The organism is Rivularia sp. UHCC 0363 (assembly GCF_034931125.1).
In the GTDB taxonomy this organism is placed as follows: Bacteria; Cyanobacteriota; Cyanobacteriia; order Cyanobacteriales; family Nostocaceae; genus Rivularia.
In genome coordinates, this window is the sequence record NZ_JAYGHM010000054.1 from 1 (window position 1) to 56,987 (window position 56,987).

General features: G+C 38.7%; 31 protein-coding genes and 1 CRISPR repeat array. Of the genes, 11 read left to right on the plus strand and 20 right to left on the minus strand.

Annotated elements, in window-relative coordinates; all coding sequences use genetic code 11:
- The 6 genes from VB797_RS25150 to VB797_RS25175 form a co-directional block, all read left to right on the plus strand.
- Positions 1–11,032 (plus strand): RHS repeat-associated core domain-containing protein (locus VB797_RS25150; protein ID WP_323240489.1); only part of this gene is annotated, 11,032 nt, incomplete at its 5' end.
- Between the two features lie 184 nt (positions 11,033–11,216).
- Entirely contained in the window at positions 11,217–11,939 is a 723-nt protein-coding gene (locus VB797_RS25155; RefSeq protein WP_323240490.1) for an ankyrin repeat domain-containing protein, read from the plus strand.
- A 984-nt stretch (positions 11,940–12,923) separates the two neighbouring features.
- Positions 12,924–14,543 (plus strand): DUF6851 domain-containing protein, encoded by a 1,620-nt coding sequence (locus VB797_RS25160; protein WP_323240491.1) that lies wholly within the window; start codon positions 12,924–12,926, stop codon positions 14,541–14,543.
- An 812-nt stretch (positions 14,544–15,355) separates the two neighbouring features.
- On the plus strand, positions 15,356–16,351 hold the full coding sequence (locus tag VB797_RS25165) for a zinc-dependent alcohol dehydrogenase family protein (RefSeq protein ID WP_323240492.1): 996 nt from the start codon (positions 15,356–15,358) through the stop codon (positions 16,349–16,351).
- Positions 16,352–16,620: 269 nt separating this feature from the next.
- Positions 16,621–19,083, plus strand: a complete 2,463-nt coding sequence (locus VB797_RS25170) for a BsuBI/PstI family type II restriction endonuclease (protein ID WP_323240493.1) — start codon at positions 16,621–16,623, stop codon at positions 19,081–19,083.
- Between the two features lie 345 nt (positions 19,084–19,428).
- Positions 19,429–21,600 carry a pentapeptide repeat-containing protein gene (locus tag VB797_RS25175; RefSeq protein WP_323240494.1) on the plus strand — a complete coding sequence of 724 codons (2,172 nt, stop codon included), beginning with the start codon at positions 19,429–19,431 and terminating at the stop codon, positions 21,598–21,600.
- A gap of 224 nt (positions 21,601–21,824) precedes the next feature.
- On the opposite strand, the gene VB797_RS25180 is transcribed toward VB797_RS25175, so the two are convergent.
- From VB797_RS25180 to VB797_RS25265, 18 genes are all read right to left on the minus strand, one after another.
- Positions 21,825–24,017, minus strand: coding sequence for a GumC family protein (locus VB797_RS25180; protein ID WP_323240495.1), 2,193 nt, complete (start codon positions 24,015–24,017; stop codon positions 21,825–21,827).
- A gap of 203 nt (positions 24,018–24,220) precedes the next feature.
- Positions 24,221–25,363, minus strand: a complete 1,143-nt coding sequence (locus VB797_RS25185; protein ID WP_323240496.1) for a DegT/DnrJ/EryC1/StrS family aminotransferase — start codon at positions 25,361–25,363, stop codon at positions 24,221–24,223.
- A 69-nt stretch (positions 25,364–25,432) separates the two neighbouring features.
- Entirely contained in the window at positions 25,433–26,578 is a 1,146-nt protein-coding gene (locus tag VB797_RS25190; RefSeq protein WP_323240497.1) for an ATP-grasp domain-containing protein, read from the minus strand.
- Positions 26,579–26,697: 119 nt separating this feature from the next.
- Positions 26,698–27,786, minus strand: a complete 1,089-nt coding sequence (locus VB797_RS25195; protein WP_323240498.1) for a peptidoglycan bridge formation glycyltransferase FemA/FemB family protein — start codon at positions 27,784–27,786, stop codon at positions 26,698–26,700.
- A 55-nt stretch (positions 27,787–27,841) separates the two neighbouring features.
- Entirely contained in the window at positions 27,842–28,732 is an 891-nt protein-coding gene (locus VB797_RS25200; RefSeq protein WP_323240499.1) for a phytanoyl-CoA dioxygenase family protein, read from the minus strand.
- Positions 28,733–28,811: 79 nt separating this feature from the next.
- Entirely contained in the window at positions 28,812–29,921 is a 1,110-nt protein-coding gene (locus VB797_RS25205; RefSeq protein ID WP_323240500.1) for a DegT/DnrJ/EryC1/StrS aminotransferase family protein, read from the minus strand.
- 48 nt (positions 29,922–29,969) lie between these two features.
- Positions 29,970–30,626, minus strand: a complete 657-nt coding sequence (locus tag VB797_RS25210; RefSeq protein ID WP_323240501.1) for a sugar transferase — start codon at positions 30,624–30,626, stop codon at positions 29,970–29,972.
- Between the two features lie 351 nt (positions 30,627–30,977).
- Positions 30,978–32,123, minus strand: a complete 1,146-nt coding sequence (locus tag VB797_RS25215; RefSeq protein ID WP_323240502.1) for a glycosyltransferase family 4 protein — start codon at positions 32,121–32,123, stop codon at positions 30,978–30,980.
- 2 nt (positions 32,124–32,125) lie between these two features.
- Positions 32,126–33,301: a glycosyltransferase gene (locus tag VB797_RS25220; RefSeq protein WP_323240503.1), complete on the minus strand. Its 1,176-nt coding sequence runs from the start codon at positions 33,299–33,301 to the stop codon at positions 32,126–32,128.
- 4 nt (positions 33,302–33,305) lie between these two features.
- Positions 33,306–34,664 (minus strand): O-antigen polymerase, encoded by a 1,359-nt coding sequence (locus tag VB797_RS25225; RefSeq protein WP_323240504.1) that lies wholly within the window; start codon positions 34,662–34,664, stop codon positions 33,306–33,308.
- A 59-nt stretch (positions 34,665–34,723) separates the two neighbouring features.
- On the minus strand, positions 34,724–35,812 hold the full coding sequence (locus VB797_RS25230; RefSeq protein ID WP_323240505.1) for a glycosyltransferase: 1,089 nt from the start codon (positions 35,810–35,812) through the stop codon (positions 34,724–34,726).
- Between the two features lie 33 nt (positions 35,813–35,845).
- Positions 35,846–36,769 carry a glycosyltransferase family 2 protein gene (locus VB797_RS25235; RefSeq protein ID WP_323240506.1) on the minus strand — a complete coding sequence of 308 codons (924 nt, stop codon included), beginning with the start codon at positions 36,767–36,769 and terminating at the stop codon, positions 35,846–35,848.
- A complete protein-coding gene (gene murJ / locus VB797_RS25240) occupies positions 36,766–38,136 on the minus strand; it encodes a murein biosynthesis integral membrane protein MurJ (RefSeq protein WP_323240507.1) in 1,371 nt (456 codons plus the stop codon). Before murJ ends, VB797_RS25235 begins: the two co-directional genes overlap by 4 nt.
- A 12-nt stretch (positions 38,137–38,148) precedes the next feature.
- Positions 38,149–39,597 (minus strand): DUF4832 domain-containing protein, encoded by a 1,449-nt coding sequence (locus VB797_RS25245; RefSeq protein ID WP_323240508.1) that lies wholly within the window; start codon positions 39,595–39,597, stop codon positions 38,149–38,151.
- A gap of 93 nt (positions 39,598–39,690) precedes the next feature.
- Positions 39,691–41,745, minus strand: coding sequence for a nucleoside-diphosphate sugar epimerase/dehydratase (locus VB797_RS25250; RefSeq protein WP_323240509.1), 2,055 nt, complete (start codon positions 41,743–41,745; stop codon positions 39,691–39,693).
- A 909-nt stretch (positions 41,746–42,654) separates the two neighbouring features.
- On the minus strand, positions 42,655–43,173 hold the full coding sequence (ilvN, locus tag VB797_RS25255; protein WP_323240510.1) for an acetolactate synthase small subunit: 519 nt from the start codon (positions 43,171–43,173) through the stop codon (positions 42,655–42,657).
- A 189-nt stretch (positions 43,174–43,362) separates the two neighbouring features.
- Complete coding sequence (locus VB797_RS25260) at positions 43,363–43,488, minus strand: hypothetical protein (protein ID WP_323240511.1); 126 nt, start codon at positions 43,486–43,488, stop codon at positions 43,363–43,365.
- Between the two features lie 12 nt (positions 43,489–43,500).
- Positions 43,501–45,561 carry a thioredoxin domain-containing protein gene (locus VB797_RS25265; RefSeq protein WP_323240512.1) on the minus strand — a complete coding sequence of 687 codons (2,061 nt, stop codon included), beginning with the start codon at positions 45,559–45,561 and terminating at the stop codon, positions 43,501–43,503.
- 858 nt (positions 45,562–46,419) lie between these two features.
- On the opposite strand from VB797_RS25265, the gene clpP reads away from it, so the two are divergent.
- Positions 46,420–47,025, plus strand: coding sequence for an ATP-dependent Clp endopeptidase proteolytic subunit ClpP (gene clpP / locus VB797_RS25270; RefSeq protein ID WP_323240513.1), 606 nt, complete (start codon positions 46,420–46,422; stop codon positions 47,023–47,025).
- A 479-nt stretch (positions 47,026–47,504) separates the two neighbouring features.
- On the opposite strand, the gene dtd is transcribed toward clpP, so the two are convergent.
- Together dtd and VB797_RS25280 are read right to left on the minus strand one after the other, a co-directional pair.
- Entirely contained in the window at positions 47,505–47,942 is a 438-nt protein-coding gene (gene dtd, locus VB797_RS25275; RefSeq protein WP_323240514.1) for a D-aminoacyl-tRNA deacylase, read from the minus strand.
- A gap of 177 nt (positions 47,943–48,119) precedes the next feature.
- Positions 48,120–49,247, minus strand: a complete 1,128-nt coding sequence (locus tag VB797_RS25280) for a GTP-binding protein (RefSeq protein WP_323240515.1) — start codon at positions 49,245–49,247, stop codon at positions 48,120–48,122.
- Positions 49,248–49,829: 582 nt separating this feature from the next.
- Here VB797_RS25280 and cysS point away from each other — a divergent pair.
- From cysS to VB797_RS25300, 4 genes are all read left to right on the plus strand, one after another.
- Positions 49,830–51,296, plus strand: coding sequence for a cysteine--tRNA ligase (gene cysS, locus VB797_RS25285; protein ID WP_323240516.1), 1,467 nt, complete (start codon positions 49,830–49,832; stop codon positions 51,294–51,296).
- Positions 51,297–51,787: 491 nt separating this feature from the next.
- Entirely contained in the window at positions 51,788–52,891 is a 1,104-nt protein-coding gene (locus VB797_RS25290; RefSeq protein WP_323240518.1) for an AI-2E family transporter, read from the plus strand.
- A gap of 217 nt (positions 52,892–53,108) precedes the next feature.
- Positions 53,109–54,545, plus strand: coding sequence for a TldD/PmbA family protein (locus tag VB797_RS25295; protein WP_323240520.1), 1,437 nt, complete (start codon positions 53,109–53,111; stop codon positions 54,543–54,545).
- Between the two features lie 184 nt (positions 54,546–54,729).
- Positions 54,730–56,076: a TldD/PmbA family protein gene (locus VB797_RS25300; RefSeq protein WP_323240521.1), complete on the plus strand. Its 1,347-nt coding sequence runs from the start codon at positions 54,730–54,732 to the stop codon at positions 56,074–56,076.
- Between the two features lie 264 nt (positions 56,077–56,340).
- A CRISPR array of direct repeats spans positions 56,341–56,954; the repeat unit is 37 nt; unit sequence GTTGAAACTTTAATTAATCCCTATCAGGGATTGAAAC.
- Positions 56,955–56,987: the final 33 nt, after the last annotated feature.

Genomic DNA, 56,987 nt, shown 5'->3' on the forward strand with positions numbered 1-56,987 from the left:
ACAGTTACAAACCGATGGTAGTTTTACCTTTGATGCTGCCAAACTAAGAGAAATTAACGGTGATGTTGATTTAAGTGAAGGTGAACATACTCTCAAATTAATTGCTACTGATGCAGTTGGTAATGTTTCGGAAGTTCTAGAATTTACGTTTACTCTAGATACTCAATCACCTTCTTTAACAGTCAATAATCCAAGCGTTGATGGGGAATTAACAGAAGGTGCAAAACTCACTGGTACTGTGGATGCTACTGGTTCTGAAATTGCGAGTTTAACTTATCGTTTTAACACTGGTGATGAGGTACTAATTCCAGTTGATGAAAATGGTGAGTTTGATATTGAATTGGATTTCACCGGAATTAGCGATGGTGCTAATACTTTAACTATCACTTCTACCGACTTAGCAGGGAATGTTAGCACCAATTCAATAGCTGTTACATTAAATACAGTTAGCCTAGAAACTTTGAGCGTGATGCCAGGAGAACGTTTAGAGGTAGACTTAACTGAGATTATTTCCAACAGTGAAAATGCTTCCTTCTCCATTGAAAGTGATGAAGAACTACCTGCGGGAATGCTCGCAGGTGATGGGAAATTGGTATTTAATCCGACACCAGATGAAGTAGGAACTTATGCTTTCACTGTAGTGGCAAGAATTGGGGATACGGAAACTAAACAAAACTTTAGTCTCCAAGTAGTTGCCGATACAATTAATACTACTCGCCTTTCTGGAGTGATCCAAAATACTGATGAACAACCTTTAGCTGGGGTAGTAATAAGCGTAGGAGATTTAACAACTACTACTGAAGCTGATGGTTCTTTTGTCCTAGAATTAACCGCAGATGTGGCTGGGAATGATTTTATCAGGATAGAGCCGGGTCAAGAAGTTGGGGGTGATCTTTATCCATCGATTGCGGAGAAAATCTCCTTATTGCTCGAACGTGACCCATTTACAGGGGTTAACAATGTAATCGACCGTCCCATCTTTTTGCCTGCTATTGATACGACAAATGCCGTTACCATTGATCCAAATGTGGATACAACGGTAACTACACAAGCTATTCCTGGTGCAGGTGTGTTTGTGGCAGCAGGAAGCTTGGAAAATCAGGAAGGTGAGGCATTTACAGGTCAACTGAGTATCACGGAAGTCCCACGAGAATTGACTCCTGCATCATTACCGCCGAATTTGCTTCCCGATGCACTTGTAACAATTCAGCCGGGAGAAATGGTCTTTAACCAACCAGCTCCACTATCCATGCCTAATTTGGCTGGTTACGCACCGGGAACGGAAATGGATTTATGGTCAATTAATCCGGTCACAGGTGAATTTGACAATGTTGGTACTGGTCGGGTAAGTGCAGATGGTAGTGTAATTGAAACTATTGATGGTGGTATCCGTAATAGTAGTTGGCATTTCTTCTCACCACCGCCAGAAGCTCCTACAGATCCGGATGAAAATCCACGCAACCCAGATGACGGCTGTAATGATTGTAAGGCAACAGCAGCAGGTACTTCGGAAGTAGAATTACATTCCGGTGCTGTTCTGGAAAATCACAATTTAGTATCTTATCAGTCTTTGGGAGTAAATCGGGGTTTGAGCCTAAGTTATGATTCATTGCGGGCTGACCCCAGACCAATCGTGAATTTTGGTTATGCGAATGCTCAAGCTAACCCGAACCGACGATTAATTGCCGAACTTACGGTGAATCGGGGTGACTTTGAGTTACAAGTTCCAGGTTTTGCTGGCGGAGAATTCGGACTAAACGGTGGTGAACATTTCTGGTCGCTTCCTGACGATGGTGGAGCTATTGATGCAGCACTACAGGTAGATTTACGTTCTTTGTCATCCGGTCGCTACAACTACGAACTAACTACTGGACTGGTGCAGTTCAACAATGATTTGTTTAGCGGTACAACATCTACTAGTAATGGGCAACTGTTACATATCAATACGATTGACAGTCCCTTTGGTCATGGCTGGGGATTAGCAGGTTTGCAGGAATTGATTGAAAATCCTGATGGTTCCGTAATCCTAGTTGATGGAGACGGTAGTGAATTACTATTTGAACCACCATCAAATCCTGGCGATGCTTATGAGTCACCTGCTGCGGACTTCTCTACCCTGGAACGTTTGGAAGATGGTACTTTCCGTCGTACTTTGACAGACCAAACTGTCTACATCTTCAACGCGCAAAATAAGCTTGAGTTAATGCGCGATCGCAATGAGAATGAAAGTCAATTTTTCTACAATGAAGATGGTAATATCACCAGGTTTGTTGACCCTGTAGGATTGGAAACTACATTTGCCTATACCAACGGCAAAGTCACAAGTATTACTGACCCCTCCGAAAGAGTTACTCAGTTGGAGTATGACAGTGCAGGAAACTTAACTCGGATTACTGACCCCGATGGTTCGCAGCGCACCTGGGAGTATGATGCTGACCGACACATGGTTGCTGAAATTGATAAGCGGGGTAATCGGGAAGAAACTTTCTATGATTTTGCTGGAAGAGCGGATCGAGCAATTCGTAAAGATGGTTCCGAGCTTGATTTTGACCCCGTACAGGTGCAAGGACTATACGCATCTAATAGAACCATTGACCCACTTAATGCTCCAGTAGCCTTTCAATTAGGGGCTGTAGAATCTACTTACGTAGATGGAAATGGTAATACAATAGTTAACACTTTAGACCAAGCGGGACAAATTGTTTCTTCCACTGATGAAGTAGGGGCATTACCTACGGTTCAGCGTAATGAAGATAATTTAATTATTCGTAGTACTGATGCCAGAGGCAACATTACCTTATTCAATTATGATGACAAAGGTAATGTCTTGACTATTGAGGATGGTATTGCCAGCAATGGTAATGTAGTTAGCGGTTCCATTTCTGAGCCAGGAGAAGTTGACGAATTTACCTTTGAAGGAATAGCAGGACAACAGCTTTATTACGATAACCTCATAGATGATTCTAATAATTCTGTTAATCTTAATGCCCAACTATTAAGTCCTAGTGGTGAAAGTATCTTCAACCTCACGGCAAATAGGGATAGTCAACTTTCTATTCTAACCGAAACGGGTACTTACCGCTTAGTTATCGATGGGGGTGTGGGACAAACTGGCGACTATAACTTCCAGTTATTAGATGCAGCAAATGCTACCATTTTAACTCCAGGCACAATTGTTACAGAAAGGCTTGACCCAGGTGTTGAAACTGATATTTACCAGTTTGAAGGAACAGCAGGACAACGAGTACTATTTGACAGTATTAACGACGGGGGACTCTTCGGCAATAGCTGGATACTTTACGGACCTGGCAACCAGCAGCTAAGTAACTTAACCCTTGGTATTGACTTTGAAACCACATTATCAACTGATGGTACTTATGTCCTAGTAGTTGACGGTAATACTAATGGTGGAACGGTTGATTACAGCTTCCGACTTACTGATAGTAGCGACGATCCAGTTGAAGTTAGTGGTTTAGGTAGTTTAATCACAGGAGAAATTGCTGAAGGTGAGGAAGATACTTTCACTTTCACTGCACCAGCAGGATTACCAATTTACTTTGACAGCCAAGATGGTGATAATGACCCCGTTAGCGTGGATATTGTTGACCCAACTGGTACGCGCTTATTCTTCAACGATGCTTCCTTTGACCGAGGAATCGTTACTCTCAATCGTTCTGGTACTTATACCGGAACAGTAAGAGGCGATTTTAATTCTGCTACTGGGGACTATAACTTTAAGTTAGTTAATCTTCAAACAGATGCCACGGAACTGTCGCTAGGAACAACAACTGCGGAAAATATAGCTGGATTTGAGGTAGATATTTATCGCTTTACTGGTACAGCAGGTCAGAAACTATACTTTGATAGTTTGGTTAACCAATTCCAAGATGTTGATATCAGGTTAGTTAATCCAAGTGGTAACAATATCTTCAATATCAACTCGGATAGAAACTCGGATGTTTTAACTCTTTCTGAAGCAGGTACTTATTATCTGATTGTAGAAAATGATGGTGAAGCTGCTGCTGATTACAGTTTCCGTCTTTTAGATACAGCAAATGCTATTAGTCTAACTTTGGATACGGCAATTACGGGAACTCTTGACCCTGGTATTGAAACTGACATCTACCAGTTTGAAGGAACTGCCGACCAAAAGTTATTCTTTGATAGTTTGGGAGCAGCTAGTGGTAGATGGTTGCTTTACGGACCTGGTAATCAGTTGATCGGAAGCCGGAGCTTAAATAGTGACTTTGAACAAACGCTAACCACAGATGGTACTCATCTACTGGTTGTTGAGGGTAGTAGTACTAGCGGTACAGTAGATTATAATTTCCAAGTTGTAACGCCTCAAACAACCAATACTGCACTGACATTAGGAGAAACCGTCACGGGCAGTATTTCCGAACTAGGGGAAGTAGATGAGTACACCTTTGAGGGGGTAGGTAAGCGAATCTATTTTGACGCTATCGGCACGGATGCGAATGTTAATGTTGAATTAGTCAGCCCCAATGGTAATCGGATTTTCTCAATCAACTCCGATGATGACCGAGGAGTATTTGCACTCACCGAAGTAGGAACTTATCGTCTCATCGTTAATGGTGATTTTGGGGAAACTGGAGATTATAGCTTCCGGTTATTTGATGCGGTAGAAGCTCCCATATTAACTTTAGATACACCTGTTACTGGTAGTCTTGACCCAGGAAATTCTAGTAATATCTACCAGTTTGAAGGAACGGCTGACCAAAAGCTATTCTTTAATAGTCTGGGAACAGTTACTGGCAGATGGCTTCTTTACGGATCTGGTAATCAGTTGATCGAAAATCAGAGCTTAAATAGTGACTTTGAAGAAACACTAACCGCAGATGGTACTTATCTGCTGGTTATTCAGGGTAATACTACTAACGGTACAGTAAATTACAATTTCCAAGTTGTCACACCTCAAACAACTACTGCTGCGCTGACGTTAGGAGAAACTGTCACGGGTACTATTTCTGAGCCAGGAGAAGTAGATGAGTATACCTTTGAAGGTGTTGGTAAACGAATCTATTTTGATGCTATCGGCACAGATCCGAATGTTAATGCTGAATTAATCACTCCCAATGGTAATCGGATTTTCTTCACCAACTCCAATAATGACCGGGGTACTTTTACTCTTACCGAAGTAGGTACTTACCGTCTTTTACTTAATGGTGATTTTGGAGACACTGGAAATTATAACTTCCGCTTGTTAGATGTTGAAACAATTCCTAGTTTGACTCTAGATACAACGGTTACTGGTAATCTTGATCCTGGGCTAGAAACTGAATTGTACAAATTTGAAGGAACCGCAGGTGAAAAACTCTTCTTTGAACAGTTGTCTGCTCCTGCTGGTGGTCGCTGGGTTCTTTATGGAGTTGGAGACCAATCCCTAATTGACCGCTCTTTGGGTAGTAATTTTGAAGTCACGTTGCCAACAGATGGTACTTATGTCCTAGCACTACAAGGTAATATCACTAGTGGTACTATTAGCTACAGTTTCCAAGTATTAAACCCTGAGACAACCATAACGGAACTGACTTTAGGGGAAACTGTCACGGGTAACATTTCTGAGCCAGGAGAAGTAGATGAGTTTACTTTTGCTGCGACACCCGGACAACGAATTTACTTTGATGCTCTTGGTTTTGACACCGATATTGATGCTCAGTTATTCAGTCCCAGTGGTGTCAGTATCTTCAGTATTTTCTCGGATGATGACCGAGGACCTTTGACACTAACAGAAGCGGGAACTTATCGCTTAGTAGTAGATAGTGGTTTTGGGGATACTGGTAATTACAGCTTCCGATTATTAGATGCAGCAGCAGCTTCTACTTTGACTGTGGGTACAACCATTACAGGTAGTCTTGACCCCGGAATTGAAACTGACATCTACCAATTTGAAGGAACAGCAGGTCAACGCTTGAATTTCGAGCAACTCCTCAACCCATCGGGAGCTTCATGGTATCTCTACGGACCAGGAAATGAATTTATTGTCAGCCGCAATATTAACTCCGATTTTGACAATACGTTGCTGCGAGATGGTACTTACCTATTGGTATTAGACGGCAATGCTTCAGGCGGTACAATTAACTACAGTTTCCAAGTCACCGATATTAGCGATGCAACTGTAGAAGTCACGGGTTTGGGAACCTTACTGAGTGGAGAAATTGCCGCAGGGGAGGAAGATACCTTCACCTTCACTGCACCAGCAGGACTACCAATTTACTTCGATAGCCAAGATGGTGATAATGACCCAATTAGTGTAGAAATTATTGACCCAGATGGTACGCGAGTATTCTCCAGGGATGCTTCCTTTGACCGGGGACCTGTGATTCTGACTCGTTCTGGAACTTACACGGTAACTGCGAAGGGCGATTCTGCTTCAGCTACAGGTGACTATAATTTCCGTATCCTTGACCTCGAAAGCTCTGCTACTGATTTAGTTTTAGGAACTACCACTACCGAAACCCTTTCAGCCTTCAAGACGGATATCTACCGTTTTAATGGCACACCGGGTCAGAAATTGTACTTAGATAGCTTGGTTCCGGAATTCCAGAATGTAAGTATTCGGTTAGTTAGTCCTAATAGTAGCTCGGTCTTTAATATCAACTCCGAAAGAGACCAAGAACCGTTTACTTTATCGGAACCAGGAACTTACTACCTAATTGTTGAAAATAATACTGGTGCTGCTGCTGACTTCAGTTTCCGACTGGTAGACCTGGCAAATGCTACAGCACTGGCGTTAGATACAGTAACTAATGGTACTCTTGATCCCGGAATTGAAACTGAACTGTATCAGTTTACAGGCACGGCAAACCAGAAATTATTCTTCGATAGTTTAGCAACAGGCAACGGTACTTGGTCGCTTTACGGACCTCAAAATCAGTTCATCACAAGTAGAAATTTGAGCAGTGATTTCGAGGTAACGTTGCCGAATGATGGTACCTACGTTCTACTAATTGATGGCAACACTACCAATGGTACGGTTGACTATAGCTTCCAGGTAACAACACCTGAGAGTACAACTACAGCGTTAACTTTGGGAGAAACTGTCACAGGTAACGTTACTGAAGTTGGGGAAGCGGATGAATTTACCTTCACTGGCGCAATCGGAGAAAGACTCTACTTTGACGCTCTTGGTATTAATGCTAGCGTAAATGCTCAGTTGTTTAGCCCCAGTAGTAACAGCATCTTCTTCAACAATTCCAATAATGACCGACAACCGTTTACTCTCACCGAAGCCGGAACTTACCGTTTAGTTCTCAACGGTGACTTTGGTGAATCCGGGGATTACAGCTTCCGGCTGTTAGATATCACAGAAGCGACTACACTCACCCTAGATACAGTCACCAGTGGTACTCTTGACCCTGGATTGTCAAGTCAATTGTACAAATTTGAAGGAACTGCTGAGCAAGTACTGTTCTTCGATAATCTTGATTTCAATCAAGGTTGGCAACTTTACGGACCAGGAAATCAGTTAATTGGCAGTGATAGTTTTGGTCGTAACTTTAAAGTTACGCTGCCAACAGATGGAACTTATGTGCTGGTGTTGGATGGTGAAACCAGTGATGGTACGGTTGACTTCAGCTTCCAGCTAGTTACACCATCAACCACAACCACTGCACTAACTCTGGGAGAAACCGTTACGGGTAGCATTTCTGAGCCAGGAGAAGTAGATGAATTTACCTTTACTGGGGAAATTGGACAAAAATTATACTTTGATGCTCTTGGTACAGACTTCAATGTTGATGTCCAGTTGTTCAGTCCTAGTGGAGTTAGCGTCTTTAATATCTTCTCAGATGATGACCGAGAACCTTTCACTCTGACTGAAACCGGAACTTATCGCTTAGTTCTCGATGGTGGGTTGAGCGATACTGGTGACTACAGTTTCCGCTTGTTAGATACAGCAGATGTTCCTACCCTTACCTTAGATACAGTTATCAGTGGTAGCCTCAACCCAGGAAAAGAAAGCGATATTTACAAGTTTGAAGGAACAGCCGAGCAGGTACTTTACTTTGATAACTTAGGAACATTTAATCAACGCTGGCAACTTTACGGACCAGGAAATCAGTTAGTTGACAGCAGATTTGGTAGCGACTTTGAAGCAACTTTACCTACTGATGGTACTTATCATCTAGTTTTAGATGGGGAAATCACCGACGGTACAATAGACTACAGTTTCCAAGTGGTGACCCCAGAAAGGACAACCACAGCTTTGAATTTGGCTGCTGTAGGTATTGGTGAGCGTCGCTTTACCTACGACCCAATTTTCAACCAGCTTACTAGCACCACTGATGAACTGGGACGACAAACGTTGTTTGAAATTGATTCCAACAACGGTAATCTACTCTCTACTATCCAGGTAATTGGTGAAGTGGGTGGTGATGATGATATTGTTACCCAGTTTACTTACACAGACCAAGGACTGCTGGACATCATTACTGACCCCCTCGATAGAATCACCGATTTCGATTACAACGACCTTGGTTTACTGTCCTTAATTACCTTTGCTAAAGATACTGCGGATGAAGCGACACAACAGTTCGAGTATGATACAGAGGGTAATCAAACGGCAGTTATTGATGAAAATGGTAATCGTACCGAGTTTGAATACGATGCTCTCAACCGTATAAGTAAAATTATTGAGGCAGACCCAGATGGTGATGGACCATTAACTGCACCTGTTAGTACCTTTACTTACGACCAAGCAGGAAACTTATTAACCACAACCGATGCTCTGGGTAACCTTACTCAAAACCAGTATGATGTTCTAGAACGTCTGACTCAAAATGTTGATGCTCTTGAGAATACAACCAGCTACGGTTACGACTCCTTGGGCAATCTGACATCAATTATAGACCCCTTGGGTAATGAAACTAAGAATATCTACGACCAACGCAATCGGTTAATTGAAACTATCGATCCAGATGAAGGTAGTACCAAATTTAGTTACGATTTTGACAACAATCTCACCTCAGTCATCGACCCAGTTGAAAACGAAACCACCTTTACCTACGACGCTCGCGATCGCTTGATTAGCGAAACCGACCCCTTGGGTAATACCATGACCTTTAGGTATGACGCGGTTGATAACTTGGTTTCCCAAACTGACCGCAATAGTCGCGTGACTGAGTTTGAGTATGATGACATTGACCGCTTGATTACTGAAAATTGGGTAGGTAATGAGCAAGTAATTAATTACAACTACGACAAAGCAAGTAATCTAACTTCGGTCACCGATACATTTAGTTCCCTTGCTTACACCTACGATAATCGCGATCGCGTTCTCACTGTAGATAATGCAGGTACTCCAAATGCACCCAATGTACTCCTTAACTACACCTATGACGGAGTGGGTAATATTCTTTCGGTGGCAGATACCATCAATGGTGTTGCTAGTGGTACTAATTCCTACAGCTACGATGCGCTCAATCGCTTGACAGAACTTACTCAATCTGGTAATGGTGTCAGCGATAAACGAGTAGACTTTGGCTACAATGCGATCGGTCAATTTAAGACCATTAACCGCTATTCCGACTTGGATGGTACGCAGTTAGTCACGGGTACAAACTACAGCTATGATGCACTCAACCGATTGAGTAGCCTCAGACACAATAATGGCACAGCGGATGTTGCCTTCTACGACTATACCTATGATGCTGCCAGCCGCATTAACAAAATTACCGATATTGATGGGGTCACTGACTATACCTACGATAGCCGCAGTCAACTGACTGGGGCTGACCGCAGTAATGCTACCAACCCTGATGAAACCTACGCCTATGATGCCAATGGTAACCGTGTCAATTCCAGCATTCATGGCGAAAGCTATGAAACTGGGGATGGTAATCGCTTGTTATCGGATGGAACTTATACCTACACTTATGACAGTGAAGGCAATCTAATTAGCCGCACGGAAATTGCTACGGGTGCAGTGCGCTTGTTTGAGTGGGATTACCGGAACCGTCTGGTTGCGATTATTGACCAAGATTCAGCAGGAAATGAAACACAGCGAGTTGATTATACTTACGATGCCTTCAATAGACGGATTGCGAAGGCGATTGAAAGTAATGCTCAGGATGATATTCCTGCTGAAATTAGTCACTTTGTTTATAACGAGGATGATGTGCATCTTGAATTTGTGGATGCAGATGGGGTAAATGGTACAAATCCGCCTGTTCTCGATAAACGCTATTTACATGGTCCTTTGGTTGACCAAATAATAGCGCAAGAAGAAGCAGATAGTACAGTTTTATGGCACCTAGCTGATCATTTGGGCACAATTCGCGATTTGGTTGATAACAGCAGCACTGTTGTTAATCACTTCACCTACGATTCTTTTGGCAATATCGTTACTGAAACGAATCCTGCTGTTAACACCCGTTACCTGTTCACGGGACGGGAGTTTGATGAGGAAACGGGACTGTACTACTACCGCGCACGGTATTACAATTCCTCTACTGGAAGGTTTTTGAGTGAAGATCCGATTGGATTTATGGGGGGTGATCCAAATTTTTACAGGTATGTTGCTAATAGTTCGATCAATTGGGGTGATCCTTCTGGACTAAAACTTTCACCAGCACAGTGTAACGAGCTTAGAGGTGATATATTTAGAAAACATACAAAACTTCTGGATACATTAAGGAAATATAATCCTCAAGAAGATGCAAAAGGTGGTCACTCATTTATGGGAGGTGAACGAGAAACTAAACCTGGAGGTCACTACACTAAAATAAAAAATCTTCAAAGGGGAATCAAAAATGATTTAGCCCGCTATTTAAAAGAGTGCCGTGATAATGATGATGATGATAATCCTCCACCACGAATACCCAGGTGCATTGATGAAACGGCGAATAGACCTGTTCCGGAGCCTCTACCGAATAATGATTTAGCCAAAAATGTCGCAATTGGTATAGGAACTGTAGGTGCAGGTTATTTAATCTGGCGAGGTATTCGCTTAGTCCCTTCACTGTTTCCGCCTCTTTGGCCAACTCTTGCTCCTAACCTTGCTATTCCCTAATTAAATAAAATTCTAATATTGCTTTCGCAACAAGGCAATTGAAATTTGTTCAAACAATTCATTTTGACTTCTTCGCCATCCTTTTAGAAAGCGAAGAAGTCAACTTCCCAAATCAAAATATCGATAAGCTATTAAAAATGTGTACGCAATATTCCTACACACCTAATGCAAAATAATTACTGATATGGATAATTTAAGCGCGGATCAAAGATTGATGGATATCATATGGGATAATCGCCCCGATCTTTTAGCAAAAGCTTTATCAAAAGGTATTGATATAAATATAAAAGACACAAATGGTAATACACCACTTATTTGGGCAACAATATTAGGTTATTACGAAATAGTACATATATTGTTAGCTCATAATGTTGAGATAAATGCTAAACAAGATAATGGAGCTACGGCTCTCATCTATGCTGCATATAAAGGTAATTTAGGTATTCTTAAAAAACTTATATCTTTTGGTGCTGATGTAAATGCGAAAGATAACGATGGTGAAACAGCTCTAATGAGTGCGGCTAAAGAGGGTCACGTTGAGGTAATCAAAAATTTACTTGCTGCTGGTGCTAATGTAGATACCAAAGATAATAATGGTCTAACAGCATTACAATGGGCGCTATGTAGAGGTAATTACATTGATACTGTTTGTGTTTTGGTTGCAGATGGTGCTGATGTAAATATTAAAAATGATAGTGGTGAAACCGCTCTAATCAGCGCAGTATATATGGGTTATTCCAACATTGTGTCTGCTTTAATCGCAGCTGGTGCTGATGTAAATGCTATAACAAATAGCGGTGAAACTGCTTTGAATATTGCAGAATATAAAGCAGAAAAGTATATAAACATAGCACAGAAACTGAAACAAGCTTGTTCTACTGCTATTTGTCAAGAGAAAACAAATTAAGCAAACGCAATTTACGATCGGGATAAAGACATCCATTAATTTCAAGAACGTATGTCGCTTTTTTTATAAAATAAAGATTGTTTTTTCAACTGGAACTATCTTCTAAACAAGATTTTGTATTTGCATTAATTAGCTTCTACCAAAGAAAGAGCCGTTATATTTAATAGCCATTAAATGACTCAACTGTGGATATAGAAACCACGTTCACCATACCAGTAATGTTATTGATAGCATTGATTAATTCACTAATAAAACTAAAAACTTCGAGGAAATAACCATCTTTACTATATAGAATTATTCAGTGGTTTTCTCCTAAAGAACGTGAACAATGTCCTCTGTACACTGTGAACAGTAGCATCTGTTTCTAACTTCTTATTCATGATTAAATTTTACCGTCAACCAAATGGAAATATTTTCCCAGCAATTGACGGTTTATTTAAAACTTTAACAAGCTTAATTAAAATTATGCTAATTATTCTATAAAGTTAACAGTAATTACGTTGACGAGTAATTTAATCTAAATTTTAAAATCACAGCAAGTTAAACTGTTTAGTTCCATCAAAATACTATAAATAACACTATTTGTGTTTACTAACACTGTACTTAAATATTTATTTTGCTAAGATAAACCCCAAGGTAATCTCCTTAATTGTTAATTGATTTGTTAAATATTCAATTTTCATAAATATTCGCTATTATTCTAAATAATAAAAACAACATTAATTGTAAAAAAAATACTCGTAATAATCAATTTATCTGTTTTATTCTAAAGCAAAATCCTATTCAGCCTGACTTTAAATATTGAATTGAACTGACAACAATTACAACGAGCTAGTTGGTGCGTAACTCTACTTATCTTATAACCGCGTACAATTTTTTTTTAAGGGTCAAAAGTCTACGTTTAATAATTTGTCAGATGTGCAAATAACCACATCACGATATTTGCTGCAAAGCTGCTGCCGTTCTAAACAAAAATTCCTAATCATGAAAACTCTAACATCCCTTCAACAAAAAATCTTAAACACCAAACTCCCCCTACTCCTATCCTCCACAATCAGCATACTCTTCAACTTCCCTTCCCAAGCAATGGATTTTTCCTTAGACACGGAAGATCCAGTACTGCTGTGGAACCAAGCAACATTAGAAGCCATCAGCAACACCAACATGGGTCCTACTCCCACATCCCGTGCTTTGGGCTTAGTTAATACCAGTATTTACGATGCCTGGGCAGCCTACGACCCAGTAGCAATCGGCACTCAATTGGGTGATACTCTTCAAGTTTCTAACGAAGAAATAACTCTTTTTAATAAACGTACTGCAATCAGTCACGCTGCATACACCACCTTATTAGACTTATTCCCCACCCAAGAGCCTGCATTCACTCACTTGATGCAGCAACTGGGAATAGATTCCACCACTACAACCACCAACACAGCAGCAGGAATAGGTAACTTAGCAGCCAAAACATTACTTGATAATAAATATACAGACGGTTCCAACCAACTAAATAATTACACTGACACAACCAATTACCAACCAGTCAACACCTGGGATAAAATAACCGACCCCAATCGCTGGCAACCACTTAGTATAGATAATGGCAAAAACATTCAAAAATTTCTTACACCGCAATGGGGAGACGTTATCCCTTTTGCCTTAAAATCGGGGAATCAATACCTACCACCACCACCCGCACAATTCGGCACTCAATCGTATATAGACCAAGCCCTGCAAGTAATTGAATACAGCGCTTCCCTTACAGACGAACAAAAAGTAATTGCAGAATACTGGGCAGATGGACCACAAACTATACTACCACCAGGTCACTGGCATTTGATAGCCGAATATGTCTCCACCAGAGATAATTTAAGCCTAGATGATAACGTCAAACTCTTCTTCAGTTTGGGTAACGCAGTATCCGATGCAGGTATTGCAGCTTGGGATGCTAAAGAATATTACGATTACGTCCGTCCCGTCACAGCCATCCAATACTTAGCAGCAAATCATTTATTCCCAAACGACCATCCCCTAGTCCGTACTAACCCCCAAACCAACACACAAGAAATTTATTCTTGGGCAGGTCCCGATAAAGGTTCTCAATGGATAGATGGTACAACTTGGCTTCCCTACCAAAAAAGTACCTTTGTTACCCCTCCTTTTGCCGAATACGTATCGGGACACAGCACCTTTAGCGCTGCTAGTGCAGAGATACTTAAACGATTTACCAAAAGCGATGAATTAGGGGCTTGTCATACCCAATTACCCAATACCTCCACCTTTGAAACCAATACACCAAGCAACACAATTCAACTTTGCTGGGATACTTTTACAAGTGCTGCCGATCAAGCCGGAATTTCTCGACTTTACGGTGGTATTCACTTCCAGGATGGAGATATCAACGGTAGGATATTAGGACGTAAAGTAGGCACAGCAGTTTGGGAAAAATCACAATATTATATTAGCGGTGGTAAACCAGTTACAAAAGTTCCCGAACCTTCTCCTATATTGGGTCTATTGACATCAGCCGCTTTTGGAGCGGTGTTATTATTCAAACGTAATATCACTCGACATACCAAATCTGTGACAAAAGAGAATGAATTTTAGCCCAAATTTCTGATAACGTCATGAAGCCACTTAAAAAACATTCCTAACTTCTACAACCCAGGAAGACTTGAGCAGTACAAACCCACATTCCGTACTTCAATAAGTAGCATGAATGAATTACATTAACGGGCAATTAAAAACTATAGTTTTTAAAAATTAAGTAACCATCAAAAAATAAATTATACACACCAAAAATCAAGCTTTTTTATCGTCTATAAAAAGCCAGTGAGATAGTTTAATTTGAATTTTTAAATCAGTTATAGAAACACAAGACCATGCAATAGGGAATCAGAGATTTTAGAACTAACATAATAAATAATATTTTTGACAAGCATTCGGTAGGAATTGCAAGATGCGACAATGTTCCTTTTATATTTAAACTATTTCTGCTACTTATTACACTCGTGCCTGTACTACACAATGAAGTGCGGAATGTGGGTTACAATAAACCGGGCTTCTTGAAAAAAACCGAGTTTCTTAATAGCTTATGGAATATTTAGAAGTGCTTTTACTTCTTCAGGACTTACGCAATTGTCACAAAACCCCGGTTGGTGCGTGACACTAAAACCTTATTATTGCGTTAAAAATCAAACATAGTGTCACAGCACCCTACGAGCAGAATATGCCAGTTGGGTAAGTCCTATTCTTCTCAGAAAACTGCTAAGTAATTAAACAAAATTGATAGTGTTGTTGCTACCATCTCGCGATCAAATTATTTCTAAATCCTCTTAATAGTCTTTTCCTAGTTGATAAATGCCGTATCCTACCTCCTTTGCGCTAAAGTAACTTCAACGTGCATCGCAGGAAAAGCCATGAAAGCAGTATTAATGACAGCACCTGGAAACCCGGAAGTATTGCAATTATGCGAAATCCCAAACCCACTTCCTCCTCAAAATACAGAACTTTTGGTACGTTTAAAAGCTGCTGGTGTTAACCCCATCGATACAAAACTTCGCGATCGCGGTACTTTCTATCCCGATAAAATGCCTGCAATTTTAGGATGTGATGGTGCAGGTGTGGTGGAAGCGGTGGGAACTGCGGTTAAACGTTTTCGCGTCGGAGATGAAGTATATTTTTGCAACGGGGGAATAGGCGATCACCAAGGTAATTACGCAGAGTTCACAACTGTAGACGAGCGCTTCGTGGCTGCGAAACCAAAATCTGCGTCTTTTGTAGAAGCTGCGGCTGCACCTTTAGTATTAATTACCGCATGGGAAGCTTTATACGAACGCGGACGTTTGCAACCGGGGGAAAAAGTATTAATTCATGCTGGTGCTGGTGGTGTCGGACACGTCGCAATTCAACTCGCGAAGCTCAAGGGTGCCGATGTTTGCACTACGATAAGTTCTCAAGAGAAAGCTGATTTTGTCAAGAATCTGGGGGCTGATTATACGATTAATTATAAAGAGAATGATTTTGTCAAAGCCGTTTTAGATTGGACAAATGGTGGTGTAGATTTAGCATTCGATACCGTTGGTGGAACAACTTTTGAGAAAACATTTCCAGCAGTACGGATTTACGGCGATATTGTGACGATTTTGCAACCGAGTGCGGAAACTAATTGGAAAGTAGCGAGACAGCGCAATCTCAGGATTAGTTTGGAGTTAATGTTAACACCGATGTTAGAAGGAATGGTAGAAGCACAAGCACATCATGGCGAGATTTTAGCAGAATGTGCGAAGTGGATGGATGAAGGTAAGTTGAAAATTTGTGTTAATCAGACTTTTGGTTTGGAAGAAGTTGCCAAGGCTCATCAGTTATTAGAAGCGGGTTCGATTATGGGGAAGGTGGTTATTGTTAATTCGTAGTTTGTTAAATAATACCTGGCGATTCAATATGCCTGCGGCACACCTCCGGTGAACGCGGCTACACAGGCAAAGTCCACCTTCGTGGACTAATATTTAATGTTTATTGTAGGGTGTGTTACGGCGATGAAATGCTTGCGAGGAAACAAATATGTTAGTTAATGCCGTAACGCACCATCTTGAATTATTGAAGTAATTGGGGATTGGAAATGGGTGGGGTACTACAAGATAAGTTTATAGTATATATTCATATCTGACACTAAATTAACTGTATGACAACGTTTCTTACAGATTTTACTGACGTTACTAGAATTCATATATCTTCAAAATTGAATCTAGAGCAGCGGAGTCAATTGGGACAATTTTTAACTCCTGCACCAATTGCTCGTTTTATGGCAAAACAATTTAGTAATTTGTCTGGTGATGTCAGGCTTTTAGATCCTGGAGCCGGAGTTGGAACATTGACTGCTGCTTTTGTTGAAAGACTTTTGGCAAATCCTCATGAAGTTAACAGTTGTTATATAACAGCTTATGAAATTGAATCAGATTTTATATTACCTCTGAGGCAATGTCTTACAGAATGTTGTGAAGCTTTAGAAAATAAAGGAATTAAAGCTGAATATCAAATATATGAGGAAAGTTTTATAGGGGCTTTTACTGATAACAGTTTACCGCTTTTCAACACTTGTTCTGTTCTTTTCACCCATGCGATTTTGAATCCACCATACAAAAAAATAAAGAGTAGTTCTGTTGAAAAGAAAATACTTTTGGGAAGTGGAATTGATACTGTAAATCTATATAGCGCATTTGTTTGGCTTACTTTGAAGCAGCTTGTTGAAAATGGCGAGCTAGTAGCAATTACACCTAGAAGCTTTTGTAACGGCGTATATTTTCGTCCTTTTCGTAAAGCTTTTTTGGAAAAAATGGGATTAAATAAAATTCATATTTTTGATAGCCGTTCCACAGTTTTTGCAGAAGATAAAGTTTTACAAGAAAATGTTATTTTTCATGCTAATAAAACAAATACTAAGCCTAATTATGTTCAAATCAGTAATAATTTTGAAAATAATTTAGATGATTTTGTCGAGCTAAGAAATGTCCCTTATGCTGGAGTAGTAGAACACAATGATTCTGAGAGTTTTATTCATATTATTATAAACTCTCTTGAAGATTCGCTGAGAATACAAATGCAAAGATTTTCATCTACTTTGGATGAAATAGGTTTAGAGGTTTCAACTAGTCCAGTTGTCGATTTTCGACTCAAATCAGCTTTAAAAAATTGCTTGGATGAGCAAAGTGTCCCGTTACTTTATCCAGAAGTGATGAAGGTAGGAAAAGTTTTATTCCCACCTAATAATCCTCGAAAAGCGATTGCAATTAAACGAAATAATGACACAGAAAAATGGTTAGTTCCTAAAGGTTGCTACGTTTTGACAAAGCGTTTTTCTGCTAAGGAAGAAAAGCGTCGTATTGTTGCTGCTGTTTGTTTTCCTTTTGATGCACCATTATTAGGTATAGAGAATCATCTTAATTACTATCATGCCAAAGGTAAAGGAATGAATCCCGACCTTGCACAAGGTTTAGCAGCATTTCTCAATTCAACTTTATTTGATAGGTATTTCCGGCAGTTTAGCGGACATACACAAGTCAATGCAACGGATTTGCGTAGAATAAGGTACCCTTGCAAAGATAATTTAATCAAATTAGGAATACAAGTTGGCGATCGCCGATTTGATTGGAAGCAGCTTGATAATATTGTACACAACACTTTGTCAATTATGAGCGAAGCAATAAATGCAGTTGAGGCTGGTAAACGAATCTTAGAAGCGCTTGCAATTCTAAAAGATATTTCTGCCCCAAAAAAGCAACAAAATGAACGTTTGGCACTTTGCTTGCTTGCGTTGGCAGATATTCGACCTGAAACACCTTGGAATCAAGCGACAGCACCAAGACGCAGAATTACAGAAATGATGGATTGGTTTCGTGAATATTATGGTAAACAATACGCACCAAATACACGCGAAACAGTTCGACGGCAAACGATGCACCAGTTTGTGCAAATGGGAATAGTTATTGAAAATCCAGATAAACCAGATCGACCAATCAACAGCCCAAAATGGTGTTATCAACTTCATCAACAAGTAGTTTCACTTCTTAAATCTTATGGCTCCCAAGAGTGGGAAGCAATTCGTCAAAATTATGCTGTTTCAATTACAAACTTATTACAGGATAGGAATCGTAACTTAGCGATGATTCCTATAAGCTTACCTGACGGTCAAGCGATTGAGTTATCATCAGGTGGACAAAATATTCTAATAAAAGACATTTTGGAAAGCTTCTGTCCCAGATTTACACCTGGAGGTTCGGTTCTCTACGTGGGTGATGCTGGGAAAAAGTTCATTGTTAACGAAACTCAGAAATTCCGAGAATTAGGGATTGATTTAAATCCTCACGGTAAAATGCCAGATATTGTAGTTTATTATGAGCAGCAAGATTGGCTTGTATTAATAGAAGCTGTAACAAGTCACGGTCCAGTTAACTTAAAACGTCATAATGAATTAAAGCAGCTTTTTGAGTCTAGTCGCAAAGGATTAGTTTTTGTAACTGCTTTCCCAAGCCGTAAGGAAATGACTCGTTATCTTGCTGAAATCGCTTGGGAGACAGAAGTTTGGGTAGCAGATCAACCCGAACATATGATTCATTTTGATGGTGAAAGATTTCTCGGACCTTATTAAGCTTTATCAACTTTTATTGTTAAGATGTCCAACTTCTACAGCACTTATTAATAAAATATCATCAAAAATATCATATAAAATACGATAACCGTTTTCTCTATCTTTAAGCTTTTTGACTCCACACACACACCCAACAATTGCTAATACCGTTTTTGTGTAAATATGCAACTAATTTAGCCCACGCAGGTGGGCTTTGTATCTGTAGCCCCACTCTTCTAGAGTGAGGGCGATTAAGCTGTAGTTTGTCCGCTTTTGATTTGGGAAGGTGATAATTTGTAATTCATGAGAATATTGAATGGTGCATTGGGTGTTAATCAATGCCCAATTACCAATTACCAATACTCAATGCCCAAATTAATTTCCATCTGCACGCTATTTTTACTCTTTTTATTATCTATTCAACCTGTTTGGGCAACGGAAACTCAACCGCAACGGACTATTTTAACTTTAGAATTATTACAAGAAAGAATTAATTCTCCTATTGTAAATCAAGGTAGCTTGACGGTAGATTTACGGGAGATGATGATAAATTTAGAACCTGATAATCAAGAGTTTCGCGATAATTTTTATCAGTTATTGCAAGCTGTTTTGCAAAAAACTGGTACAAAACCTGTAGGATTAGATTTAAGCGATTCAATTATTGAAGGTGATTTTATTGGTAGCGATTTGGGTTTAAGAACTCCTTTGTATGCTCAAGCGATCGCGCCAATTTTTACGGAAACCGAACAAAGTCAACTCGAACTTTTACGTGAAGTTTGTTTGCAGTCGCTGGCTTATTCTGTTCCCAATTCTCAGGATTGTCGATCGCTATTAGGGAAGAATTCGACGACATCGGCGCAAATTTCGGTGTTTCGCGGTTCACTAATTTTTAAGCAAACTCGTTTCAAGGGTGAGGTAGAATTTGACAATACGTTTTTTCTCCAACCCGTGGAAGCAGAAGGGGCTATTTTTAATCAAGCTGCAAGTTTTACTCAATCAAGATTCGGTCGTCGAGTCAGTTTTGCCGGTGCTAATTTTCGTCGTGAAGCTAATTTTGAAGGAAGTGTTTTCTTTGAAGAAGCCAGTTTTAAGGAAGCTCAATTTCAAAAAATTACTGAGTTTAAAAATACAACTTTTGAAGATACCGCCAATTTTTCTAATGCTAATTTTAAACAGTTAGCTAACTTTAGTCGCGCTCGCTGGGAAGGTACGACAAATTTTTCTCAAGCGCGTTTTCTCGAACAAGTTCAGTTTACTAAAGCTAATTTCCAGGGGTTTCTATTCCTTAAAGAAACTATTTTTACTCAATCTGTCATCTTCCGCGAAGCACAGTTTAGTTTACCTGTAAATATGCGCGGTGCTGGTATTCTCACTCAAGCTGATTTTAGCGATGCTGTTTTTACTAAAGCTGCTTATCTCAACGTACCAAGTTTAATTTTTAATGCTGACAAAGCCAAAATTTTGGGTAATCCCGGTGAAATTGGTGCGATGTTGCGCGTACCTCGGTTATCGGGGAATCAAAATGTACTGCGTAATTTAATCCAAAATTTTCGCCAATTACAGCAAATTGCCGACGCTAATGAGTTGGAGTATAGTAAACAGCAGTTGCATTTAAAAAATTTGACTCGTCGTTTAGTAGATGCAAATATTAACGGTGCTTCTGAAAAACGTTTAATAAATTTGGGTTTTTCTCAAGTTCAAGCAGAAGCGATAATTAAACGTCGTCAAACCCAATCGTTTCAAGTCAAAAGCGAATTATTAACATTAGCCGAAATTGACGAAGCAACATTTACACAACTTGCTTCGCGCTTTGTAGTGGGTGAAACTCTTACCCCGATTAAATGGTTACTGCAAACATGGGAATGGTTAGTGTTAAGTTTACTACTATTACTATCAGGATACGGTACGAATTTTTACTTAGTTTTTGGCGTGGGAATAATTGCGATCGCGTTTTTCAGTTTACTATTTTGGCTGGTTGATCGATTCCGTCGCTTACATCCCAACCAAATCGTTCCTACAGCTTATGAAACCACTTGGATGTTAGGAAGTTTCATTATCAGCATAATATTCGGTTTAGTCGCCGTTTTTCGCAATACACCACAACCGTGGTTAACTTTGACCTGTATAACGGTTATTATCATCCCTTTACCAGGTTTTTTGTTATTCCGACTTTATCAAAAAGGACGCTACCACGATTTGATGGAGACATCGTACTTTACAGAAGACGGAACTTTACGACAGTTACGGTTATTAATCGGACGTTTACCTGTCATACCGAGATATCCACTATTCCGCGAACGTTATTTACCGTTATTGTGGAATCGTCGCTGGAATTGGCTAAATTATTACGATTTTAGTTTAAATAATCTTTTAAAATTAGGCTTTAATGACGTTCGCTTACGAGACGAACATCTTCCCGGTATTATCAGTACTTTAGCTTGGTATCAGTGGAGTTTAGGTATACTTTACATTACCTTGGTGTTGTGGACACTTTCGCGCACGATTCCTGGATTGAATTTGTTGATTTATCTGAAATAGGGAATTGGATAATTATTTTAAACTATATTCGTAGTGCGAGCTTCTAGCTCGCTCGTTACCACCAGGGAGCGAGACGCTCCCACTACGAACCTTTAACCCCGCAAAATTAATGTGGTGAAGTACTAGTATTTTACTTTATTCATTTGCAAAGTGGTGTATCTGTATTACTATTAATTCATTAAACTAGGTATAAATAGTATTTATCTTTCCCAATGCGCCATGTCCTATGCCCTATGCCCAACTGCTTCAACTGTAGTTACATTTTCTTCGGGGTATTCCGTATCAAAGTAGTAATTAATATGACGGTCGTTTTGAGGCACAACTCCATTAACTACCTGTCCTAAAACATTTTGACCAGATTTTTCTAACATCTCACAAGCAAAGGCTGCATTAACAGAATCAACAACTCCCGGACGTACTACTAATAAAACCCCGTCAGCCATTTGACCTAAAGTTGCTGCGTCTGCGGCAAGGTTTAATGAGGGTGCGTCAATAATTACGTAGTCGTAATATGACCTAAAACTCTCAATTAATGAAGCCATGCGCTTAGAATCCAGTAAGGATGCAGGGGAAGGAGGTACTGCACCACAAGTAAGTACGTCTAAGTTATCCATTCCTTTCTTGATGGCTTTCATTACCTCTATTTGTCCGACTATGACGTTGCTCAAGCCTTCAGAATTGGGCAATTCCCAAATATGATGCTGGGATGGACGATGCAAATCTCCATCTATAAGTAATACTCTACGCTCCATCTGCGCCATCGAACTCGCTAAGTTGGCGGCTACCGTAGATTTACCTTCTTGAGGTACGGAACTAGTAACAACCATAACTTTTAATTCTTTGTCCGCACTCATGAATTTTAAGTTAGCTCGCAGCATCCGGAAGGCTTCGCTGATCGGGGAACGAGGAGCATCTCTAACCATCAGTGTAGGATACGCAGCTTCTGATTCCTGTTTGCCTATAATGGATTTTTTCGGCTTGCTAAAGTCGGGAATAACTCCTAATAAAGTTAATCCGGTTAATTCTTTAGCTTCCTCTATAGTCTTGATAGATTTATCTTGCGATTCTAAAAGATACATTGTTGCTAAAGAAACTAACATTCCTAATAAGCTGGCTGAGAGATAATTTATTAATGGGGAAGAAACTGGTTCTTGAGGAACTAAAGCCTCAGAAACTTCACTAGCATTACCAATATTCTGATTTTCTGCAATGCGGGCTTCCTGTAATTTTTTCAATAACAGCGAATAGGTTGATTGTGCGGCTTCTATTTTGCGTTGTAACTGACCCTGCTGCTGCTCTAATTTTGGCAGATTTTCCAATCTTTGCTTGTAAGATGTTTGCAATTCAGATAATACTGAGAGTTGATTAGTTAATCCTAAAGCGGTGGATTCTAAATTTACTAATTCCCCTGCTAACTGTTGTTTTAACTCTCCTACTTGCAATCTTCCATTAAATTGCTCTCCGCTGGTTCCTATATTTTGACGAATTCTATCTTGTAACAGCCTTTTCAAGGAATCAAACTTACTTTCTAAAGCAATGATTTCTGGATGGGTGTTTGTCAAAACTGTGCGTCTTGATGCCAATTGCGACTCTACTTGCTGCACTTCCTTAAGAATATCTTGTACTCCAGCAGCCTGATTCAAAGAAGCAATATCCAATGCTTGTTGGGGGTTTGCACCTAACTGTTGGCGAATTTGTTGAGTCCGAGCGCTAATATCGGCTAGTTTGACTTTTATATCACCAATTTGGTTTTGCAAGTTTCCTACTACTTGTATTGATTGAGTTGCTTCTTCCTGCAAAGCAAATACTTTATTTTTTTCTCTAAAACTGGCTAGTTCGGCTTCTGCTTTAGTTACAATTTTCTCTGCTTCGGGAAGCTGTTGTTGGATAAATTCTCTCGCGGCTTTGGCGGCTTTTCTACGAGAAGATACGTTATGTTCTAAATAAGCTGACATTAAAGTATTTACAACTTTTGCAGCTTTTTGAGGTTGGGAATCTTTATAGCTAACTTGTAGAACGTCTGTCTTTTTGATGTCGCTTACAGTTAAATTTTTGAGAAAATCCTCATATTTTAAAAGATTTCCATCGCTATCTTGAAGTTGGAGTTGTTTGATAGTCTTCTTTACAACTGGAACAGAACGGACAATTTCGGCTTCTGTCTGCAACGGACTGGATGTAGTATCTTGCCCTACTGACTCTAATTTACTAATTTCGGTTCCTAATCCCGTTAAGGAAGAAGTCACATCTGTTCTTTGAAACAGTAGTTTTCCTTCGGCAATATAAGTAGGCTTTTTTAAAGAAGAAGATAATAACGAAAGCAGAAAAACTGGGAAAAATACCGCTAAACCAGGTACCCAGCGTCGTTTCATGACTTGCCAATACTTATCGAGCGATAAACTAGATTCTTGAGATTCCATAAATAAATATATTTTTACTTTTTAATTTTCACCGATCAATTATTTAAAATGCATATTAAGATAGTTTTGTCAAATAATAAATTTTTTTCAACTCCTAGCTTAGATAAACTCGATCAAAAAGGTATTATTTTTTGACTATAAAAATATAATATATGATATAAGGCTATTCGGTAAATTTACTCTCATACCATAAACAAGCTACTCTAAAAATTTTTCTTGCCTTTACAAACTGCCTTAATACCTCCAATCACCCGTTCTAAGTCTTCATCCGTTAGATTAGAACCAGAAGGTAAACACAATCCCCGTGCAAATAAATCTTCTGACACCGCACCACCAATACTTTCGCATTCGGCAAATACCGGCTGCATATGTAATGGTTTCCATACGGGACGAGATTCTATCTGCACGTCGTTAAGTGCAAGTCGTAGCTGTTCTCTATCGACACCGAATAAATCGGGGTTTACTGTCAAGCAAGTAAGCCAACGAGTTGCTCTTCCATAGTCAGCTTCCGGCATAAATTCGATTCCGGGGAGATTACCTAAAGCTTGGTGGTAAATCTCAAAATTCCGTCGTCTAGCGGCTACTCTTGCTGATAATACCCGCAACTGACCGCGACCAATCCCGGCTAGAACATTGCTGAGTCGGTAGTTGTAGCCAATTTGAGAATGTTGGTAATGGGGTGCGGGGTCGCGGGCTTGAGTAGCCAAAAGCTTCGCTTGAGCGACTATTTCGGGGTCGTCGGAAACCAACATTCCCCCACCAGATGTGGTAATAATTTTATTACCGTTGAATGAATAAATGCCAATTTTGCCAGAGGTTCCGGGAGTTTTACCTTTATATGTTGCTCCTAAAGCTTCCGCAGCATCTTCGATGATGGCAACTTCATAGCGATCGCAAATTTCTTTAATTGGGTCAATATCTGCGCTTTGTCCGTATAGATGTACTAAAAGTACGGCTTTGGGTAATTTACCGATACTGGCACGTTTTTCTAAGGCTGTTTTGAGCAAATCGGGGTTCATGTTCCACGAAGTGCGATCGCTATCAATGAAAACTGGTTTCGCACCCAAATACTTAATCGGATTAGCGCTAGCGGCAAAAGTCAAGGTCGAGCAAAAGACTTCATCCCCTGCTTGTACACCCATCAATATCAGCGCTAAATGAATCGCTGCTGTCCCCGAACTTACCGCAGCTGCGTGGTTAGCTCCCGTCACCCGACAAAATTCTTGCTCGAAAGCTTCAATGTGAGGTCCCACGGGAGCAATCCAGTTAGTGTCAAAAGCTTCTTTGACGAACTGTAATTCTTGCTCCCCCATGTGGGGTGTCGAGAGTAAAATCGGATTGGGCATAAAAATTTAATAACTTTTTAATAATTCTGAGAAGTCTGACCAAAACTATATTAGCGTCTCAATTTTTTGCTAAGGTATTGACGGCACTTTTGCTATAAAGAAACTATTTTTATTCATTCTCTTGTGGTAAATCATTTTTAGCAATCCATTTAAATCGGATAAGAAATATTTAAAATTTGTATCAGATAAACTGTATTGTAAAGAGCCACTTAGAGCATCTTTGATAAACCTGGGAAATTTAGCGTAATATTTCTCTGGATAGGAAACAGGCTCAAAACTAATGTCGTTTGATAATAAATATAAAAGATAGGGAAAATTTACACCAACAGAAAGAGAACCCATTAAAGATTGCCAAAATCTAGGATTCATTTCAATAATATAAAGCTTTCCTGTTTTGGAACAGTATCTGAGGTCTAAATGAGTGATACCACTCCATTTTAAACTAGTCATAGCTTGTTCAACTACTTCTAAAACAGTAGCGTCATGGACAAATTTTAATTTATCAATTTTGGGTGAAAATCCTGATTCTACCCCCAAGGGCTGTTGTACAGTGTGTGCTAAAATTTTTCCTGCAAAACAAAGCAGATTACAGTCGATATCATATCCAGTTATATATTCCTGCACAACATAATTTTCTTGGTAAAGATCATAATTAGCTGGAATAATTACTTCATCGGGGCTATTAAATTTTTGGATATCTTTCCCACCACTACCTCTAATTGGTTTAAATAAGATTGGATAATTTAACTTAACTCCTTGTTGAAATTCTGAAACCAAAACTGTCTTGGGGGTAGGAACTTTTTCCCCTTGTAAAAATTCACCAAATTTGCTTTTATCAAAAGCTATATTAAAAGCTTCCCGACTGGCTAATGCAGATAATTTGCAAAATTTTGACAACTTATCTCTGTATTTTGAAACAAACTTATATCCTTCCTCAGAAGCCGGATAAATAATATCTATTTTATTATTCTCTACAATGCGAATTATCTCATCTAAATATTCTACTGAATCAATCGGATTTTCAGCAAAAATGATATTATCAACAAATGACGAATGCTTGTAAAAAACTAGCCAGGAATTATCATGAGATACTTTGTCTGATGAAACAACAACATTTATTTCAAATTCACTGCTAGCCTCTTTTAAACATCGGATAACATAGTAAGCAAGAGGATTATTACACTGATCGGGAATTAAAACAGAAGCTTTTTTCATTTGCGATGATTCACAGAAATTCAAAAAGGTTAAATACCACAAGGAGCCAAATCATAGTAACTACATTACCTATACCCGCAAGCTAACAATCTTAAATTCTTGCTCCCATATTTATTTTGTCACTTTGTTATCGGCTGGGGGGAAGAATAAGCAGGAAAAAAGTTAGTTTCTAACAAATTTTCTACAGGAACATTCAAATATTTTGCTTTCATTTCCACAAGATAACGATATTTTTGCTCATCGACTATTAGTCTAAGGGTATAGAAAGTATGTCGAAGCTTAGAAAACCCGGCTTTAAAGTTATAAACTTGGTCTTTGGATGCACCCACTCCACCACCTAAATGCAGGAATTGATTACCTCTTTGATGCGCCCAATAACGAGCATAATCTGTTTCTAAGCTACTTGGGGATAAATCCACAAATTTATCTTTGGTTCCACCCAAGGTGCTTTGAACAATTCCGCAAACTTCTGTATATAATCCCGCACAAGCTACTTCGTTTTCATATTCAACAATACACAGATGTAGTTTATCGCTTAAGGCTTTCCACATTTCTTCGTAGTATGTAAAGTCAAACGAGTAATATCTTTCTGCTGCTTCTACCCTTCCCATTGTTTCTTGATAGATAGCGGTAAACTCGTCTAAATATTCTTCAATAGGAACGAATTTTGCTTCCATTCCCAAGCGTTTACACTTGTTTATTGTACTTTTATGTCCTTTTCTGGTATGAGACCATAGTTGAGATTCGGGAATTCTAAGATCGACGGAAACAGTTTCCCCGTTTTCTGTAAACAATCCCGGCTCAAAAATCTCGCTAAAGTTTTCATTAAATATGGGATGCATTCTAAAAAACGCAGAACACACGTTTTTTTTCACTAATACTTGCTTAAATTCAGCCATTGCAGCATCGGGAAAGCCATCCTTAGTAGCAGCTTCACTTAACAAAATTCCCGGATAACCGTAAGGAGATTTAATATCAAATATTTCCTCTGTAATCGATTCAGAAGGAACTACATTTTCGCACTTTGAGATTAGGTAAGGTGCAAAAAATATTTTGTCTCCATCAGTAATTAAAATGGCTTCCGGTATTTGTTTTGTCCGACTTGATTCTAAGGAAATATACTTTGGCAATTGATAAACATCATGATTTAGTTTTTCTAATGTCTCCATCCATAAGGGATTTGATAAATCGATGATTTGGGTATTCATAGCAACTCAAGGTGATGTTTTCTTAAAAGGAAATTAGGTAACAGGAATAAACTTTTTATCCAGCCCATAAGGTAGGAAATATCGTCGGATCGCTATAATCTGGATGCCCATTTGGCAATTTATGGCACATATTATCAAGAAAGTGATGAATCTGTTTGCCTTGATTTTGATAAACTTGATAGTGGTTATCGTAGTCTTGCAAATACAAAGCAAATGCCAAACGAACTCGATCGCTATAGTTGGGATAGCTACCGTGAATAGTCAAACAGTGGTGAAAACTAACCTGACCTTTTTCTAAAATTATCGGCACCTCAACAACTTTCTTTCCCGCTTCAAAAAATGTCTTTTCTATCTCTTGTAAATTCTGGTTATTGAAGGTACGCATATGCTCGTTACCCTGCCATTTATGACTACCATCTATGACGACTAATGGCGCTCTTTTTTCATCAACATCATGGAAGGGAATCCAAGCAGAAAGCATTTTATTAGAACTACATACAGAAGAATAAGAATAATCAGTATGCCATCCAACTACACCGTTTTTAGTATTATTTTTATGATTATTAATTATGGGAGCTTTGTAAACTAAGGTGTCTTCAAATAACCTGACTCCTTTACTTCTAGCTAATTTAGCGGCTATGGCTCCAATTATGGGTTGAAGTACTAATTTACGTAATTCTTTCTTACGATAAGAAACGTGTTGATTGTTCCTCACAGCATCTCCATCTCCTGGCTTCCAGTCGCTGTAACCAGTTGTGTAGGGAATCGTGGCATCTGTTTCGCCGCGATAGAACTTTTCTGCCCCTAAGAATGCTTCATCAAGTACTTCATCGGGAACAATTTTTTTGGATATAAACCAACCGTGTTCTTCGTAAAAAGCGATATCTTCTTCTGTTGGTAATAATTCTAATTGCTCTTTGGATAATCCTTTAATTAAAGTTTCCATATTTTGTGTTAATTATTAATTAGTAACTAAAATAGTCTACTTACCCATTATATTTACTACTTCTTTCAAGGTTCCTAATTCATCGAGAGTTGGCGTAGATATAATTCTTCGCATTGCTTACACTAAATTCTTTAATAACAGCGACAATACGAGCAACATCATTTAATGAATAGCGCTGGTCTGTAGCTATGGTGATAATTTTAGTTGATAAATCTATTGCTTCCAAATCATCAGATGTTATCCCGTTATGTGGTTGGAGCCAATGAATTGCTGGAAAAATATTATTATCAATTAAATATTTACGTAAAGAATCTCTAACTTCCCGATTTCGACAAACTATAATACTATTGAATGGTACAGTTCCATTACTCCAAGAACTAAAAAGAGGTCGCCAATCTTGGTTTCGCTCGGTCAAAGTTAAATCTAAAAAATGCCTGACGTTCGCTTCTCGTCTCTGTCTAAACCGCACTATATCCAAGCTGCTTAAAACATTTGCCGAAAACGCTGAAATCTTATCATTTCTTACATTACTCAGACTATCTTGGCTCTCTGCTTCAAGCTGTCTATAAGTATCTTTAACTACATTCCCACCGTTGAGATAAGCTCGCTTTAGAAGCATGGCACTCAATCGCTTATAAGCACCATCCGACTCTGATTCCGAGGCTTTTGGCAGCGGTCGATTTTGACCAGACCAAATCATTGCTCCGTCAGGAATTGGTAACGTTTTACGCAAAGAAGCCATTGCGTAGTCGGCTTGGCTCTGCAATGCCCAATGAGAAAAAGGGTCGTGAGTATGGTCTTCAATTAAAACTACATCATTATGCTTTGTGTACCAATCCTGCCAAACTTCTCCCAATTTGATTCCGAACAAGTTTACCGCTAACACTAAATCTCCAGTAGTAGTGTTGAGCGTATTAAAATCCGGGTATTTGCGATCGGGTAAATCCCGGTACCAGCAAATATCGAAAGCCTTACTCAGCTTGGATGCTGCTTCCATACAAAAGAATGATGGTAGATGCAGCTTCAATCTTCCATCACGGTTCCGATTGAGAATTTTCTCTAAACCAAATAAGCTCGCACATCCAGTAGAAAATAATTCGTAATGCGATGGTAAATCGGCTTTCGCTCCTTCCGGACTAATTAGATCGTTAGACCAATCAAACTCGGAGCCTACTTCCCATTGTTTCATTTGCGTTTACCTTCTCTAAATTACGTTATCCACGCTCAAACCAATAAATTAGCCTTCAACTTTGCTACCCATAAATTCTTCACCAGTAGCATAACCGGGCTGGCTAATTTCTTCTTTTCGTAATACTTTTACCACTGTCATCAAGATAATTTTTAAGTCTAACCATAGACTCCAATTATCTACATACCAGACATCCAGTCGAAATTTCTTTTCCCAATCTCCATCCAACAATCTGCGTCCGTTAATCTGCGCCCATCCCGTGATCCCAGGCTTTACCTGATGACGACGCGCTTGTTCGGGGGTGTAGCGGTCGAGATATCTTACTAGCAAAGGTCGAGGACCGACAATACTCATGTCACCCTTGACAACATTCCACAACTGTGGAAGCTCATCTAAACTACTTTCCCGTAAAAACTCACCAAATGCTGTCATACGCAATTCGTCATCTAAAAGATTGCCGTCAGCATCGCGATCGTCCGTCATTGTACGAAACTTGTAAAATTGAAAAATCTGATTATCCTTACCAGGACGAGGCTGACTGAAAATCACCGGACTGCCCATACGAAAATAAATCGCGATCGCAACTACCAATATCAAAGGAGAAAATGCTAAAAGGGCGATCGCCGCGACAACTCGATCAAAGGCAGATTTAATAATCCGACTGCCTTTAATTTTATATTCACCCTGTAAATTCTGTGCAATCATTGATACATCCCTCATTTTTATAACTCAAAAAGATTCCCCGCAATTAACTGTTAAGGGTTTATTCCTAAGCATTCAACAGCAACGCAAGTATATATTTCTACTTAACTAAATATCTGACGTAATTCAAAGAGAACAGCCATTAAAAATCTAGAAAAGCATCTGATTCCTACCAGCTTTTCATTTCATGAACTAGATGAATTTCTACTTTTGTACCGAATTGTAATTGAAAGATAAATTTTCAATCCATAATCAAGATAACCAAATTTATTTAAATTTTGTTGCCAATTTGGCAGTAATTTATTCCTATCAGATTTATTATTAATGCTTTTGTGTTGAGTATTGGTTGATTTGCTAGGATTTCAGCGATAAAACTTCTGCATATAAAGTTTCGTGAAGCTTGATGATGTGACGCAGATCAAAATTCTTCATGTGTTCTCGTCCTCTTTTTCCCATTATGGAAGCGGATTGAGGATGATTTAGCAAATATTTGATTGCATCTGCAAGTTTTTCTACATTTCCAACAGGGAAAAGAATTCCACACTCGGATGAAACTAAATCTTTAGTTCCGCGAATATCGCTACCAATAACGGGAGTTTCTAAAGACAAAGATTCCATAACACTTCGAGGTAGCCCTTCTTGTTCAGAAGCAAGGATAGTAGCAAAAGCGGTTCTCATCAAAGTTGGAATATCATTGCGGTGTCCGAGGAAACGTACTTTTTCTTGTATCCCTAGTTGAAAAGCTAACTGCTGCATTTCTGAGAATAAATCCCCATCTCCAGCAAAAGCCAAACAAGTATCGGAGCGATTTATACTTGCAAATGCTCTTAAAATATCTTGTGGATGCTTGCGGGGAATAAATTCAGCTACCGATAGTAAGAGTTTGGCATCGGCAGGTAGATCTAATTCCTGGCGTACTTCTTCAACTTCTGCTTGCGAAGTAGTATTATAACTGTAATAATCTAAGTCTACGCCGATTCCAGGCATATAAAGAACTTTTTGGGAAGAAATCAATTGATGATGAATTGCAGCTTGCTCATCCTCGCGATTAATCGTAACTAAATAGTCCGTCCAACTTCCTGCGATTTTTTCCAAACTCAGAAAAGCAATATTTTTCAAAGCTGTTCCACCATTGTGGAAGTGAAAACCGTGGGCAGTATAAATGACCTTGGTTTTATCTAATTTTCTGTAATTTTTTAGAGCGTAGCGGGTAACAAAAGCAGCTACCGGAGTATGAACGTGGACTATATCGTATTTCCCTTGCTGCACAGCTGCTTGAATTTGACGCGGTGCTACCAGTAAGTTTCGAGGATTTAAAGGATTACGCGACCATTGTACCTCCCAAAGATGGTCAAACTCATCTTTACATTTGTCGTAAGCAGAAATTCCACAAGCCATTGCATCAACTTGCCAACCTTGAGCGCGGAAATGACGAGCAAAGGGAATTAGAAAAGCTGTCAGAGTATCTGGGATAGTAGTGATGATTAAAAGATTTTTCATATTTAAATAGGAATTGCATTTTTAAATGCTGTTTCGTACAACTTCTCGTATCTATTTACGACAGACTCTAAAGAAAAAGATGCAATAATTCTTTCTCTTGCTGCTTTTCCTAAAACTTCCCTACCTTCGGCACCGATACTAATCAAATCTTTCCAAGCATTAGCTAATGCTTGAGAGTTGGAAGGAGGTACAATTTTTCCGGTATGTCCTACTATTAAACCCGAATCACCTACATCTGTAACTACACAGGGTACCCCGCAAGACATTGCTTCTCCTATGACTAAAGGAAAAGCTTCACCATAAGCAGAAGACAAACTGACAATATCTAAACCAGCTAAAATTCGATCAATATCATGACGTTCTCCAAGCAAATGAACTTGAGAACTAATGTTTAATTCTTCTATTAAGCGAGAAATAAAAGTATTGTTTTCGTCTACATCCGTACCAGCTAAAATGAAATTAACTTCTGAATAATTATTTGCTATTAATGCAGCGGCTTTGAGAAAATTTGCATGGTCTTTCATCGGATGATAGCGACAAATTAGTCCTATCATTAAAGATGATTCGGGTAAATTTAGTTCATCTCGTAATTCTCTTTTTGCAGTAACCGAATGCTTAAATAAATCAGTATCAAAGCCGTTAGGAATTACACAGCTATTATCAGAGTTATATCCTAACTGTTCGTGTAACTTTTGACTATTTTGAGAAACGAAAATAACCTTGTGATTAAATTGAGATATATTTGCGCCGACTTTTATAATGGCTCTAGTCATGATTCTTTCAGAGCTTAAAGAAGTCGGGGAATGATGAATGCTCCAAAAAACACGAATTTTACCCGCAGAAAAAATACTTGCCAACTGTGCAGCTAGGTTTCCGTGATACATCCAACCTTGAATTATATCTGGTTTGAGTTGATTCACCGTCTTAATTAACCTTAAAAGACCAGTAGGTGTAGGTCTTCCCTGCTGCATTTTGATTGTATGTACTGGTATTCCCAAAGCTTTAATACGATTACCCCATACACCACCATCTATTAATGAAACCACAACTGGACAAAATCGCTGTCTATTAATTTTTGACAGCAGATTATAAAGCATAATTTCAGCACCACCCATGTCTAAATCGGTAGTGATAAAAACAATTACAAATTTGTTTAATGATCTGTTTTTTATTAACATGAATTTATGACATCCTTTTCTGACTATTTTTGCTAAATTTGTGTGTTGAAATTTGACTACCTGCTGCAAACAATATAAAAAGTGATAATAAATAACCAAAATCAGCAAACAAGAAAATTTCTGGATCTCCTGCTGTAAAAAAATCTATCCAAATCTGTGCTGCCATCACATATAGAAAAGGCATCCAAGCAGCTTTATTTAAATTATGGTAAAAAAAGTTTTCTAAAAAGCAACCAACCCAACCATAAATAAAACAAACAATTATTAATCCCGGCCAAGAAAGACTATAAATACCAAAAGCAAACATTCCTGTTGGAATCATAAAATCATTATTCCCAGCAATGTAGCGAGTATTAAAGGTTGACAATGTTTCTGGCATGTCAACTTCTATTAAACGTTCTGGAAGGAAAGCGATTATTCCATAGTACCAATCAATAAATAAACGTAGCGGGTATTCCGCATTAAAAGCCGCTTTCAGAGAATATATTTGATACGAGAAATTTGCTATTAAGCTACTAAAGCCGTCAGTATCTTTTGATTGAGTTTCTACTGAGGTCACAAGTATTTCTCTAACAGAATCAAATCCATCTTTTATACCACTCAGACTAAAGAAAAATGCTTTTCCATATAAAATAAAAATAATAGATGGAAGTAAAAGAGAAATAGTTAATAACCAAGGCAGTTTTTTACTAACTATGACTTTTACTAAATAAAAAGTTAAAAAATAAATAATTAAATGTGCGCGACCACCAGTAATTGTAACTCCAATTACTGTGGAAAAAGCTGATATTACAAATGCCGTGTATAAAAATAGTTTATGTTTTCTTATTTTATTGTCAAAAATAAAAGCAGCTAACAAATACGAAGGACAAAATGATAGAAACATAAAATGCTTAAAAAATACTAAAGTTCCTCCTTCAGCCACGGCTGTTCTGATAAAAGTAGCTTTAGAAATTGCACTGGTAAGTCCACCGAATTGAGAAGCATATATCTGTACGGATATAAATGAAAATAACAACATAAATATTGCTATTCTTAAAATAGTTTTCTCACTTCGCCATGTAACAATTGTTTTTTTTGCATAAATTTGAGCCGAAGCACTGTAGAAACCAACAAGAATGATAAAATATCCCAAAAATATTGCTAATAAGAGTTGAGCATCGTAAATAGTAAATGTAAATGCTCCACTGTATTCGTCGCCATCAAAACCTAAGTTAGCTGACATCAGAAAAGCGGGAAGAGGATACATCAAACAAAACATTAAATGAAAAAAACTCAGAAAGTCAAATACTACTTTCTTCTTTCTAGTAATTTCTATAAATAGAATAAATAATATTATTCCTAAGTATGCTATTGCCAGCATTCTATTCCCCTAATTAAGGTATTTTTTTTAACTAAAAATCATTGATTTTCTACAGAAAATTATTTTGCTAATATATTTAGATAGTTATAAACCGCTTTATCAAAGGAGAAATACATTGCTCGCTGAGTTAATAAGTTTTTATCTACAGGAGAGTCAAGAACCTTTAACATTGCTTCAGAAAGAGCTTGTACGTTACCCATAGGTACCAATTCACCATATTTACCTGCTTCTAAAATTTCTCTAGGTCCACTAGGGCAATTTGTAGAAATAACCGGACAACCGCAGGCCATAGCTTCAATTAATACTGTCGGTAAACCTTCCCACAAAGAAGAAAGTACAAATGCATTTGCCTTACTCATATACGTGTAAGGATTTTCAACAAAACCAGGCATAGAAACATCATTGGCTATACCCAGATTAACAGTTAAACCCTCCAGTTCAGCCCTTAATTCTCCTTCTCCCAAAATCATTAATCGAGCTAATTTTTTCCGTCTTAACACTGCAAAAGCTTTAATTAAAGTAGCAAAATCTTTTTGTGCTGTAAGTCTTCCTACAGCGACAAAAACGGGAGGAGCATTTTCTATAAACCAGAAATGTTCTAAAGGTGCTTTTGCTTTGGTAATCAGATTGTTATTAACTACCGGATTATATATTGTCTTAACTTGACCTTTTTTCAAACCAAGTTGAGTTTCTAAATCTTGCGATACAGCTTGAGAAACTCCAACTACATGATTTGCACGAGGATAAACTAATTTCATCAATGGTGGAACTAGTTTAGCCCGCATAGATTCAGATTTCGATGCTGAAAAAGTATTATGTTCCACCAGAATTAGTTCGGTTTTAGTACGTGCTAACTCTTTCGCTAAAACAGATATGACATTAGTATGAGACATATGAGATATTAACGCTTGTGGTTTGTATTGTTTTAAGTAACGACACAAAGGTAGAATTGCATTAATCACTCGTCCTACAGCTAAATCAATGACACGTACTTGTTTGGGTATTTGACTTAAAAGCGGTCCTTCTGCTGCTGCTAAAATTAAATCTAAATCAACGTCTTGTAAAAGCATTTCTTCTAGCAGATTTATAACTACTCTTTCAGCACCCCCACCTTCCATACAGGGAATAAAAAAAGCTATATGTTTCATAAACAAATCCATGTTTTTATATTTTAGTTAGTTTTACGTTGATTCGGAAAATTGATAATTATCTGACAGATAAAAATAATAACCTAAAGGGAAAAGTATAATAGTTAAAAAACTGTAGTCGGAATCTAAAATTATTTGATTTAATTTTACCCTGCCATGTAAAGAAAAACGAATATAGTTTATCATTTGCCGTACTTTCCATTTTATGGGTACGGGTAATTGACAATATTCTTTGTAATACATGATAGTTGCCCGGACACTATTTACACGTACAGCAGTCATTGATTTTGTTAAACTATCATTACCTAATTCTCTATAGATTCCCAACTCTTCGTTAATAAATCTTGTTTGATATAAAAGACTAATTCTGTTCCAAATCAAGTCTTCAGGAACAAACTTTTCATCGGCAATTTCAGGGAATGTAAATTGTTTTAGAATATTAGTTCTTTGAAATCCCCATTTTTCTCCAAATACTAGATATTTTGTTCTAATTTCAAATGCATTAGAATCAATTATATCATTAGGAAACTTATCTCCAATTAAGTTCCCTTCTGTATTTACACAAAGAGCAGTTATCGCAGAAAATTTCTCTCTTTTATTATTTCCAATCGAATCCCAATGATGTTTGAATCTCTCCAATGCTTGGGGTACGCATCTGTTGTCAGAGTCAAAATTCAAAAATAATTCTCCTTTTGCTTCTTTGACTCCACGGTTAAATGCTATGTGTTTTCCTTTATTCTTTTGCCAAATATAACGGATAGGAAATTTAGCTTTTCTTTGCCATTCCTCTACTAAATCTTTCGTATTGTCTGTAGAACCATCATCAACAATTAACCATTCAAAATTTTGGAAACTTTGGTTTTTAAGACTTTCATAAACACCAATCAAGGTATGAGCGCGATTATAGGTAGGAGTGAAAACTGTAAAAATATACCGATTATCTGCTGCATAATTCATTTTATTGCCCGATATTTTTTTAATTGTTTATTTGCTGCTACAAGTAAATATAAAAAGGAAAGTAAATATACACAGCTAGTAGATAAAGCTATACCTTTTATACCTAGCCATTGCATAAATAAATAATTTCCGAGAATATTTACTATTAAACCAAATCCTGAAACCCACATTAATATCTGATTTTGTTGCATTGAAGAAATTAATTTTACAAGTAAAATACAGCCTATATAAAAAGGTATTTGTAAAGCATAAAAGGCTTGTATCTGAGCTACTAAAGCTGTATCTTCACTCGAAAACGATCCTCTTTGAAAAAATATTTCTATAATCGGTTGTGCAAAAATAAACATGATTCCCGATAAGGGTACGGTAATTAAAAAAATAATTGAAAGGTAGCCCTTAAGAGTGTGACTTACACCTTTCCAATCCCCAGAGGCAACCATTTTTGAAAAGTAAGGAATCACAGCAGTGCCTAAAGCTAAACTCATTAGACTAATAGGAGAGACAATTAATCTATTTCCGTAGTTTAATGCTGCAACACTACCAGGTGACAACATTGCTGCCATTACCTGATCTATAATACCAGCACTACACGTCATCATAGACCCTGCTATCATTGGGGCATACTGATTGCCAACTTGCCGTAGGTTTGAGTCAATTCCATACCATTTAGGGTAGAGTGAAATACCTTGCTTATGAAGTCCCACACCTAAGATTACTATTTCAACTAATGCACCGCATAATAACGCACTAGCGAAAGCGAAGATTCCCCAAGATTCCAATCTAAATAGAAATGCGATCGTGATTAAGGGGGTAGCGAGCGGTACTAACGCAAACAAAGCAAAATGCTCTCGGGCATTAAAAACAGCACCCCAAATTGCACTAATGCCCGATAGCAGGATAAAAGGCGCAATGACTAGAAGCAGATTAAATGTTAAGCTCAACTTCTGGGAATTAAACCCCGATGCAATCAATTGCAGATACACCGGAGCGGTTATCACAACTAATAAACCTGCGATTACTAGCAGCCCTATATTGCATCTGGTTGCACTACTAAAAAGTTCTTGACTTGCTTTAACTCCTTGCTTATGAAGTACCTGAATATAGGTAGGGATAAAGGCAGAATCAAAAGCACCTGTAGTAACATTGATGACGAAGCTAGGAATTGCTAAGGCAATATAAAATGCATCAAGTTCATCTTGCGTACCAAATCTCCAAGCCACTAACAATTCTTTTGCCATTGCAGCTATTTTTACGACAGCTGTTCCCAAACCAACTGTAAGGGCTGCTCCGAATATTTGCCTGTTAGTAGAGCCGCTTGTCAGTTTTTTCCAAAAAGCCACTAAGTAAGAGTATCGCAGGTTTTTCATTATGTTTGGTAACTAGCGTGACTGAAAATAATCGCTACCCGAATAAGTACTTCCTCCTGCACCTGCATTAACAACGATGCTACGTAGCAACGAGTTGTATCCTGTAGACTCTTCCCAAACATCTACATTTGCTAGCCTGATTGAATATTCTGGACGATTGTACAATTTGGGTGTAGGGTCTGGAAGATTGAGGAATAGATCGTATTCTCCAGTAGTAAGATTTTCAGGTAAGCCAGCTTCTATATTTACTGTATTGCTACTACCTGGCAACCATCTTCGGGGATCTTCATTCACCCGCAAAAAATACTCTTGGTTCGTTTCTCGGTTGCGTAAAATTACTTCTAACAAGCGTGGGTTGTAAGGGCTAGCCCATCCAAGATTCTCAACTTCAAAGTTGGCAACAAACTTGCCACCAGGTTTCAAACTATCAGGAATCTGTGAATTTACCAGACGGAATCGATAGCCTAAACGGCGCTTTATCTCTTCCATACAACCTTCGTTTCTCCATGTATCTAAAACGCCTTCGTCGTAACTATAATTGATTGCGCTCCAACGCATTCGTTCTAATTCTTTCAAAGCATTATCACAACCGATATATGGTTGGGCTTGGCTGTCAGAGTTACAGGTTTCGCCTCCCTGAACTAAATATTGATTGTCTTGGTTTAGAAAGCTTTTTTGTTCTTCTATAATGCTTTCATTAGTATCTTTGTAAGTACCCCAATTGTCTATGCTAGCTAAGAAGCAGTCGTTATGCGATCCAGTTCTAGCTCGATTGGAATTGTTAAAAGCTTCAGAAGAAGTCAGCGGATTTTCATTATCGTAAATGCGCGTTTTGTCATATGGATAACGTAAAGCAACCATTCTTTCAGATGGAAGTACAGATAATAATTTAAACAAGATATCTTTCTTATCTGTAGTATTTAGCAAATCATTTGTTGAACGATTCCACTCACCCCAATATCCGATAAAACCAGCATGTAGATATGCAATAGCATCATAATTGTCTTGAAGTATTGGCTTTAACTGTTCCATATGAGTCAAGATTTCATTCTTGGAAGCATCGGGACCGCCTCCTTGCCAATTGTAGGTAAAACGAATAATTAACTTTAGTCCGGCTTCTCGTGCTGTTTGTAAATCCTGCGATACCAAGTTTAAAAAAGACTCAGGTAGCTGTGCAGATCTATCGGGTATTAGATAAATCCGACGAACTAAACTCAAATTGTCATTCCTAAGTTTTCGTAACTCAGAAAGTTGTAAAGGAGTAAAAGCTTTATTTTGATATGGCTCTGGATTAAACGGGATATAAAACCCCCGTTCCGGATTCGGAAAATTCTCGAAGCTTTCGGAATAGGTAGTCTGTACTGTAGAAGCATTTAAAGGCATGATTCGACATCCATAAGCCATACCAGTAATCGCAATTAAGGATAAACTACTGACGCACTTTTTGAAACTTATTCTCATACCCTTAGTATTTAAAAACATCCTGGAAACATTAAGTTTTACTAAGATATTAATATCACAGAATTTAGTCGTTTTTTCTTCTTCTAAAAAAAATTACGCACTTTTCGGTTCTGCTTTTCTTTGAGTAGCTTCATTGGGTTTAATGACAGTAGAATTACTATTTGTCAAGCTCTCTATTTCCCCCCGATTATCCAAATGTTTCGGCTTATATCCTGGCACTAATTGCTCTAACAAATACATGATTGTATTCGTATCATTTTTCTCTGCAGCCTGACGAAGTGCTTCTACTGAAACTTTCAAATTACTCGGTATAATCCGGCTCGAATTCTTCACCATAAACAGCTTTTCATGTTCGGTTGGATCGTAAACTTCTCCTTCTATAAACAACTCTTCAAATAATTTCTCTCCCGGTCGCAAGCCGGTAAAAACAATGTCTATATCTTTATTTACCCTGTAACCGGAAAGTCGAATTAATTCTGAGGCTAAGTCAACAATTTTTACAGGTTCACCCATATTAAGCATCAGTACTTCACCACCTCTACCCAAAACTGCTGCTTGTAATACTAGCTGTACTGCTTCGGGTATAGTCATAAAGTAACGACAGATATCTGGATGAGTCACCGTTATGGGACCTCCTGCGGCAATTTGCTTTTTAAATGTCGGAACTACACTGCCGCGACTGCCCAAAACGTTACCAAAACGTACTGCTAAATAACAGTTACCGCTTTCTTTGGCTGCTTGCAATACCAACATTTCCGCAACTCTCTTACTAGCACCCATAATGTTGGTGGGATTCACCGCTTTATCGGTGGAAATCATCACGAAATGCTTGACGTTACACCGCAATGCTTCATCCAGCAAGTTTCTAGTACCGATCGCATTATTAGTAATTGCTTCGGGTGAGTTCATTTCCATCAAGGGAACGTGCTTGTGTGCCGCAGCATGGAAAATCACGTCTGGCTGGTATTTATCAAAAGCGTGTCTGAGTCTATCTTTAAACCGGATATCGGCGATAAATCCTGAAATTCGAGTCGCTTGTTGAGTTTTACTTTCGTTTTTTAAGGTTTGTACTAGCTGGTTTAACTCTTGCTGAATATTAAAAACTGAATTTTCCCCATGTCCCACCAACATGATTTCTTTGGGGTAACACAAGCAAATTTGACGGCAGAGTTCGCTACCAATGGAACCACCAGCACCCGTAATTAGGACTCTTTTACCTTTGAGAAACTGAGCAACTTTCTCAATGTCTGTCTGTACTGGCTCACGTCTGAGTAAGTCCTCAATCCTCACATCTCGAATGCTGTCCAACCGCACTTTACCGTTGAGAATTTCATGTATTCCCGGTAAGGTACAGGTTTGCACTCCAGCAGATTTGCAAATATCGACGATTTCCCGAATCACTTCCCCTGCAACCGATGGCATGGCAATAATTACCTTATCCACCCTCAAAGGTTCCAAAACATCAGGGATTGAATTGCGATCGCCAACTACATGAATTCCTCGAATACGTGCGTTGAACTTGCTTCGATCATCGTCGATAAATGCTACAGGACAAAAATCCAAGCTCCTCTGCATTTCATGTACCAAACTTACCCCCGCACTTCCCGCACCCACTATAAGTACTCGTTCTCCTTGCTGGTCAAAGCCACGAGTAAAGGCTGTCCGCGAGTGTCTTACTCTCTCAACAACTCGGAGACTAAAACGCAATGCACCAATAAATATTATTGATAGCAATCCATCGAGAAATGGTAGCGATCGCGGTAGTCTATCTACAGTCCAGGGTAAAGCAAAATTCACAACGTCAAATAACAAAATTTGGATTACCACCGCAGCCACTATCAACATAGTTACATATGTTAATTCTTCTACACTGGCATAACGCCAGTAACGACGATAAAAACCAAAGCTATAAAATACACCAATTTTAACTATCAAAAACAGTAATGTTGCGGTTACTAAATCTGATATGTACCATTGAAGTTCTAAATCGCCATCTAAACGCAGTATCAACGCTAAAAGCGGCGTGATGGCAAAAACAATAACATCAAAAATCAATAAATGGCGGTTTCTCAGCTTTAATAAATTACTCAACAAAAGTTTTGTTGATTTATCAATTAGCCAATGAGAAACCATGAATAAACTATTCATAGCTACGAATATCTCCTGGGAAATCTGCAACTAACATACCTTTGGGTAAGCCAATTGGAGCGTTAATAACTAATGCAATTAATCTTTAATTGTTCTTACGCACTAATAAATTGACCCTATCAAATAATCATCGATAGAGAAAAGCTATTTGAAATAATAACTTCAGTGAAATTGACAAAGAAAAGCACAGTCGCTTCTTAAAAAAAATTAATCAATATGGTAGATACACGATCTCTCCTAATTAACATCACTAAACATTTACAAACGAAGCACTCCCATGCACCATATGAGAAGCACTTACCAACATTAACCATCTTAAATAAAATGCTTGGAAAAATTATCATATTGCGGGTTTGTCTAATACTTTAATAAGTAATTTCCAAACTCCCACCTGCTATTTCACTTGTCTCTAAAGACAATGCATCATTTGTGCCTAACGAAATTACACAAAATTATTAACCTACTATTTACTCCCAGTTAATTTAACCATTTTGCGTTTACTGTTTCGTTTTTCCCAAATTTTGACATTGTAATTTTGCACCAAAAAAATGTTCTATAAAATTAAGCTTGTTTCAACCACATTTTACTAGCGGTCATTAATAGTCACACTTCTCACTCTGCACAAACAGCTTTAACCGAGCAAGTAAAAATTATTAAAAAATAAATACCTGCTGTAACCGATCTAACTGTTTTTTCTCTCAATATAATATTTAACAGTTTTTCTGAGCTAAGTCATGCCAATTTGGCACTAATTTGATGTTTTCGTAAATTAACTGACAATTTTTTCTGAAGAGGGCTTTGTTCGGTAAGGATTAATAAATACAATCATGTTTTGATTGCTTCGGACTTGAAATTAAATTTGGAATGGTGCGTTACGTTTTGCTAACACACCCGACTACTTTCTATTAACTAAACTTTAGCTTCCAAAGTTTTGAGCCATTCTGTATTTACACCAGACTCGCGAGTTAATGCAATTCTTCCGGTACGAGCAATTTCTCGCAAACCGAATTTTTGCAATACCTGGACGATCGCTACTATTTTTCCTGGGTCTCCCACAACTTCCACAGTCAAGGAATCTTCAGCAACATCGACCACTCGCGCTCGAAAAATCTGAGCTAATTCAACAATTTCCGAACGGTTGCTGCTGTTAGCATTCACTTTGATCAACATTAGCTCTCGTTCCACGCAAGGAATTTCAGTAATGTCTTGAACCTTAAGAACATTAATCAACTTATATAATTGCTTAGTAAGTTGTTCGATGATCCGGTCATCACCGGGTACAACCATCGTAATTCGAGAAATCCCCATTTGCTCCGCCGGACCTACCGCAAGACTTTCAATATTAAAGCCGCGACGAGCAAACAAACTAGAAATTCGCGAGAGAACTCCCGCTTCATCTTCTACAAGTACCGAAAGCGTATGTTTCATCAATTATCAATGAACAGTTATCAATTATAAATTAATAGTTATTTAATCAGATTATAGTTTCGGGGGGACGGATGTCAAAAGCCATTCGATTTTGGATTTTAACAACGGATGCTTTTGTTTTGGGAGTTAGGAGTTAGGAGTTAGGAGTTAAGAGTTAGGAGTTAAGAGTTAGGAGTTAGGAGTTAGGAGTTAGAAATTAAGAAAAATTTGTAGTGTCCGCTCCCAATCTCCCAATCCCCCCATCTCCCCATCTCCCAATCTCCCAATCTCCCCATCTCCCCATCTCCCCATCTCCCCATCCCCTTGTCCCCCCATCCCCCCCTCCCTTCAATCCCCTCTCGTGTAGCTAGAAACTACTTGCTGCAATAATTTCTCTTCATTCTCTGCTGGTGGGAGACATTTTAATCCTTGACAAACTAAGCCAAAGCTATTTTGTGGCAAATTGGATACTTCTACAAATGCAGCGACGGGTAAGAATTTACATATTAACGAGTCGATCCGCTCTTTGACGGTACGAATTAAGGTGCAATTTCGATACCAATCTAAGGCTAAAAATAAAGTAGGACAAGCTTGAGGTGTGCTGTTCATCACGTTGCGAAATGCTTTTAAACCTTGCTCTGCTAAATTTAAGTATTGAAGGTTATCTGTAACTAAAGTCAGTCGCACCAGGTTGGATAAAGCGATGCCGTTGGCGGATGGTGTGGCATTATCTATATAGCTGCGTTCTCGGACAATTAATTCTTGACTAGCATCAATGGCTGTATTAAAGTAGCCTCCGAGTTCGACGCTCCATAAATATTCGTTAAATTCATCTTGTAGGGAAATTGCTTTTTCTAACCATAAGGAAGATTGGTTGGCAGTTTTTATCGAAGCTTGATGTAAATCTAACAAGGCTTTGATAAATAAAGCATAATCTTCGGATTGAGCCAATATACTCGGTTTACTTTCGTAATTTAGCCGGTGAAATCTACCATCTACAAATTGATTATCTAGGATAAACTTGGTTGCTTGAGTTGCCATCTCCAGGTATTGTGGTTTTGAGAATACTGCATAAGCTCTGGCTAAACCGGAAATCATGAAGCTATTCCAAGCAACAATCATCTTAGTGTCTGTAACTGGTGGAATGCGACCTTGCCAATTATGGGATTTTGCTTCTTCGTTATTGCGAGCGGGAGGAATTGCGATCGCGTTACTACTGTCACCGTAACGAGCAACAAACAATTTTTCTAAAATAGCTTCAACGGAATCGCTCAATTGCTCCGAGTTAAGCCTTTGTAAAACGTTTTGATTTTCAAAATTACCGTTAGCAGTAACTGTAAAATTTTGTTGCAATTGGGTTAATTCATCTGTTGTAAGTAATTGTTCTAATTCGCTGTAACTCCAAACGTAAAATGCTCCTTCTTCTGGTTCCACATCTTCTTGGGTGATAAAACTATCAGCATCTTGAGCAGCGTAGAAATAACCTTGGGGTGCCGTCATTTCTCGTTGCAGCCATTGTACCGTTTTGGCGATCGCACGACTAAAACTTGGTTCTTCGACTCCCGCACTCCATAAGTTAGCCAAATATTCGACTATTTGACCGTTATCGTAAAGCATTTTCTCAAAATGAGGTACAGTCCAGGTGGGATCGACTGTATAACGATGAAAACCACCATGTACGTGGTCAAAAATTCCACCGAGCGCTAAATCTAATCCTCGTTGGGTACAATTTTGTTTATTATCAATCGTCAAATCAAATCTGCTTCCCTGTAATGCCATCTGTGCGTAGGGGATCGAAGGAAAACTATTTCCTTGACGGTTGGGAGCAATGATTCTGCTAAAAGTTTGCCAAGCTTCTCGTAATAGTTGATTATCTTGGGTTTGTGCTGCTTCGGGTTGTAATACCGCAGATGTGAGTAGCGATTCTAAAATAACTGCTTTACGCTTTTGTAAATCTTGTTTTTCGGTATCGTAATAATTGCGGATCGCTTTCAATACCTGCAAAAATCCCGGACGACCGTAAAGTTCTTGTAGCGGAAAATAGGTACCTGCATAAAATGGTACTAAGTCATCAGGAGCAAGAAAAACGTTTAGGGGCCAACCACCTTGACCGCTCATCATCTGTAAAGCCTGCATATAAATGCTGTCAATATCAGGTCTTTCTTCGCGATCGACTTTAATCGGCAGAAAATTAGCATTCATATATTCAGCTATTTCCAAATCTGAAAAAGCTTCTCCCTCCATCACCGTACACCAGTGACAGCTTGAATAACCAATGGAAAGAAATATTGGTTTATTTTGCGATTTAGCTGTAGATATTGCTTCATCGCACCAACTCCACCAATCAATGGGATTCTCCGCGTGTTTGCGGAGGTAAAGACTTTGAGCCAAAGCGAGACGATTAGTCATAACTGCAAAAAATATGAGGAGGCTTTTAAGCTCAGTTTACCGTTTAATTCATTTAGGAAACGTGGTAGTAAATTATTAAAACTAATTGTTAAAATAAAGAAACCCGGTTTAACAAAACCAGGTTAATAAAATACTATAATGTTTTATTACTTATACAATAATAACTACGGAATCAATTATCGATGAAGCTTGATAATGACCAGCTTTAATAACGGAATTTATTTTATCTACCTATTAGTTGATCGTATTTGATTACAGGTATGTCCGAAGCGATCGCCATCAAGCAAAAAGTCTAACTTACAAACTTTTTACTTTGTCTTTTTAATATTTAATTCCGCTAAACACTAATATTTACTATCTCGTGTTTCAAATACTGTTGTCACTTCGTCAGTCTATATGAATCGCTGCTAGTTTACTTAATAGAACGAACTAGTAGGTCAACAGATGGTTTAGACTGTATATCTAATGGGTGTTTAGCCTGTGAAGTCATTAATCCATCGCTATTTGAAGTTAAACCGAAAATTAAATTGAGTAACAAAGTTATCATTGTCGCTTGTACTAATCTTTTCAACATGACTATTTCCTATTTCTATAGATCGATGGCATTTTGACTTTAAACTGTTAACAAATATGCCTCTCGTATTATTGTTTTACCTGCAATGATGATTTCATCCGGATAGCCTGGGTTACTAATATTAAATATGTGATTTTAACTACAATTTAGCTAAATATAATCACTTAACTAGATGTAGAGTAACTGCATCTCAAAGAATCAATATTTTTGTAAAACTGCTGTTGATAGCAACAATTAGCTTAGTAATCGATAAAATGTATGTAAATTAACTGTGACTAAGCTGCATGATTCCTATCGTTATTGAACAATCTGGTCGAGGCGAACGCGCCTTCGACATCTACTCACGGTTACTACGCGACCGTATCATTTTCTTAGGACAACCTATTGACAGCAACGTGGCCAATTTAATTGTTGCTCAATTATTGCTGTTGGATGCTGAAGATGCGGAGAAAGACATATATATGTATATCAATTCTCCTGGTGGATCGGTAACTGCTGGTATGGGTATTTTTGATACCATGAGACATATCCGTCCGGATATTTCTACTATTTGCACCGGACTCGCAGCTAGTATGGGTGCTTTCCTGCTTACTGCTGGTACTAAAGGTAAGCGGATGAGTTTACCTCATTCTCGAATTATGATTCATCAACCTTTAGGTGGCGCACAGGGACAAGCAACCGATATCGAAATTCAAGCCCGCGAGATTCTTTATCATAAGCAGAAGCTAAATGAATATTTAGCTGAAAACACGGGTCAACCGATTGAACGTATTCGTGAAGATACCGAAAGGGACTTCTTCATGTCGCCTCATGAAGCCCAAAATTATGGCTTGATTGACCAAGTTATAGACCGTCACTCTGCCGGTAGCCGTCCGATGGCTGTTGTCTAGTTAATATTGAATAATCAATGGCTAATATTGGCTACTGATTATTGAATACCAACTTATAAACACTTCAGTTAACGAATCATCAATTACGTAATGGAATTCCTTTTGTTTAGGGGATTCCATTTTTACTTATTTAATAAGTAGAGAGGAAATCTATAATGATTAATTTTTTCTTTAGTTTCCCTAATTTTACTTATTGTCAAGTATTGCAGGTAATATTTAGTTATCAGTTTTACTTATTATATCAGAACGGTGGAGCAGTTCTATAGCTTCTGTAACTAATTAAGATTATGCTTAATGTTTTAGGTTTAAAGGCGAGCTTAATTTACATATATAAATTCTTAGTCTGCTTCGCGATCAAGTAAGCTGTTACGCATTTAATTTGTATAATACTAGCGAGCAAGATGCATGTCCTTACGGACACGCTGCGCTACCGCACTACAATATTTTCAGGTTTTCCTGTTATACAATTTAGCTGCACATCAGCTTATTAAAGTGACGGGACCATCGTTTTCTATAGAGACTTGCATCATTGCGCCAAATTTACCCGTTTCTACCCGTAAACCGCTGGCTCGCAACTTTTCTACGAAGCAGTTATATAGACTTTCGGCTGTTTTCGGAGATGCGGAACGATCAAAGGAAGGACGACGACCTTTACGACAGTCTCCGTAAAGAGTAAATTGACTTACTACTAATAACTCACCGCTAATTTCTTTTATTGATTGTTGCCAACGGTCATTATCCGCCGATTCTGGAAACAAACGCAAATTTAAACATTTACGCGCCATCCATTCCAATTCTGCTTCAGTATCTGTATCGGCGATACCTACAAGCAAATTGAGTCCCATGCCAATTTTACCCATAATTTCACCGTTAACAACAACTTGGGATGATTTAACTCGCTGAATAATTACACGCATGAATCAATTATCAAAGATGTAGGGTTGAATGGTTACTAGTCTCTAGCTGGGAACCCCTGCGCGAGAGGCTCTGCCTTTAGAAATAATCGGAGGCAGAGCCTCTAGTAATGCATTCCTAGCCAGAGGCTAGGAACGATAATGAAACGAGTTAAACTGGAATACTAGTTAATTAAGTCATTATTTCCCAAATCCTTTACCTTTGCTAGCAGAAGGTACACAAACGCAGTTTTCTATCTGCTTTAATAATGCTTCTTCGTCTAAATTTTGACCAATTAACACCAATTGATTTTTCTTTGGCTTATCATTTTTCCACTCGTCATCATCAAGGGTAAAGCGTTTACCGCAAAGGTGGAAAATATGTCTTTTAGGACTTTCATCAAACCACAATATTCCTTTAGCGCGGAAAATATTGTCGGGTAGCTGGTTGTCTAAAAAATACTGAAATTTACGGATAGAAAGCGGCTTTTCTGTCTCGAATGATATCGATGTGAAGCCATCATTTTCTAAGTGATGGGAATGATCGTCATGTTCGTGGTCATGATGTTCGTGGTGGTCGTGGTCTTCGTGACTACATTCTGAGTGGTCGTGATGGTCGTGGTCATCATGGTCATGGTCATGATGCTCGTGCTTATCTTCAGCACTTGCATCAAAATATTTATCTGTCTCGAACAAACCAACGCTGAGAATTAAAGGTAAAGGTACCTGGGATTTTGTGGTGCGGAGAATTCTTGCTCCTTCTTTAATGTCCCGAATTTTTACTTCTAAAGCATCCAAATCGGCTTCATCAACCAAATCGGCTTTATTGAGAACAATTACATCACCGTAAGCAATTTGGCTAAAAGCAGCGTCGGAGTTGAATAAATCCAAGCTGTAATTCGCTGCATCTACTAAAGTGACAATGGAATCCAAACGAGTTAAATCTCGTAATTCGGTTCCTAAAAACGTCAATGCAACGGGTAAGGGGTCTGCTAAACCCGTTGTTTCTACCACCAAATAATCTATATTTTCTTGGCGTTCCATTACTTTGTAAACCGCATCCACCAAATCGCTATTGATAGTGCAGCAGATACAGCCGTTGTTTAACTCCACCATGTTCTCATCGGTGGCAACTACCAACTCATTATCAATGCCAATTTCGCCAAATTCATTCACCAAAACAGCGGTTTTCAAACCCTGCTGATTGGTCAAGATATGATTGAGTAAAGTTGTTTTCCCACTACCGAGAAACCCAGTAATAATTGTGACTGGTAATCCTTTTTTCGTTGCTTCCATTGCTTGAGATTCTGAGGTTGCTGATGATTGCATGGTGAGAACTGTAAATAAAATAAAATAGAAGAGAAAAGAACAGGACTTACGTTAGCGGAGCGTGACGCGGTAGCGTCATTATTGTCATAATACCCAGTTGGTGCGTGACGCTACAATTCTTATTGCTACGTTTATATTTAGTCGTAGCGTCACACACTAGGCTGTTGACTCTGTAGGTTTTTGAGTGCTAAAAAATCATCACAAATCCCTCATCTCCAATCTAGCCTAGACCTCACCCCCTTCCCCTCTCCTTATTAAGGAGAGGGGTGTCCGGAGGATGGAGTGAGGTTCAAAATGTTGTGATTATAACTGACATAAAAGTTGCATGAATAAAAAGTAGGAAAATACTATCAAAGTCAACACCCTAGTCACACACCCTACAAGAAAATTATGCCAGTTGCGTAAGTCCTAAAGAAGTAAAAATAATAATTTAGCGTAGGTCGTAACGCAAAACTGCTTTAACCTATTATCGCGTAACTCACATCTAGAAACTGGAAACCATTTATAATCTAATCCATTCGCGTTGCGTGTCCGTAGGACAAATCTAAAATCTAAAATCTAAAATCTAAAATTTTTTTAGTTATGACCCTAACAGTTTACAACAGTCTTACCCGTCGCCAAGAAGCCTTTACAACTGTAGAACCGCAGAAAGTTAAAATGTATTACTGCGGAGTGACGGTTTATGATTATTGCCATTTGGGTCATGCTAGAGCTTGTATTGTTTGGGATGTAGTCAGACGCTATTTACAATTTAGCGGTTATCAAGTGCGTTACGTGCAGAATTTTACCGATGTTGACGATAAAATTTTAAGGCGATCGCGAGAAGAAAACTCATCGATGGAAACTGTAGCCGAGAAATATATCAAAGCATATTTTGAGGATATGGCGCGGTTAAATGTTAAAGAAGCCGACGAATATCCCCGCGCTACTCAAACAATGGATGGAATTAAGCGGTTAATTCACGAGTTGGAACACAGAGACTATGCTTATGCATCGAGCGGTGATGTTTACTACGCAGTACAGAAATTTGATGGATACGGCAAGCTTTCCGGACGTAAATTAGAAGATATGCAAGCCGGTGCGAGCGAAAGGGTAAATGTAGAAGACGCAGAATATCAGAAGAAAAGATATCCTTTTGATTTTGCCTTGTGGAAAGCCGCAAAGCCCGAAGAACCCGCTTGGGATTCACCCTGGGGGAAAGGTCGTCCGGGATGGCACATTGAATGCTCTGCAATGGTCAGGGAGCGTCTTGGAGAAACCATTGATATTCACGCAGGTGGAGCCGATTTAATTTTTCCCCACCACGAAAACGAAATTGCTCAATCGGAAGCCGTCACGGGTAAACCTTTAGCTAATTTCTGGCTGCACAACGGCATGGTAAAGGTTGGGGGTGAAAAAATGTCCAAATCTTTAGGTAATTTTATCACCATTCGCGAACTACTCGATCGCGGTGTTGAGCCGATGGCAGTAAGATTATTTGTACTGACGGCACAGTACCGCAAGCCCATTGACTTTACCGACGAAGCCATAGAAGCAGCTACAAATGGTTGGAATACTCTTAAAGAAGGGTTGCTTTTTGCTCATAAATATGGTGAAAAGTTGGATTGGGGCATTGGGGATAGGGCATTGGGCATTGATAAAAATTCAATCCAAAATTCTTATGTTTTGCGTTTTCGAGAAGCTGTAAATAATGACTTTAATTTTTCTACCGGTTTGAGTGTATTGTTTGAATTGGCGAAAGAACTTGGCAAGGAAGGAAACATCTTAGTACATCAAGGTAAAACCGAAACATCATCCGCAGAATTACAGAAAATGTGGCAAACATTAGTTACACTAGCTGATGTTCTCGGCTTACAAGCTCAAATTGAACCCGAAACCACAACGGATGACGGTTTAAGCGATGAGCAAATAGAAGAAAAAATTCAACAAAGAAAAGAAGCCAGAATTGCCAAAAACTTCGCCGAATCCGACCGCATCCGCGACGAATTGCAATCTCAAGGTATTGCCTTAATTGATAGTAAAGAAGGTACGAAATGGCACAGGAGTTAGAATTTTGGATTTTAAATTTTGGATTTTGGATTAAAAGAATTAGGAGTGAGGAGTTATGGAATTTTAGATTAGAAATCTTTGTTCGGGCAATAACTAGTACTTGACCACGTTAATTATAATTGGTTTGTAGTAGTGCGAGCGTCCCGCTCGCTAGCTCTTTACTTTTGTGGTACATCGCAAAGTGGGAATTAGTAGTGCGAGCGTCCCGCTCGCTAGCTGCTAAGAGAAGGTAAGATGCTTTCTATTCACAACGAGCGCTTTCTATTCACAACGAGCGCTTCCTATTCACAACGAGCGCTTCCTATTCACAACGAGCGCTTCCTATTCACAACGAGCGAGCAAGATGCTCGCACTACGAATTTTTTACTTATCAAAATTAAGATGGTGGAATTCTAGAACTAACTCAAGATTGAATATTAAAAGTTGTAAAAAGTAAATTCTTAACTCCTAACTCCTAACTCCTAACTCCCCATCTCCCCATCCCCATCCCCATGTCAGAAAAGCGTAAATCCTTCACTCTGTACGATGTTCTATTAATTATTGCTGGATTTTTCCTCGTCATTTTATTGTGGCAATTACGGAGTTTATTGTTAACTTTGATGATTGCTGTGGTGTTGGCTGCGACTATTACACCTTTTGTTGATGCATTGGAAAAATATCGTTTTCCCCGGTGGTTGGGGGTGATTCTGTTTTATCTGGGTTTGATTGGGGGATTGACTGCGATCGGTTTGTTGATTGGCCCTTCTGTTGCAGAACAAATCCAGCGTTTAGCTCGGAGATTTCCAGTTTATTTGGACAATTTGGGGGTAGCAGTTGAAAATTTAGCTGTGCGTCTGGGAATTACTCAGCTAGAAACAATTGAACAATTCTTTGATATTCAATCGCTGACTAATTGGTTGTTTAGTTCGAGTCAAAAGTTGGTTTTACGTTCTTTTGGTGTGACTTTCGGTATTCTTGGGGCTGCGGTAAATTTGATTTTAGCTGTGGTGATTTCTGGCTATATGGCTGCTGGAAGCAAAAGTTTAATTGAGGGTTTGATGAACTTGTTTCCACAACCGTGGAATGAACGTCTTAAAGCCCAAGTTTTACCGATTTCTCGACGCATGGGGGGTTACGTCCAAGGAAGGGTTTTGGTTTCATTGATTTTAGGTGTTGCGATCGCACTGGCTTTACGATTTTTAGGACTTGCAGAATTTGCTTTAGCATTAGGTACCATTGCCGCATTTACCAACGTAATCCCGTTTGTTGGACCGGTTTTAGGAGCGATTCCAGCTTTAATTGTTGCGATCCCCTTGGGAGGATTAACTTTTTTATGGGTACTGCTATTATTTGTAATCATTCAAAATGTTGAAAGTTACGTACTAGACCCTTTATTAGTCGGTTCTTCCGTGCGAGTTCACCCGTTTTATCAGCTGCTCGCGGTCTTAGGGGGAACCCAGGTGTTAGGAATTATCGGTGCTGTAATTGTCCCCCCTTGGATAGCCGGTATAACAGTACTTTTAGAAAATTTGTATCTTCAACCAAAATTATTAGCTGAAGCGAAATTTGAGAATCAGGGAATAGGGAACAGTGAGGAGTTAGGAGTTAGGAGTTAGGAGTTAGGAGTTAGGAGTTATGAAACCATTCACAGTAGTGTCCGCTATCTTGCTCCCTGGTTGTTTCCCAATCCCTAATGCCCAATTACCAATTACCAATTACCAATGCTCATTTTATTCTAAACAAAGAAAAAACTTAACAAATCATAGATGCAAAAGTTGACGTTTTGTAGTAAATAATATAGTCTCCCCCTTCCTCACACTAAAGTTTTACTGTATGTGGTCTGAACTCAAAAAAGCAATTAGTAATATTGATGTTTCTGCTGACTGGCTCGGTATCAGGGCGGTAACAGAAATATCATCAAATCGTTTTATCCGGGACGGTTTACCTCAAAGCAATGGCAAGTCTTCTACTCTGGGAGCAATGGTAGAAGTCATGGTGAATGGCTGTCTGGGCTATGGGGCTACTAATTCTTTAGATTTTGATTCCTTGCAATCGGCTGCGGAAGTTGCGTATAAACAAGCACTAGCAGCTAGTGAATGGTGGATATATCCATTTCAAAAAGCCAGCGAACGTCCGAAAGTTGTAGGTGAATACATTTCACCGTTAGTTGAGAATTTGGATGCTTTAAGTCCTGGTGAAATTAATGATTTGCTGGTGCGTATTTGTAACACGTTAAAAGTTGATGACAAAATTGTTCAAACTACAGCTAGTGCTAGTACTACTGAAAAAAATACTTGGTTTATCAGCAGTAATGGTTCGGAAGTTTATCAAAAATTCTTGTTATTTAGTACTCATTTCGGAGCGACCGCACAAGATGGTCTAGTTGTCCAGCAGCGGACGAATAATGGTTGGTCGGCGCATTGCTATCAAGGGCTTTTGGAATTTAAGGAAGAGGATTTGTGGTATCGCGTGCGAGAAGTTGGGGAGCAAGCTGTGGAGTTGTTAACGGCTCAAGAATGCCCAAGTACGCGCACTAATTTGGTGTTAGCAGCAGATCAGATGATGCTACAAATCCACGAAAGTGTCGGACATCCTTTGGAAATTGACCGAATTTTAGGCGATGAGCGAAACTATGCTGGTGGTAGTTTTGTCAAAACTGATGATTTTGGCAGTTTGGAATACGGTTCGGCTGCAATGAATATTACTTTTGACCCCACCGTCAAAGGTGAATTTGCCAGTTATGGTTTTGATGATACAGGTGCGATCGCAACGCGAGAATATGTAATTAAAGAAGGTGTGTTACATCGGGGTTTGGGAAGTCTGGAAAGTCAAGCTAGAAGCAAGGTTAGCGGTGTTGCTTGCGCTCGCGCTTGTTCTTGGAATAGACCACCAATTGATCGCATGGCAAACTTGAATTTAGAACCAGGTTCAGCCAGCTTTGAAGAAATCATCGGTGGTATAGAACACGGGGTTTACATGGAATCTAACCGTTCTTGGTCAATCGATGACCGTCGATATAAATTTCAATTTGGTTGCGAATACGGTAAATTAATTGAAGATGGTAAGCTCACAAAAACCCTGCGTAATCCTAATTATCGAGCTACTACCCCAGAATTTTGGCAGAGTTTAACCAAAGTAGGCAATAAATCTACTTGGAAAATGTACGGTACTGCTTATTGCGGTAAAGGAGAACCCAATCAAGCAATTTCTGTAGGACATGGCTCCCCCGTTTGTTTATTTACAAATGTTGAAGTTTTCGGTGGAGGATGAGGGGGATGGGGAGATGGGGAGATGGGGAGATGGGGAGATGGGGAGATGGGGAGATGGGGAGATGGGGAGATGGGGAGATGGGGGAAAGAAAAGTTAGGAGTTTTAAGAATTATTGACTAATTCCTAATGCCCAATGCTCCATTTAGAATCCAATATTTAAGATCAATTTGATTGCATTACTTTTATGAAAAAAGAAGATATATCAGCTTTAGAAGTTAATTTTAACCGACTGTTTGAATTTCTTTTAGATAAGAAGCAACCGGAGGAAGAGTTTACTTTTAAACTGAATCGGGAACGCAGTCAATTTACTCGGTTTAATCGTGCAAAGGTGCGGCAAACTGGTATTGTTGCGGATGGTTGGATTGAATTGACTTTAATGGAAAGTCAGCGCAGTAGTTATCGCGTTTTTCCCGTTAGCGGTAATTGGGAATTTGATCGGCAGCAAGCGTATAGTTCTTTGCAGGATTTACGAGCAGAATTACCTTTATTACCTTTAGATACATATCTCGTTTTACCATCGGGAGATGATAACAATCGAGAAATTCATTCAGGTAATTTATTAGCTGAGGAAGATGTTGCCAAAACGATTTTAGAAGCGGTGACAGAATTGGATTTTACGGGATTTTATGCTGGAGGTAATATCAGTCAAGGTTATGCAGATTCGGGTGGTAAAAAATATTGGTTTACTAGCGATACTTTTACATTAGATTATTCAATATTTACCGATTCTGGACAAGCTGTGAAAGGCTTTTTTGCTGGCAATAATTGGGATAATCAAACTTATATAGATAAAATTTCTGAAGCTAAACAGCAATTAAAATTACTTTCTCATCCTGCAAAAGAATTACCGCGAGGACATTATAAAACTTATTTTGCACCTGCTGCGGTGGCGGAATTGTTAACAATGCTGTCTTGGGGGGGTATTAGTGAAGCTGATATTCAACAAGGAAACAGCGCTTTAGGAATGCTAGCGAGCAAAGAAAAGACGCTTTCTCCAAAATTTAATTTGCGAGAAAATTTTCAAACTGGTTTAGTACCCCGTTTCAACGAATGGGGAGAAATCGCTCCTTTGGATTTGAAATTAATTGAAAAAGGTGTTTTACGAAATAGCTTAATTAACTCTCGTTCCGCCAAAGAGTATGATAAAAGTCCAAATGGTGCGAATAGTTCCGAATCTTTACGTTCACCCCAGATTGGTTTAGGGAATTTAGAATCTGAGAAGATTTTATCAAGTTTAGATACGGGGCTTTATGTATCTAATTTGCACTATCTTAACTGGAGCGATCGCCCTTCTGGCAGAATCACCGGAATGACCCGTTACGCTTGCTTTTGGGTTGCTGATGGTGAGATAGTCGCACCAATAGAAGATCTACGCTTTGATGATAGTTTATACAGCTTTTGGGGTGATAATTTAATAGATTTTACCGATCGCCATGAATTTATCCCCGAAGTAGGAACCTATGAAAATCGTCAGCTTGGCGGTAGTATGGTTCCGGGAATGTTAGTAAAAGATTTTACCTATACGCTCTAAAAAAATTACGGAAATTGCGCTGATCGGGGGGTGTTTGAAAAAGGGTTTGCGAAAAAATGGCTGAAACGCTTATTGTGAATGCTTTTGAGGCTGTTTTTCTTGATCATAAATTAGCGCAAACGCTCAAAGTATTGTCAGATATAGTTTTCAGCCGTTTTTTGTTTAGGGGAGTTGACAGCTTATGGTCTTGAAATGCTATATTTACTTTAGATCGGCGCATTTGAACCTTGAAAACCAAATACTGTATACCTTCTAGAGCGAGCAGTTGAAACTTTAATTAATCCCTATCAGGGATTGAAACTATTTTTTCACCGTAAACAACATTATTGTTTACAGGTTGAAACTTTAATTAATCCCTATCAGGGATTGAAACTGTTAACGACCATCACAAAACAGCCGAAAGAAATTTAAGTTGAAACTTTAATTAATCCCTATCAGGGATTGAAACATGGTCGGAATCTTTAACTAACTCCTTAAGGTTGTTGAAACTTTAATTAATCCCTATCAGGGATTGAAACTATGAATCTTGCCATTAGTTTCTCCCTTTGTTTGTTGAAACTTTAATTAATCCCTATCAGGGATTGAAACGAGGCAAAACCAGGCTCAGGTAAAACAACAACAAGTTGAAACTTTAATTAATCCCTATCAGGGATTGAAACCAAGCACTGACGATTTGATTTCTGTACTCAGCACTATGGTTGAAACTTTAATTAATCCCTATCAGGGATTGAAACAATCGATTCAGAAGTAAGAGCTACCTGAATATAGTTGAAACTTTAATTAATCCCTATCAGGGATTGAAACTGATTACCCCCCAAGGACTATTAACTTTAGCCGCATAGTTGAAACTTTAATTAATCCCTATCAGGGATTGAAACGCGCTTAACCAGCCCGTGTATGCCGGGTTAAAC

What these genes read in the sequence shown, in the direction of transcription:
- VB797_RS25155 (WP_323240490.1), top strand. Translation starts at nt 11,217, where the DNA reads ATGGATAATTTAAGCGCGGATCAAAGATTGATGGATATCATATGGGAT.
- VB797_RS25160 (WP_323240491.1), top strand. Translation starts at nt 12,924, where the DNA reads ATGAAAACTCTAACATCCCTTCAACAAAAAATCTTAAACACCAAACTC.
- VB797_RS25165 (WP_323240492.1), top strand. Translation starts at nt 15,356, where the DNA reads ATGAAAGCAGTATTAATGACAGCACCTGGAAACCCGGAAGTATTGCAA.
- VB797_RS25170 (WP_323240493.1), top strand. Translation starts at nt 16,621, where the DNA reads ATGACAACGTTTCTTACAGATTTTACTGACGTTACTAGAATTCATATA.
- VB797_RS25175 (WP_323240494.1), top strand. Translation starts at nt 19,429, where the DNA reads ATGCCCAAATTAATTTCCATCTGCACGCTATTTTTACTCTTTTTATTA.
- VB797_RS25180 (WP_323240495.1), bottom strand. Translation starts at nt 24,017, where the DNA reads ATGGAATCTCAAGAATCTAGTTTATCGCTCGATAAGTATTGGCAAGTC.
- VB797_RS25185 (WP_323240496.1), bottom strand. Translation starts at nt 25,363, where the DNA reads ATGCCCAATCCGATTTTACTCTCGACACCCCACATGGGGGAGCAAGAA.
- VB797_RS25190 (WP_323240497.1), bottom strand. Translation starts at nt 26,578, where the DNA reads ATGAAAAAAGCTTCTGTTTTAATTCCCGATCAGTGTAATAATCCTCTT.
- VB797_RS25195 (WP_323240498.1), bottom strand. Translation starts at nt 27,786, where the DNA reads ATGAATACCCAAATCATCGATTTATCAAATCCCTTATGGATGGAGACA.
- VB797_RS25200 (WP_323240499.1), bottom strand. Translation starts at nt 28,732, where the DNA reads ATGGAAACTTTAATTAAAGGATTATCCAAAGAGCAATTAGAATTATTA.
- VB797_RS25205 (WP_323240500.1), bottom strand. Translation starts at nt 29,921, where the DNA reads ATGAAACAATGGGAAGTAGGCTCCGAGTTTGATTGGTCTAACGATCTA.
- VB797_RS25210 (WP_323240501.1), bottom strand. Translation starts at nt 30,626, where the DNA reads ATGATTGCACAGAATTTACAGGGTGAATATAAAATTAAAGGCAGTCGG.
- VB797_RS25215 (WP_323240502.1), bottom strand. Translation starts at nt 32,123, where the DNA reads ATGAAAAATCTTTTAATCATCACTACTATCCCAGATACTCTGACAGCT.
- VB797_RS25220 (WP_323240503.1), bottom strand. Translation starts at nt 33,301, where the DNA reads ATGTTAATAAAAAACAGATCATTAAACAAATTTGTAATTGTTTTTATC.
- VB797_RS25225 (WP_323240504.1), bottom strand. Translation starts at nt 34,664, where the DNA reads ATGCTGGCAATAGCATACTTAGGAATAATATTATTTATTCTATTTATA.
- VB797_RS25230 (WP_323240505.1), bottom strand. Translation starts at nt 35,812, where the DNA reads ATGAAACATATAGCTTTTTTTATTCCCTGTATGGAAGGTGGGGGTGCT.
- VB797_RS25235 (WP_323240506.1), bottom strand. Translation starts at nt 36,769, where the DNA reads ATGAATTATGCAGCAGATAATCGGTATATTTTTACAGTTTTCACTCCT.
- murJ (WP_323240507.1), bottom strand. Translation starts at nt 38,136, where the DNA reads ATGAAAAACCTGCGATACTCTTACTTAGTGGCTTTTTGGAAAAAACTG.
- VB797_RS25245 (WP_323240508.1), bottom strand. Translation starts at nt 39,597, where the DNA reads ATGAGAATAAGTTTCAAAAAGTGCGTCAGTAGTTTATCCTTAATTGCG.
- VB797_RS25250 (WP_323240509.1), bottom strand. Translation starts at nt 41,745, where the DNA reads ATGAATAGTTTATTCATGGTTTCTCATTGGCTAATTGATAAATCAACA.
- ilvN (WP_323240510.1), bottom strand. Translation starts at nt 43,173, where the DNA reads ATGAAACATACGCTTTCGGTACTTGTAGAAGATGAAGCGGGAGTTCTC.
- VB797_RS25260 (WP_323240511.1), bottom strand. Translation starts at nt 43,488, where the DNA reads ATGGGGGGACAAGGGGATGGGGAGATGGGGAGATGGGGAGATGGGGAG.
- VB797_RS25265 (WP_323240512.1), bottom strand. Translation starts at nt 45,561, where the DNA reads ATGACTAATCGTCTCGCTTTGGCTCAAAGTCTTTACCTCCGCAAACAC.
- clpP (WP_323240513.1), top strand. Translation starts at nt 46,420, where the DNA reads ATGATTCCTATCGTTATTGAACAATCTGGTCGAGGCGAACGCGCCTTC.
- dtd (WP_323240514.1), bottom strand. Translation starts at nt 47,942, where the DNA reads ATGCGTGTAATTATTCAGCGAGTTAAATCATCCCAAGTTGTTGTTAAC.
- VB797_RS25280 (WP_323240515.1), bottom strand. Translation starts at nt 49,247, where the DNA reads ATGCAATCATCAGCAACCTCAGAATCTCAAGCAATGGAAGCAACGAAA.
- cysS (WP_323240516.1), top strand. Translation starts at nt 49,830, where the DNA reads ATGACCCTAACAGTTTACAACAGTCTTACCCGTCGCCAAGAAGCCTTT.
- VB797_RS25290 (WP_323240518.1), top strand. Translation starts at nt 51,788, where the DNA reads ATGTCAGAAAAGCGTAAATCCTTCACTCTGTACGATGTTCTATTAATT.
- VB797_RS25295 (WP_323240520.1), top strand. Translation starts at nt 53,109, where the DNA reads ATGTGGTCTGAACTCAAAAAAGCAATTAGTAATATTGATGTTTCTGCT.
- VB797_RS25300 (WP_323240521.1), top strand. Translation starts at nt 54,730, where the DNA reads ATGAAAAAAGAAGATATATCAGCTTTAGAAGTTAATTTTAACCGACTG.